This is a genomic window from Pseudomonas sp. FP1762 (assembly GCF_030687105.1).
GTDB lineage: Bacteria > Pseudomonadota > Gammaproteobacteria > Pseudomonadales > Pseudomonadaceae > Aquipseudomonas > Aquipseudomonas siliginis.
In genome coordinates this window covers 4,511,652-4,569,322 of the sequence record NZ_CP117458.1, presented here as the reverse complement: position 1 = coordinate 4,569,322, position 57,671 = coordinate 4,511,652, and the positions used below count along the sequence as shown (strand labels likewise).

49 protein-coding genes, 1 tRNA gene and 1 pseudogene (2 of these 51 cut by a window edge) are annotated in these 57,671 nt (G+C 60.5%); 25 read left to right on the top strand and 26 right to left on the bottom strand.

What is annotated here, in order from left to right; all coding sequences use genetic code 11:
- From pal to nadA, 6 genes are all read left to right on the top strand, one after another.
- Positions 1-23: the end of a peptidoglycan-associated lipoprotein Pal gene (gene pal, locus PSH90_RS20330; RefSeq protein WP_003178634.1), read on the top strand. Its footprint begins 475 nt before the window's first position; the window shows 23 of its 498 coding nt (coding positions 476-498); the start codon falls outside the window, past its left edge; the stop codon is at positions 21-23.
- 6 nt (positions 24-29) lie between these two features.
- Entirely contained in the window at positions 30-869 is an 840-nt protein-coding gene (gene ybgF / locus PSH90_RS20325; protein ID WP_024014085.1) for a tol-pal system protein YbgF, read from the top strand.
- Between the two features lie 167 nt (positions 870-1,036).
- Entirely contained in the window at positions 1,037-1,684 is a 648-nt protein-coding gene (queE, locus tag PSH90_RS20320) for a 7-carboxy-7-deazaguanine synthase QueE (protein WP_305381407.1), read from the top strand.
- 1 nt (position 1,685) lies between these two features.
- Entirely contained in the window at positions 1,686-2,378 is a 693-nt protein-coding gene (queC, locus tag PSH90_RS20315) for a 7-cyano-7-deazaguanine synthase QueC (RefSeq protein WP_041479788.1), read from the top strand.
- A 63-nt stretch (positions 2,379-2,441) separates the two neighbouring features.
- Positions 2,442-2,517: transfer RNA gene (locus PSH90_RS20310), tRNA-Lys, on the top strand.
- A 271-nt stretch (positions 2,518-2,788) separates the two neighbouring features.
- The gene (gene nadA, locus PSH90_RS20305) at positions 2,789-3,847 is read left to right on the top strand and encodes a quinolinate synthase NadA (RefSeq protein WP_016773509.1); all 1,059 of its coding nucleotides are present in this window, start codon (positions 2,789-2,791) and stop codon (positions 3,845-3,847) included.
- Between the two features lie 178 nt (positions 3,848-4,025).
- On the opposite strand, the gene PSH90_RS20300 is transcribed toward nadA, so the two are convergent.
- From PSH90_RS20300 to arcD (PSH90_RS20245), 12 genes are all read right to left on the bottom strand, one after another.
- Positions 4,026-4,514, bottom strand: coding sequence for an RDD family protein (locus PSH90_RS20300; protein ID WP_305381405.1), 489 nt, complete (start codon positions 4,512-4,514; stop codon positions 4,026-4,028).
- A gap of 97 nt (positions 4,515-4,611) precedes the next feature.
- Positions 4,612-4,824, bottom strand: coding sequence for a cold-shock protein (locus PSH90_RS20295; protein WP_003227496.1), 213 nt, complete (start codon positions 4,822-4,824; stop codon positions 4,612-4,614).
- A 403-nt stretch (positions 4,825-5,227) separates the two neighbouring features.
- Positions 5,228-6,352, bottom strand: a complete 1,125-nt coding sequence (gene gcvT, locus PSH90_RS20290; protein WP_305381404.1) for a glycine cleavage system aminomethyltransferase GcvT — start codon at positions 6,350-6,352, stop codon at positions 5,228-5,230.
- A gap of 110 nt (positions 6,353-6,462) precedes the next feature.
- Complete coding sequence (locus tag PSH90_RS20285) at positions 6,463-7,839, bottom strand: L-serine ammonia-lyase (RefSeq protein WP_305381402.1); 1,377 nt, start codon at positions 7,837-7,839, stop codon at positions 6,463-6,465.
- Positions 7,840-8,045: 206 nt separating this feature from the next.
- Positions 8,046-10,898, bottom strand: coding sequence for an aminomethyl-transferring glycine dehydrogenase (gene gcvP, locus PSH90_RS20280; protein ID WP_305381400.1), 2,853 nt, complete (start codon positions 10,896-10,898; stop codon positions 8,046-8,048).
- An 11-nt stretch (positions 10,899-10,909) separates the two neighbouring features.
- Positions 10,910-11,293 (bottom strand): glycine cleavage system protein GcvH, encoded by a 384-nt coding sequence (gene gcvH / locus PSH90_RS20275; protein ID WP_039758162.1) that lies wholly within the window; start codon positions 11,291-11,293, stop codon positions 10,910-10,912.
- 451 nt (positions 11,294-11,744) lie between these two features.
- The gene (locus tag PSH90_RS20270) at positions 11,745-13,253 is read right to left on the bottom strand and encodes a sigma-54-dependent transcriptional regulator (protein ID WP_305381399.1); all 1,509 of its coding nucleotides are present in this window, start codon (positions 13,251-13,253) and stop codon (positions 11,745-11,747) included.
- Between the two features lie 246 nt (positions 13,254-13,499).
- The gene (locus tag PSH90_RS20265; RefSeq protein WP_041479784.1) at positions 13,500-13,862 is read right to left on the bottom strand and encodes a DUF5064 family protein; all 363 of its coding nucleotides are present in this window, start codon (positions 13,860-13,862) and stop codon (positions 13,500-13,502) included.
- A 62-nt stretch (positions 13,863-13,924) separates the two neighbouring features.
- Positions 13,925-14,854 (bottom strand): carbamate kinase, encoded by a 930-nt coding sequence (arcC, locus tag PSH90_RS20260; protein ID WP_056787936.1) that lies wholly within the window; start codon positions 14,852-14,854, stop codon positions 13,925-13,927.
- Positions 14,855-15,045: 191 nt separating this feature from the next.
- Positions 15,046-16,056, bottom strand: coding sequence for an ornithine carbamoyltransferase (locus tag PSH90_RS20255; protein ID WP_041479782.1), 1,011 nt, complete (start codon positions 16,054-16,056; stop codon positions 15,046-15,048).
- A 68-nt stretch (positions 16,057-16,124) separates the two neighbouring features.
- Positions 16,125-17,381 carry an arginine deiminase gene (arcA, locus tag PSH90_RS20250; protein WP_305381398.1) on the bottom strand — a complete coding sequence of 419 codons (1,257 nt, stop codon included), beginning with the start codon at positions 17,379-17,381 and terminating at the stop codon, positions 16,125-16,127.
- A 35-nt stretch (positions 17,382-17,416) separates the two neighbouring features.
- Positions 17,417-18,844, bottom strand: coding sequence for an arginine-ornithine antiporter (gene arcD / locus PSH90_RS20245; protein WP_016773517.1), 1,428 nt, complete (start codon positions 18,842-18,844; stop codon positions 17,417-17,419).
- A gap of 437 nt (positions 18,845-19,281) precedes the next feature.
- Here arcD (PSH90_RS20245) and arcD (PSH90_RS20240) point away from each other — a divergent pair, with 437 nt between their 5' ends.
- Positions 19,282-20,709 carry an arginine-ornithine antiporter gene (gene arcD / locus PSH90_RS20240; protein ID WP_150637483.1) on the top strand — a complete coding sequence of 476 codons (1,428 nt, stop codon included), beginning with the start codon at positions 19,282-19,284 and terminating at the stop codon, positions 20,707-20,709.
- A 587-nt stretch (positions 20,710-21,296) separates the two neighbouring features.
- Here the strand turns inward: arcD (PSH90_RS20240) and PSH90_RS20235 are convergent.
- The 9 genes and pseudogenes from PSH90_RS20235 to gap all read right to left on the bottom strand — a co-directional run bounded on the left by PSH90_RS20235 (position 21,297) and on the right by gap (position 31,930).
- Positions 21,297-22,646, bottom strand: coding sequence for a CoA transferase (locus PSH90_RS20235; RefSeq protein ID WP_305381397.1), 1,350 nt, complete (start codon positions 22,644-22,646; stop codon positions 21,297-21,299).
- Positions 22,647-22,837: 191 nt separating this feature from the next.
- On the bottom strand, positions 22,838-23,542 hold the full coding sequence (locus PSH90_RS27610; protein ID WP_370593510.1) for a methyl-accepting chemotaxis protein: 705 nt from the start codon (positions 23,540-23,542) through the stop codon (positions 22,838-22,840).
- Positions 23,543-23,743: 201 nt separating this feature from the next.
- Positions 23,744-23,800 (bottom strand): annotated as a pseudogene (locus tag PSH90_RS27605) (hypothetical protein); the annotation flags it as partial.
- A gap of 1,344 nt (positions 23,801-25,144) precedes the next feature.
- Complete coding sequence (locus PSH90_RS20225) at positions 25,145-25,555, bottom strand: YbaN family protein (RefSeq protein WP_305381395.1); 411 nt, start codon at positions 25,553-25,555, stop codon at positions 25,145-25,147.
- A 162-nt stretch (positions 25,556-25,717) separates the two neighbouring features.
- Positions 25,718-26,314, bottom strand: a complete 597-nt coding sequence (locus PSH90_RS20220) for a biliverdin-producing heme oxygenase (protein ID WP_305381394.1) — start codon at positions 26,312-26,314, stop codon at positions 25,718-25,720.
- A 109-nt stretch (positions 26,315-26,423) separates the two neighbouring features.
- A complete protein-coding gene (locus PSH90_RS20215) occupies positions 26,424-29,012 on the bottom strand; it encodes a TonB-dependent receptor (protein ID WP_305381393.1) in 2,589 nt (862 codons plus the stop codon).
- A gap of 122 nt (positions 29,013-29,134) precedes the next feature.
- Positions 29,135-30,100, bottom strand: coding sequence for a FecR domain-containing protein (locus PSH90_RS20210; RefSeq protein ID WP_150637495.1), 966 nt, complete (start codon positions 30,098-30,100; stop codon positions 29,135-29,137).
- Between the two features lie 101 nt (positions 30,101-30,201).
- Complete coding sequence (locus PSH90_RS20205; protein ID WP_305381391.1) at positions 30,202-30,729, bottom strand: RNA polymerase sigma factor; 528 nt, start codon at positions 30,727-30,729, stop codon at positions 30,202-30,204.
- A 199-nt stretch (positions 30,730-30,928) separates the two neighbouring features.
- Positions 30,929-31,930 (bottom strand): type I glyceraldehyde-3-phosphate dehydrogenase, encoded by a 1,002-nt coding sequence (gene gap, locus PSH90_RS20200; RefSeq protein ID WP_016773526.1) that lies wholly within the window; start codon positions 31,928-31,930, stop codon positions 30,929-30,931.
- Between the two features lie 220 nt (positions 31,931-32,150).
- Here gap and edd point away from each other — a divergent pair, with 220 nt between their 5' ends.
- The 11 genes from edd to PSH90_RS20145 all read left to right on the top strand — a co-directional run bounded on the left by edd (position 32,151) and on the right by PSH90_RS20145 (position 46,134).
- On the top strand, positions 32,151-33,977 hold the full coding sequence (gene edd, locus PSH90_RS20195) for a phosphogluconate dehydratase (protein ID WP_305381390.1): 1,827 nt from the start codon (positions 32,151-32,153) through the stop codon (positions 33,975-33,977).
- Positions 33,974-34,933, top strand: a complete 960-nt coding sequence (locus tag PSH90_RS20190) for a glucokinase (protein WP_056787957.1) — start codon at positions 33,974-33,976, stop codon at positions 34,931-34,933. The genes edd and PSH90_RS20190 overlap by 4 nt, the downstream gene beginning before the upstream one ends.
- Positions 34,934-35,112: 179 nt before the next feature.
- A complete protein-coding gene (locus PSH90_RS20185) occupies positions 35,113-35,844 on the top strand; it encodes a response regulator (RefSeq protein WP_039758123.1) in 732 nt (243 codons plus the stop codon).
- Positions 35,834-37,303, top strand: a complete 1,470-nt coding sequence (locus PSH90_RS20180; RefSeq protein WP_056787959.1) for an ATP-binding protein — start codon at positions 35,834-35,836, stop codon at positions 37,301-37,303. Before PSH90_RS20185 ends, PSH90_RS20180 begins: the two co-directional genes overlap by 11 nt.
- 306 nt (positions 37,304-37,609) lie before the next feature.
- The gene (locus PSH90_RS20175) at positions 37,610-38,869 is read left to right on the top strand and encodes an AGE family epimerase/isomerase (RefSeq protein WP_305381389.1); all 1,260 of its coding nucleotides are present in this window, start codon (positions 37,610-37,612) and stop codon (positions 38,867-38,869) included.
- A gap of 118 nt (positions 38,870-38,987) precedes the next feature.
- Positions 38,988-40,289: an ABC transporter substrate-binding protein gene (locus tag PSH90_RS20170; RefSeq protein ID WP_024014061.1), complete on the top strand. Its 1,302-nt coding sequence runs from the start codon at positions 38,988-38,990 to the stop codon at positions 40,287-40,289.
- A 214-nt stretch (positions 40,290-40,503) separates the two neighbouring features.
- Positions 40,504-41,412, top strand: a complete 909-nt coding sequence (locus PSH90_RS20165) for a carbohydrate ABC transporter permease (protein WP_016773533.1) — start codon at positions 40,504-40,506, stop codon at positions 41,410-41,412.
- On the top strand, positions 41,405-42,250 hold the full coding sequence (locus tag PSH90_RS20160; RefSeq protein ID WP_016773534.1) for a carbohydrate ABC transporter permease: 846 nt from the start codon (positions 41,405-41,407) through the stop codon (positions 42,248-42,250). The genes PSH90_RS20165 and PSH90_RS20160 overlap by 8 nt, the downstream gene beginning before the upstream one ends.
- Before the next feature lie 2 nt (positions 42,251-42,252).
- Positions 42,253-43,413: an ABC transporter ATP-binding protein gene (locus PSH90_RS20155; RefSeq protein WP_041479770.1), complete on the top strand. Its 1,161-nt coding sequence runs from the start codon at positions 42,253-42,255 to the stop codon at positions 43,411-43,413.
- A gap of 193 nt (positions 43,414-43,606) precedes the next feature.
- Complete coding sequence (locus PSH90_RS20150) at positions 43,607-44,956, top strand: carbohydrate porin (protein WP_016773536.1); 1,350 nt, start codon at positions 43,607-43,609, stop codon at positions 44,954-44,956.
- Positions 44,957-45,279: 323 nt separating this feature from the next.
- Positions 45,280-46,134 carry a D-hexose-6-phosphate mutarotase gene (locus PSH90_RS20145; RefSeq protein WP_039758108.1) on the top strand — a complete coding sequence of 285 codons (855 nt, stop codon included), beginning with the start codon at positions 45,280-45,282 and terminating at the stop codon, positions 46,132-46,134.
- Positions 46,135-46,341: 207 nt separating this feature from the next.
- On the opposite strand, the gene PSH90_RS20140 is transcribed toward PSH90_RS20145, so the two are convergent.
- On the bottom strand, positions 46,342-47,202 hold the full coding sequence (locus PSH90_RS20140; protein WP_169842436.1) for a MurR/RpiR family transcriptional regulator: 861 nt from the start codon (positions 47,200-47,202) through the stop codon (positions 46,342-46,344).
- Positions 47,203-47,428: 226 nt separating this feature from the next.
- Here PSH90_RS20140 and zwf point away from each other — a divergent pair, with 226 nt between their 5' ends.
- The 4 genes from zwf to PSH90_RS20120 all read left to right on the top strand — a co-directional run bounded on the left by zwf (position 47,429) and on the right by PSH90_RS20120 (position 51,021).
- Positions 47,429-48,895 (top strand): glucose-6-phosphate dehydrogenase, encoded by a 1,467-nt coding sequence (zwf, locus tag PSH90_RS20135; RefSeq protein WP_016773537.1) that lies wholly within the window; start codon positions 47,429-47,431, stop codon positions 48,893-48,895.
- Positions 48,882-49,595: a 6-phosphogluconolactonase gene (pgl, locus tag PSH90_RS20130; protein WP_305381388.1), complete on the top strand. Its 714-nt coding sequence runs from the start codon at positions 48,882-48,884 to the stop codon at positions 49,593-49,595. The genes zwf and pgl overlap by 14 nt, the downstream gene beginning before the upstream one ends.
- A 17-nt stretch (positions 49,596-49,612) precedes the next feature.
- Positions 49,613-50,278 (top strand): bifunctional 4-hydroxy-2-oxoglutarate aldolase/2-dehydro-3-deoxy-phosphogluconate aldolase, encoded by a 666-nt coding sequence (locus PSH90_RS20125; protein ID WP_016773539.1) that lies wholly within the window; start codon positions 49,613-49,615, stop codon positions 50,276-50,278.
- Between the two features lie 170 nt (positions 50,279-50,448).
- A complete protein-coding gene (locus PSH90_RS20120) occupies positions 50,449-51,021 on the top strand; it encodes a hypothetical protein (protein ID WP_217853017.1) in 573 nt (190 codons plus the stop codon).
- Here PSH90_RS20120 and PSH90_RS20115 read toward each other — a convergent pair.
- Together PSH90_RS20115 and PSH90_RS20110 are read right to left on the bottom strand one after the other, a co-directional pair.
- Entirely contained in the window at positions 51,018-52,199 is a 1,182-nt protein-coding gene (locus tag PSH90_RS20115) for an aminotransferase class V-fold PLP-dependent enzyme (RefSeq protein ID WP_236168334.1), read from the bottom strand. The two genes, PSH90_RS20120 and PSH90_RS20115, sit on opposite strands and share 4 nt — an antisense overlap.
- Before the next feature lie 30 nt (positions 52,200-52,229).
- The gene (locus PSH90_RS20110) at positions 52,230-52,466 is read right to left on the bottom strand and encodes a DUF3820 family protein (RefSeq protein WP_003227425.1); all 237 of its coding nucleotides are present in this window, start codon (positions 52,464-52,466) and stop codon (positions 52,230-52,232) included.
- 206 nt (positions 52,467-52,672) lie between these two features.
- Between PSH90_RS20110 and PSH90_RS20105 the strand changes: the two genes are divergently transcribed.
- The gene (locus PSH90_RS20105; RefSeq protein WP_042607255.1) at positions 52,673-53,140 is read left to right on the top strand and encodes a PA2169 family four-helix-bundle protein; all 468 of its coding nucleotides are present in this window, start codon (positions 52,673-52,675) and stop codon (positions 53,138-53,140) included.
- A 140-nt stretch (positions 53,141-53,280) separates the two neighbouring features.
- Here PSH90_RS20105 and PSH90_RS20100 read toward each other — a convergent pair whose 3' ends face one another.
- Together PSH90_RS20100 and PSH90_RS20095 are read right to left on the bottom strand one after the other, a co-directional pair.
- Positions 53,281-53,751 carry a MaoC family dehydratase gene (locus tag PSH90_RS20100; protein WP_003227420.1) on the bottom strand — a complete coding sequence of 157 codons (471 nt, stop codon included), beginning with the start codon at positions 53,749-53,751 and terminating at the stop codon, positions 53,281-53,283.
- Between the two features lie 43 nt (positions 53,752-53,794).
- Positions 53,795-54,739 (bottom strand): alpha/beta hydrolase, encoded by a 945-nt coding sequence (locus PSH90_RS20095; RefSeq protein ID WP_305381386.1) that lies wholly within the window; start codon positions 54,737-54,739, stop codon positions 53,795-53,797.
- A 225-nt stretch (positions 54,740-54,964) separates the two neighbouring features.
- Between PSH90_RS20095 and fadD2 the strand changes: the two genes are divergently transcribed.
- Together fadD2 and fadD1 are read left to right on the top strand one after the other, a co-directional pair.
- Positions 54,965-56,653 (top strand): long-chain-fatty-acid--CoA ligase FadD2, encoded by a 1,689-nt coding sequence (fadD2, locus tag PSH90_RS20090; RefSeq protein ID WP_024014054.1) that lies wholly within the window; start codon positions 54,965-54,967, stop codon positions 56,651-56,653.
- A gap of 347 nt (positions 56,654-57,000) precedes the next feature.
- Positions 57,001-57,671, top strand: partial view of a long-chain-fatty-acid--CoA ligase FadD1 gene (gene fadD1 / locus PSH90_RS20085; protein ID WP_305381384.1) — the 5' portion only. 1,027 nt of this gene lie beyond the right edge of the window; 671 of the gene's 1,698 nt are visible here — the first part of the coding sequence; the start codon lies at positions 57,001-57,003; its stop codon lies off the right edge, out of view.

Genomic DNA, 57,671 nt, shown 5'->3' with positions numbered 1-57,671 from the left:
GTCGCGTCGAACTGCGTAAGTAATTCGATATGCGAACGTGCCGTCGTGCTGTAACTGTTCTGGCTCTCAGCCTCGCGCCGCTTGCGGCGTGGGCTGCGGTTCCTGTGGTCGATGACAACTCCGGTTATAACAATAGCGGGAGCAGTTATCCGCCTGCGGGTTACGGTACGAACGGCGCCTATGCCGGGGGAGCGGCTTCGGCCCCTGCCTCGGCACAAGGCATGCTGTTCAACCAACTGCAACAGATGCAGGATCAGATCTCGCGCCAACAGGGCGTGATCGAAGAACTGCAGAATCAGGTTTCGCGCATGAAGCAGGAATCCCTGGAGCGATACCAGGATCTTGATCGGCGCATAGGATCCGGCGTTGCACCAGCCGCGACTCCCGAGAATTCTTCTGCCGGTGGCGATGCAAGTGCTGCTGCCGGTGCTGCCGCAGGCGCGGGTGCTGCTGCGGCAGCCCAGGCCCCTGCTGCGGGTAGCGAACCGGCTGATCCGGCCAAGGAAAAGCTGTATTACGATGCCGCTTTCGACCTGATCAAAGCCAAGGATTTCGACAAGGCCAGCCAGGCCTTCGCCGCTTTCCTGCGCAAATACCCCAACAGCCAGTACGCGGGCAACGCCCAGTACTGGTTGGGCGAAGTGAACCTGGCCAAGGGGGATCTGCAAGGTGCAGGTCAGGCCTTTGCCAAGGTTTCGCAGCTGTATCCCAAGCACAACAAAGTGCCGGATTCGCTGTACAAGCTGGCTGACGTAGAACGCCGCCTCGGTCATACCGACAAGGTCAAAGGCATTCTGCAGCAAGTGGTGTCCCAATATCCGGGCACTTCCGCCGCGCAGCTGGCCCAGCGTGATTTGCAGCGCATGTAAGCCTGTTCATCCGCGTTTTGAAGAAACCCGCACTTGTCGCGGGTTTTTTCGTTAGAATTCACGCCCTTTTTCTGAAACACGCTTCTTGTGGTCTACGCGTTGGCGGGATTGCCTGAAGTGCCTGACGGAGGCGGACAGCCTGTTTAGCTGTTACGCCCGTGGCGACTATGCAAGACACATTGAGAATCACCGAAGTTTTCTACTCGTTGCAGGGGGAAACTCGGACTGCCGGGCTGCCCACGGTTTTCGTGCGCCTGACCGGTTGCCCGTTGCGTTGCCAATACTGCGACAGCGCTTATGCGTTCAGCGGCGGCACCGTCCGCACCCTCGACGACATCCTTGAGCAAGTGGCCGGTTATCGTCCGCGTTACGTTTGTGTCACCGGCGGTGAGCCGTTGGCTCAGCCGAACGCCATTCCTTTGCTTGAACGGTTGTGTGATGCCGGTTACGAGGTGTCGCTGGAAACCAGCGGCGCCCTCGACGTGTCCGCCGTCGATCCGCGTGTCAGTCGCGTCGTCGACCTGAAAACGCCGGGCTCGAAAGAAGCCCATCGCAACCGTTACGAGAACATCGAACTGCTGACCCGCAACGATCAGGTGAAGTTTGTCATCTGCTCGCGGGAAGACTATGACTGGGCGGTATCGAAACTGATCCAGTACGGGCTTGATCGACGTGCGGGTGAAGTGCTTTTCTCCCCAAGTCATCATGACCTCAATGCCAGGGATCTGGCGGATTGGGTGGTGGCAGATAACCCGCCAGTGCGGCTGCAACTGCAGTTGCATAAATATCTATGGAATGATGAGCCGGGGCGCTGAGATGATTGAGCAACTGAACACTACCGAAAAACGTGCCGTTATCCTGCTTTCGGGCGGCCTCGACTCGGCCACCGTGGTGGCGATGGCACGCGCCGAAGGCTACGCCTGCTATACCATGAGCTTCGATTACGGCCAGCGCTCCCATGCTGAATTGCATGCCGCCGCCCGCGTTGCTCGCGATCTGGGAGTGGTCGAGCACAAGGTCATTGGCCTGAATCTCAACGGCATGGGCGGCTCGGCGCTGACTGACACCAGCATCGACATTCCGGAAGAGCTGGGCGAAGGCATTCCGGTGACTTATGTGCCGGCACGCAACACCGTGTTTCTGTCGTTGGCGCTGGGTTGGGCCGAAGTGCTCGGCGCGCGCGACATCTTCATCGGCGTCAATGCAGTGGATTATTCCGGCTACCCGGATTGCCGTCCCGAGTTCATCGAGTCGTTCGAGCGCATGGCCAACCTGGCCACCAAAGCGGGCGTGGAAGGCAATGGCTTCCGCATTCAGGCGCCACTGCAAAACCTGAGCAAGGCGCAGATCGTCCAGGCTGGCGTGAAGCTGGGCGTGGATTATGGCCTGACGGTTTCCTGCTATCAGGCAGACGATGACGGCCGCGCCTGCGGCAAATGCGACAGCTGCCGCCTGCGTGCTGAAGGCTTCGCGGCGGCGGGTGTGAGCGATCCAACTCCTTATTTTTGATCTTTTTCAAAAAAGGTGTTGAATAGTCCTTAAAAATCAGTATTATACGCGCCACCACACAGCGGGTCGTTAGCTCAGTTGGTAGAGCAGTTGGCTTTTAACCAATTGGTCGTAGGTTCGAATCCCACACGACCCACCATATTTGGCGGTTTAGAAAATCCGGAAGGCCCACGAAAGTGAGGATTTCCGGGTTTTTTTTTGCCTGCAATTCGGGCGTTCGACGTTTCAGCGCGGGCGGCCTGACACAGGTCAGAATCATCTTTTGTATCAACGGGATATTCTGTAGCCTTGCGCAGCTTCAACGCTGTCCCGTGCCTGATGATACTCACTCTCCCGGCGGTACCCTCTAGCGGTCCGGAGCCGGGTGTATACTCGACTTTCGCGCGAATGCGCCTGCAGGTCTTGCGAACATGACGCAGATTTCCGAACGCCTTCTGGTTCAAGCTCACCTCGACGCCAAGCAGCCTAAACCGCTGACTGCAGAAGAGGAGGCTTATTACCGTTCCGCCATCGCCGCCGAGCTCAAGGCTCAGGACGCGGTGCTCGTGGCCCACTTCTATTGTGATCCGGTGATTCAGGCCCTGGCCGAAGAAACCGGCGGCTGTGTTTCCGACTCCCTGGAAATGGCCCGCTTCGGCAATGCCCATCCGGCCAAGACCGTGGTGGTCGCCGGCGTCAAGTTCATGGGCGAGACGGCAAAAATTCTCAATCCGGAAAAACGCGTGCTGATGCCGACCCTGGAGGCGACCTGCTCGCTGGACCTGGGCTGCCCGGTCGACGAGTTTTCGGCGTTCTGCGATCAGCACCCGGAACGTACTGTGGTGGTGTATGCCAACACTTCCGCCGCCGTGAAGGCTCGGGCTGACTGGGTGGTGACTTCGAGCTGCGCACTGGAAATCGTCGAAAGCCTGATGGACAACGGCGAGACGATCATCTGGGGCCCGGACAAGCACCTGGGCACTTACATTCAGCGCAAGACCGGCGCCGACATGCTGCTGTGGGACGGTGCTTGCATCGTCCATGAAGAATTCAAGTCCAAGCAGCTCGAAGACATGAAGGCGCTGTACCCGGACGCGGCGATTCTGGTGCATCCCGAGTCGCCGACTTCGGTGATTGAGCTGGCGGATGCCGTCGGTTCCACCAGTCAGTTGATCGCTGCCGCGCAAAGCCTGCCGAACAAGACCCTGATCGTCGCCACCGACCGTGGCATCTTCTACAAGATGCAGCAGCTGTGCCCGGACAAGGTCTTCATCGAAGCGCCTACCGCCGGTAACGGCGCGGCTTGCCGCAGTTGCGCACATTGCCCGTGGATGGCCATGAACACCCTTGAGCGCACGCTCAAGAGCTTGAAGGAAGGCACCAACGAGATCTTTGTCGATCCGGCGCTGATTCCCCAAGCGATCCGCCCATTGAAGCGCATGCTCGACTTCACCCAGGCAGCGCGGATGAAATTGGCGGGTAACGCCTGAGAGAACCCCTTGTATGAGTGAGCCCTGTGGTGAGGGGATTTATCCCCGTTGGGTGGCGAAGCCGCCCTAAATCAAACACCGCGGCATATCAGGGATACCGCGTGGGCTCCTTTACGACTACTACGCAGCCGGACGGGGATAAATCCCCTCACCACAGGCCGACTCTTGAGCATGGAAATTATTTGCTCTTCTTCGGGATCCGCACCACACGCGTATCCGAATAGATGTCGTGCCAGGTGCGTTTCTGCTTGTCGAACAGCGACCAGAAGAACCCCAGCCCGATACACAACCACGACGCGATCGACACCATAAAGCGCAGCAGCGCCTGCCACAGGCTGATCGCTGTGCCGTTGGCGTTCTGCACGCGGATCCCCCACACCTGCATGCCCAGTGTCTGCCCGCCGTGGGTCCAGAACTTGGCGAAGAAGCCGAACAATACCAACAGCAGCACCGTGGAGTAGAGCGGATCACCATCCAGCTGGCCGGCGTCGGTCATCACTCGCAGACGCTCTTCGCCAATGATCGCCGCCTGGATCAACTTATAGAGGAATCCGGTGACGATCAGCAGGGCGGTGCACAGCAGGAAGTCGTAGAACATCGCCGCCAGACGACGACCGAGAGCAACGGGAGGAAAGTCCCCTTGCGGCGTGAGCAGGTGTTTCGACATGGCAGCCTCGGGACGCGAATGGAAGCGCCATTTTACGGATAAGCGCGCACAAAAAAGCCCCTGATATCAATATCAGGGGCTTTTTCGTATCAGAAGATCAGGCTTCTGCTTGTACTTCGTCAGCCTGCATGCCTTTCTGGCCTTGCACAGCAACGAAAGTCACTTTCTGGCCTTCTTTCAGGCTCTTGAAGCCGTTGCCCTGAATGGCGCGGAAATGTACGAACAGATCCGGACCGCTTTCTGGAGTGATAAAACCAAAACCTTTCTCGTCGTTAAACCACTTGACGGTACCGCTCTGACGTGTGGACATTTCTTATTTCCTTTGACGCATAAATTGATGACAGCCCCTTTCACATGAAAGAGTACTGGAGCTGGTTGCAAGGAGTAAGAAGACGTCGAGCGGGATGTAGCTAACTTGTAGGCTACTGCCCAGGTCACGATTCCAAGCTGACCCATGCAAACACAGTGGACAAACTCTACGCCAACTACGGGAGAAAAAACAAGCCCTGCGAAGGCCCCGGTTTTACTGCTCTTCGCGGCAATTAGTCAGTTCACTAGTGCAGTCTTGGACGATTGTCTGGTTCAGTTTTTTGCAGTCGTTATAAGCAACGTTCATATTCGAAACAGATGATAAAAAACGCACTGTTTTATGGCGATTGCGTTACACATTAGTGCACGCATAACGCAATCGCGTTACTTATAGAAACAGTCGATCAACCGCGATAGTAGCGTTGTGGAACAAATGGCATTTTGCTTACAAGCATTTGCACCTTTTTCCCACGGACGATGGCCCATACGGGCGTATCGAGCGTGACGTAGGCGCTGTCGAGGTAACCCATCGCCAATGGCCCGCCCAAGGTTGGACCAAAGCCGCCGCTGCAGACGCTGCCGATGATCTCGCCGGCCTCGTTGACGATCTCTGCGCCTTCACGCACCGGGGTACGCTCCTGTGGCAGCAGGCCGACGCGTTTGCGTGCGACGCCGTTCTGTTGCTGCGCGAATATCTGCTCGGCGGCCGGGAAACCGCCGGCCCGCGCGCCATCGGCGCGGCGGGGCTTGGAGATCGCCCAAAGCAGGCTGGCTTCGATCGGCGTGGTTTCGGTGTTCATGTCATGGCCGTACAGGCACAGGCCGGCTTCCAGACGCAGCGAGTCGCGGGCGCCAAGACCGATGGTCTGAACCTCTGGTTCGGCGAGCAGGGCGCGGGCGAGTTTTTCCGCTTCGGCGGCCGGTATAGAGATTTCGAAACCGTCTTCACCGGTGTAGCCCGAACGGCTGACAAAGCAGTCCACGCCGAGCAACGACACACGGTTGAACTGCATGAAGGTCATCTTCGCCACGTCAGGCGCAAGACGCGCCAGCACCGTGACGGCTGCCGGACCTTGCAGGGCGAGCAGGGCGCGCTCTTCGAACAGCGCCGTAATGGTGCACTGATCGCCGATGTGTTTTTGCAGATGCGCGAGATCCTGATCCTTGCACGCGGCGTTGACCACCAGGAACAACTCGTCATTGCCCAGATTGGCAACCATCAGGTCGTCGAGGATGCCGCCGCTTTCGTTGGTGAACATCGCATAACGCTGCATGCCCACCGGCAGGTCGATGATGTCCACCGGCACCAGGGTTTCCAGGGCTTTGGCCGCATTGGCACCGGTCAGACGAATCTGGCCCATGTGCGAGACGTCGAACAGCCCCGCCTGTTCGCGGGTGTGCTGATGTTCTTTCATCACTCCGAGCGGGTATTGCACGGGCATGTCGTAGCCGGCGAACGGCACCATGCGCGCGCCGAGTTCGAGGTGCAGTGCGTGCAGCGGGGTTTTCGAGAGTTGTTCGGTGGACATGCGTGGCTCCTTTGAATTTGGGTTGCGGGTGAGAGGCAAGATCAAGAGCCCCTCACCCCAGCCCTCTCCCGGAGGGAGAGGGAGCTAGTTACGTTTGGCTGAGTTCGTAATCAGCATTCGATAATGTTGACCGCCAGGCCGCCGCGGGCGGTTTCCTTGTATTTGCTTTTCATGTCGGCGCCGGTCTGGCGCATGGTGCGGATGACTTTGTCGAGGGAGACGAAATGCTGGCCGTCGCCACGCATGGCCATGCGCACGGCATTGATGGCTTTCACCGAACCCATCGCATTGCGCTCGATGCACGGGACTTGTACCAGGCCGCCGATCGGGTCGCAGGTCAAACCGAGGTTGTGTTCCATGCCGATTTCCGCGGCGTTCTCGACTTGCTGCACGCTGCCGCCGAGCACTTCGCACAGAGCGCCGGCCGCCATTGAACAGGCCACACCGACTTCACCCTGACAACCGACTTCGGCGCCGGAGATCGAAGCGTTTTCCTTGTAAAGAATGCCGATTGCGGCAGCTGTCAGCAGAAAACGCACGACACCGTCGTCATTCGCCCCGGGGATAAAACGCATGTAGTAATGCAGCACCGCCGGAATGATCCCCGCCGCGCCATTGGTGGGCGCAGTGACCACGCGTCCGCCGTTGGCGTTTTCTTCGTTGACCGCCAGTGCATAAAGATTGACCCAGTCGAGCACCGACAGCGGATCGCGCAGGGCCGATTCCGGGTTCTTGCACAATTGCCGATGCAGCGCCGCCGCCCGGCGTTTGACCTTCAAACCGCCCGGCAAGATACCTTCGTTACGACAGCCAGCAGCGACGCAGTCCTGCATCACTTGCCAGATTTTCAGCAGGCCGGCACGGGTTTCGGCTTCCGGGCGCCAGGCGCTTTCATTGGTCAGCATCACCTGGCTGATCGACAGCCCGTACGTAGCGCAATGGCCAAGCAAGTCCTTGGCGCTTTTGAAGGGGAAGGTCAGTGGCGTGGCGTCTTCGACGATGCGATCGGCACCGGCTGCATCTTCATCGACAACAAAACCACCGCCAACCGAGTAGTACTCGCGACTGCGGATCTGAATCCCCGCCGCATCGAACGCGCGAAAGATCATGCCGTTGGGGTGATAGGCCAACGGTTTGCGGATCATTGCCAGATGTTCTTTCTCGTTGAACGCAATGCTGTGTTCGCCGAGCAGGTTCAAGCGGCCGTCGCCGCGAATTTCCTGCAGGCGCGCGGCGACGGTTTCGGTGTCGACTGTGTCCGGGTGCTCGCCTTCAAGGCCGAGCAGCACGGCTTTATCGCTGCCGTGACCTTTGCCGGTAGCACCGAGCGAACCGTACAGCTCGACACGCACGCTGGCGGTGCTGGTCAACAGGTTTTCACGGCGCAAACCTTCGGCGAAGCGCGCAGCGGCGCGCATCGGGCCGACGGTGTGGGAACTGGAGGGACCGATGCCAATCTTGAACAGGTCGAACACGCTTAACGACATGAGTGGTTCTCCGGTTTCTTGTTATAGGGATTGGCGCAGTTTTTGAGATCGGTGCAGATCCCTTGTGGGAGCGAGCCTGCTCGCGAAAGCGTCGGATCAGCCACCATTTACGTTGACTGAAATGGCGCCTTCGCGAGCAGGCTCGCTCCCACAGGGGGATCTAGGGTATTGCTGAAATCGGGGCCGATATTCAGCCCCTCATTCCATTAAGCGTAGCTTTCGATCGACGGGCAGGCGCACACCAGGTTGCGATCGCCGAAGACGTTGTCGACACGGCCGACCGGCGGCCAGTATTTGCCTTCGATCAGCGACGCGACCGGGTACACCGCTTGCTCACGGCTGTACGGGTGGGTCCATTCGCCGACCAGTTCCGCTGCGGTGTGCGGGGCGTTTTTCAGCGGGTTGTCTTCCTTGTCCAGGGTGCCGTTTTCCACTGCGCGGATTTCTTCGCGGATGCGGATCATGGCGTCGCAGAAGCGGTCCAGTTCTTCCTTGGATTCGCTTTCGGTCGGCTCGATCATCAATGTGCCGGCGACCGGGAACGACATGGTCGGCGCATGGAAGCCGAAGTCGATCAGGCGCTTGGCGACGTCATCGACGCTGATGCCGCTGCTGTCTTTGAGTGGACGCAGATCGAGGATGCACTCGTGCGCCACCAGGCCGTTGCTGCCGGTGTACAGCACTGGGTAATGCTCTTCGAGGCGGCGGGAAATGTAGTTGGCATTGAGGATCGCCAGCTGCGAAGCGCGTTTGAGACCGGCGCCACCCATCATGCGGATGTACATCCAGGTGATCGGCAAAATACTTGCGCTGCCGAACGGTGCCGCGCAGACCGCGCCTTCCTTGCGTTCCATCTGGCCGTGGCCCGGCAGGAACGGGGTCAGGTGCGACTTGACGCCGATCGGGCCAACGCCCGGGCCGCCACCGCCGTGCGGGATGCAGAAGGTTTTGTGCAGGTTCAGGTGCGAAACGTCGCCGCCGAACTTGCCCGGTGCGCAGAGGCCGACCATGGCGTTCATGTTGGCGCCGTCGATATACACCTGGCCGCCGTTGTCGTGAATGATCGCGCAGATTTCGCGGATGCCTTCTTCGAACACGCCATGGGTCGACGGGTAGGTGATCATCAGCGCGGCGAGATGTTCGCGGTGCTCGATGGCTTTGGCGCGCAGGTCTTCGATGTCGACGTTGCCACGGGTATCGCACGCGGTGACGACCACGCGCATACCAGCCATTTGCGCGGTGGCCGGGTTGGTGCCGTGGGCCGACGACGGGATCAGGCAGATGTCGCGGCGCTCATCGCCACGGCTCTGGTGGTAGGCGCGGATCGCCAGGAGACCTGCGTATTCGCCTTGCGAACCAGCGTTCGGTTGCAGCGAGATCGAGTCGTAACCGGTGGCGGCGCAGAGCATCGCTTCCAGCTCATCGGTCAGTTGCTGGTAACCGGCGCTTTGTGCGGCCGGGGCGAACGGGTGCAGTGCACCGAATTCGGCCCAGGTCACCGGGATCATTTCACTGGCGGCGTTGAGTTTCATGGTGCACGAGCCCAGCGGGATCATCGTGCGATCCAGCGCCAGGTCTTTGTCCGCCAGTTTGCGCAGGTAGCGCATCAGCTCGGTTTCCGAGTGATAACGGTTGAACACCGGGTGGCTGAGGATCGGCGACTGGCGCACCAGCGCAGCAGGGATGGTGCTCTGCACCGAGGCGGCCAGCGCAGCGAAGTCCGGGAGGGTCTTGCCGTCGGCGAACAGGCCCCACAGGGTTTGGATATCAGCCTGAGTGGTGGTTTCGTCGACCGACAGGCCCAGACGTTCGGCGTCGATCACGCGCAAATTGATCTGCTCAGCATGCGCCTTGTCGTGCAGCGCGGCGGTGTGCGCGCCGGTGGCGATGGTCAGGGTGTCGAAGAAACTGGCTTGTTCAACTTGAGCGCCGAGAGCAGTAAGGCCCTTGGCCAGAATCGCGGTCAGGTGGTGCACGCGGTTGGCGATCTGCGTCAGGCCTTTCGGGCCGTGGTAGGCGGCGTACATGCTGGCGATGTTGGCCAGCAGCACCTGTGCGGTGCAGATATTCGACGTGGCCTTTTCACGGCGGATGTGCTGCTCGCGGGTCTGCATCGCCAGACGCAGGGCCGGCTTGCCGAAACGGTCAACCGAGACACCGACCAGACGGCCCGGCATGTCGCGCTTGAACGCATCTTTGGTGGAGAAGTAAGCGGCGTGCGGGCCACCGAAGCCCAGCGGCACGCCGAAGCGTTGCGCCGAACCGATGGCGACGTCGGCACCGAATTCGCCCGGTGCGGTGAGCAGGGTCAGGGCGAGCAGGTCGGCGGCCACGGCCACCAGAGCGTTGGCGGCGTGGAAGCGCTCGGTCAGCTCGCGGTAGTCGAACACATCACCGTTGCTCGCCGGGTATTGCAGCAGCGCGCCGAAGAACGGCGTGACGTCAGTCAGTTCGCGCTCATCGCCCACGACCACGTCAATACCGAGCGGCTCGGCACGGGTGCGCAGCACGTCGAGGGTCTGCGGATGGCTGTGGATCGAGGCGAAGAACTGGTGGCTGCCCTTGTTCTTGCTCAGGCGTTTGCAGAAGGTCATGGCTTCGGCAGCGGCGGTGGCTTCGTCGAGCAGGGAGGCGTTGGCGATCGGCAGGCCGGTGAGGTCGCTGATCATGGTCTGGAAGTTCAGCAGCGCTTCGAGACGGCCCTGGGAAATTTCTGGCTGGTACGGGGTGTAAGCGGTGTACCAGGCCGGGTTTTCCAGCAGGTTGCGCAGGATCGGCGAAGGCGTGTGGCAGTTGTAGTAGCCCTGGCCGATGTAGGTCTTGAACAGCTGATTCTTGCCAGCGATGGATTTGATCATCGCCAGGGCGTCGGCTTCGCTGAGGCCGTCATCCATGCCCAGCACGCTGGTGCCCTTGATGCTTTCCGGGATGACGCTGGCGCTCAGCGCTTCGAGGGAATCGAAGCCGAGGCTGTTGAGCATGGCTTGCTCGTCACCGGCGCGCGGGCCGATGTGACGGGCGATGAATTCGTTGGCGGTGCCGAGATTGATGGCGGTCATGGGGTAATTCCTCAGGCTTCGGCTTGGGCTTTGATCAGACGGTCGTAAGCGTCCTGATCGAGCAGTTTGCCGACAGCGGCGGCGTCGCTTGGCTGGAAGCGGAAGAACCAGCCTTCGCCCAGCGGATCTTCGTTGACCAGCTCCGGGGCGTCTTGCAGCGCCGGATTGACTTCCAGCACGTCGCCATCGAGCGGCATGTACACGCCGCTGGCGGCTTTCACCGATTCCACGGTGGCGGCTTCAGCGCCTTTTTCGTAAGCCTGCAGCTCAGGCAGTTGCACGAACACCACGTCGCCCAAGGCGTTCTGCGCGAATGCGGTGATGCCGACAGTGACACTGCCGTCGGCTTCGGTGCGCAGCCATTCGTGATCTTCAGTAAAACGCAACTCGCTCATGGAAACTCCTCAGGGGCCAGACTCGTCTGGTGGACGCGGTGGAAAGCTTGGGGCGGGGAAGCCCTTAATAGATGAGGAGGCAGGTAGCAAGAATGCGGCCAAGGTTGATTTACCCATATAAATCAATGGGTTGCTTGGTTTTGGCGTTTGTTGGGATGCTGGAGTTGTAGCGAAATCGCTACAGCTTGGGGCGGGGAGAAAAGCTGAACGGGATCAAAGCGTTGCGCAGCGCTGGTCACAGGCGACTGTAGCGATATCGTTCCGCTGTAGCGCTTTCGGTACAGGTGGAGGTCGTTTTTGAACGGATTTCGAATACACCATAAAACCCTGTGGGAGCGAGCCTGCTCGCGAATACGGTGTGTCAGGCGCCAGCTATTTTGCTGATAGACCGCTTTCGCGAGCAGGCTCGCTCCCACATGGGGAATTTCCTGCAATAGGGATGCGTGGTGAGTCAGGGTTTATTGGGAATGCCGTATTTGCGCAATCGATGGGCGATGGCGGTGTGCGAGGTTTGCAATCGGCTCGCCAGTTGCCGGGTCGAGGGATAGCTGACGTAAAGCTTTTCCAGCAGCGCTCGTTCGAACGATTCGACCGCTTGTTCGAGACTTTCCACCTCAGTGTCGGTCTGGCGCGCGACGGAGGTGCCGGCGATGTCGAGGTCGCCGATATCGACCAGGCTGCTCTCGCAAATCGCTGCCGCGCGGAAAATCACGTTCTGCAGTTGCCGCACGTTGCCTGGCCAGCGATTGCCGAGCAGCGCCGGATAAGTGCCGGGCGCCAGGCGGCAGACCGGGCGCTGGATCTGCGCACAGGCCTGCTGCATGAAGTAGCGCGCCAGCAGCAGGATGTCCTGACCGCGTTCACGCAGCGGCGGCACTTCGACGTTTAGCACATTGAGGCGATAGAACAGGTCTTCGCGGAACAGCCCTTCACTGACCATTATTTCCAGATCGCGGTGGGTAGCGCTGAGGATGCGCACATTGACCTTCACTTCACGATCACCACCGACGCGGCGGAAGCTGCCGTCGTTGAGAAAACGCAGCAATTTGGCCTGCAAGTACGGCGACATCTCGCCGATTTCGTCGAGAAACACCGTGCCCTGGTTGGCCAGCTCCATCAGCCCTGGCTTACCGCCACGCGCCGCACCGGTGAAGGCGCCGGGGGCATAGCCGAACAGTTCGCTCTCGGCGAGGTTCTCCGGCAGCGCCGCGCAGTTGAGGGCGAGAAACGGAGCGCTGTGCCGTGCACTGATGGCATGGCAAGCGCGGGCGACGAGTTCTTTACCGGTACCGGTTTCGCCTTGAATCAACAACGGTGCATCAAGGGCGGCGACGCGTTGCGCGCGGGCCTTGAGTGTGCGGATCGCCGGAGACTCGCCGAGCAGCGCGTCGAAGCCTTCGGCGTGATCGTGGTGCAGTGCCGAGAGTTGTTCGCCGATGCGGTTCGGTTGATACAGGGTCAGCAGGGCGCCGGCGTCGGTGATCGGCGTGGCGTCGAGCAGCAGGGTCTGGCCGTTGACGGTGATCTCGCGCAGCGGCAGGCGAAAGCCGTTTTCCAGCAGGGTATCGAGCAGGCCGGGATCATTGAACAGCGCCGAGACGCTTTCACCGGCCGGTTCGCGACCGTACAGGGCAATCAACGCCGGGTTGGCCAGCAGCACCTTGCCGGCGCTGTCGAGGGCCAGCACCGGGTCGGTCATCGCCGCGAGCAGGGCATCTAGCTGCAAGTGCCGGCGCTGGCCGGGGAGGATATCGACCACGGTCACCGCTTCCACGCCGAGCACGCGAAACAGCGCATCTTTGAGTTCTTCGAGCACTTGCGGGCTGAGGGTCGGCGCGTCGATGTAGACGTTCGGCGGGATCATCTCCACCGCATCCAGATTGAGATTGCGCCCACCGAGGATAGCCAGGACTTCCTGGGTGATGCCGACGCGGTCGATGAAGCTGACGTGGATACGCATGGGGGCGGTTCAGTGATCTGCAGAGCGGAGGGGGGCAAGTATGCCTTAAATCAAAAGCCCCCTCACCCCAGCCCTCTCCCGGAGGGAGAGGGAGCCGACCGAGGTGTCTGGGGTTATGCATCGACCTGAAAGTACCGGGCGATTATGGATTCAGTGATGCAGGATCAGGTCGACGCAATGCTGCAGCATCCCCCAATCGGTTCCCTCTCCCTCCGGGAGAGGGCTAGGGTGAGGGGCTTTTGATTTTTATTCGAAATGCTCGAGGTTCACCGGATCCCCCGACTGCATATTCAACTTCTGCCGAATGTCTTCAAACATCAGATCGTAATGCTTGTGCACCGAGCCGATCTGGCTGTGGGTCTTGGGTATGCCGTACTTCTCGGCGATCCGCGTGACATCGCGGGCGAAGTTGTAGGCCTCTTCCTTGGGCAGGAAAAACGCCTCCTTCATGTCCTTGCCCTGCATGCTGCCGTGCAGGGTGAACTGAATCCCCTTGCCTTTCTGCGGGTCGGTGAACACTTCATAGTCCAGATGCACGTTGTAATTGACGTCATCGTCGGTCAACGCGTGCCGCTCGATGTGCAGATGACCGGGTTCGAACTGGGCCATTGAGCTACTCCTTTCAAGGCATGGAAGCGGAGCAGGCCTTGAGCCTGCCCCGGCGTTTATTGTTATCGGTAGCTGATCCCCGGCTTCGCCGTGCTGACCCGCGTACCGGCGGTGCCCTGGACGATGGCTTCGATATCGGCCAGCGAACCGATCACCGCGACCTTGCCAGTATGGCGCGCGAATTCGCAGGCTGCCTGCACCTTCGGCCCCATCGAGCCGGCGGCGAAACCAAGGCGTTCGAGTTCGTCCGGGTGGGCTTCGGCGATGGCTTTCTGCGTCGGCTTGCCGTAATCGATGAACGCTGCGTTGACGTCAGTGGCGATCACCAGCAGATCGGCTTCCAGTTGCTCGGCGAGCAACGACGAGCACAGGTCCTTGTCGATCACCGCCTCGATACCCTTGAGGTTACGGTTTTCGTCATACATGGTCGGAATGCCGCCGCCACCAGCGCAAATGACGATGCTGCCCTTGTCCAGCAACCACTTGATCGGACGGATTTCGAAGATGCGCTTCGGCCGTGGGCTGGCTACGACGCGGCGGAATTTGTCGCCATCCGGGGCAATCGCCCAGCCTTTTTCGGCGGCGAGTTTTTCCGCTTCGGCTTTCTCGTAGACCGGGCCGATCGGCTTGCTCGGCTTCTTGAAAGCCGGGTCGTTGGCGTCGACTTCAACCTGGGTCAGCAGGGTGGCGAACGGCACTTCGAAGTCGAGCAGGTTGCCCAGTTCCTGTTCGATGATGTAGCCGATCATGCCTTCGGTTTCGGCACCGAGCACGTCCAGCGGGTATGGGGTGACAGAGGTGTAGGCCGCCGCTTGCAGCGACAGCAGGCCGACTTGCGGGCCATTGCCGTGGGCGATGACCAGTTGGTTGCCGGGATGGATCTTGGCGATTTGCTCGGTGGCGATGCGGATGTTGGCGCGCTGGTTGTCAGCGGTCATCGGCTCACCACGGCGGAGCAGGGCGTTACCGCCCAGGGCTACGACGATACGCATGGTGCAATCCTTCTAAGCAGAGGAATGACAAACGATTCGATCTCCCTGCTGGAACCGATATCCCTGTGGGAGCGAGCCTGCTCGCGAACGCGTCAGATCAGTCGACATCGCTGTTGAATGACCCACCGCTTTCGCGAGCAGGCTCGCTCCCACATTGGGTTTCCGGTTCCTTCAGTGGGAGCGCTGTGGCGTCAGAGATCAGCCAGGGTCGAGACCAGAATCGCCTTGATCGTGTGCATGCGGTTTTCCGCTTGCTCGAAGGCAATGCAGGCCGGCGACTCGAACACGTCATCGGTCACTTCAATACCGTTTTTCAGGTGCGGATATTGTTCGGCGATCTGTTTGCCGACCTTGGTGTCGCTGTTGTGGAACGCCGGCAGGCAGTGCATGAACTTGGTACGCGGGTTGCCGGTGGCCTTCATCAGCTCGGCGTTGACCTGATACGGCAGCAGTTGCTGAATGCGCTCGGCCCAGGCTTCCACCGGTTCACCCATCGATACCCAGACATCGGTGTGAATGAAGTCCACGCCCTTGACCGCTTCTTTCGGATCTTCGGTGAGGGTGATGCGTGCGCCACTTTCCTCGCCGTATTTTTTGCAGCGCGCGACCAGATCGTCCAACGGCCACAGCGCTTTCGGCGCGCAGATGCGCACGTCCATGCCCAGTTTGGCGCCGATCAGCAGCAGCGAGTTGCCCATGTTGTTGCGCGCGTCGCCCAAGTAGGCGTAGCTGATTTCGTGGATCGGCTTGTCAGCGTGCTCACGCATGGTCAGCACGTCGGCGATCATCTGGGTCGGGTGATATTCATCGGTCAGGCCGTTGAACACCGGCACGCCGGCGAACTTGGCCAGCTCCTCGACGATTTCCTGTTTGAAGCCACGGTACTCGATGGCGTCATACATGCGCCCGAGCACGCGGGCGGTGTCCTTCATGCTTTCCTTGTGGCCGATCTGCGAGGAGTTCGGGTCGATGTAAGTGACGTTGGCGCCTTGGTCATAGGCCGCCACTTCGAAGGCGCAACGGGTACGGGTCGAAGTTTTCTCGAAAATCAGGGCGATGTTGTTGCCCTTCAGGTGTTGTTGCTCGGTGCCGGTGTATTTCGCGCGTTTCAGATCGCGGGACAGGTCGAGCAAGTAACGCAATTCGCGAGGGGTGTGGTGTTCCAGGCTGAGCAGGTTACGGTTGTGAATGTTAAAAGCCATGATGGATCTCCTTGGGTTTCGGTTATCCCCTTGGCCGCGCTGGATAAGTCGCGGCGAAGGCTCAAAGATTAGTAGTCGATCGGGTCGCGGATGATCGGGCAGGTCATGCAGTGGCCGCCGCCACGGCCTCGGCCGAGTTCGCCGGCGCTGATGGTGATGACCTCCACGCCAGCCTTGCGCAGCAGGGTGTTGGTGTAGGTGTTGCGGTCGTAGCCGATGACCACGCCCGGCTCCATCGCCACCACGTTGTTGCCGTCGTCCCATTGCTCGCGTTCGGCGGCGAAGCTGTTGCCGCCGGTTTCCACCACGCGCAGTTTCGGCAGATTCAGCGCCGCAGCGACGGTGTCGAGGAAGCTGCCTTCTTCGCGGCGGATGTCGATGCCACCCTGTTTGCTTTCGTCAGGACGCAGGGTGAAGGCGACGATCTGGTTGACCACTTCCGGGAAGATCGTCACCAGGTCGCGGTCGCAGAAGCTGAACACGGTGTCCAGGTGCATTGCTGCGCGGGACTTCGGCAGGCCGGCGACGATGACTTTTTCCACCGCTTTGTTGTTGAACAGGTTCAGCGCCAGTTGGCCGATGGCCTGCCGCGATGAACGCTCGCCCATGCCGATCAGCACCACGCCGTTGCCGATCGGCATGACGTCGCCGCCCTCAAGGGTGGAGTTGCCGTGGTCCTTGTCCGGGTCGCCGTACCAGATCTCGAATTCGGCGTTGGTGAATTGCGGATGGAATTTATAGATGGCGGTGGTCAGCAGGGTTTCCTGACGGCGCGCCGGCCAGTACATCGGGTTCAGCGTCACGCCACCGTAGATCCAGCAGGTAGTGTCGCGGGTGAACTGGGTATTGGGCAGCGGCGGCAGGATGAAGCTGGAGTGGCCGAGGAAGTCGCGGAACATCTGGATGGTCTTGCCTCCGAAGCTGTCCGGCAGATCATCGGCCGAGACGCCGCCAATCAGGAATTCGGCGATTTGGCGTGGCTCAAGGCTTTTCAGCCAGGATTTCACTTCGCTGATCAGGCCCAGGCCCACCGAGTCGGCAGTGACTTTGCGCTCAAGAATCCAGTCCAGCGCTTCGGGGATGGCGACGATGTCGGTCAGCAGATTGTGCATTTCCACCACGTCGATGCCGCGCTCGCGCATCTTGGTGACGAAGTCGAAGTGATCGCGCTTGGCCTGCGCCACCCACAGCACGTCATCGAACAGCAGTTCATCGCAGTTGTTCGGGGTCAGCCGCTGATGGGCCAGACCTGGGGAGCAAACCATGACTTTACGCAGTTTCCCGGCTTCGGAGTGGACGCCGTACTTCACTTTTTCCGTGGTCATTTCTGTGTTCCTCCAGATGACAATTCAATCAGGGGTTACAGCGTCAGGAAGCCATCGTAGAGACCGTAGGCCGCCACCACGGCGCCCACGACCACTGCGGCGAAAATCAGCTTCTCGACGTTGGTGAAAACCGGTTGTTTGAGTTCCAGCTTGGCCTTGGCGAACAGGATCGCGCCGGGCGCGTAGAGCAGGGCCGACAGCAGCAGGTACTTGACCCCGCCGGCGTACAACAACCACACCGCATAGATCAGGGCGATACCGCCGATGATCAGATCCTTGCGCCGCTCGGCGGCGAAGCCTTCGTAGCTCTCGCCGCGCACCGCCAGCAGCAGGGCATAGGCCGCTGACCACAGGTACGGCACCAGAATCATCGAGGTGGCGAGGTAGATCAGTGACAGGTAAGTGCTGGCCGAGAACAGGGTGATGATCAGGAACACCTGCACCATCGCGTTGGTCAGCCACAGGGCGTTGACCGGCACATGGTTGGCGTTTTCCTTGCGCAGAAACTCCGGCATGGTGTGGTCTTTGGCGGCGGCGAACATGATCTCCGCACACAGCAGCACCCACGACAGCAGCGCACCGAGCAGCGAGATGATCAGGCCGACGCTGATCAGCACCGCACCCCAGTGACCGACCACATGCTCAAGCACGGCGGCCATCGACGGGTTCTGCAGTTTCGCCAGTTCCGGCTGGGTCATGATGCCCAGCGACAGCACGTTCACCAGCACCAGAAACAGCAGCACGGTGATGAAGCCGATCACGGTGGCCTTGCCGACATCCGAGCGTTTCTCGGCGCGGGCGGAGAAGATGCTCGCGCCTTCGATGCCGATGAACACCCAGACGGTGACCAGCATCATGTTGCGCACCTGGTTCATCACACTGCCCAGATCGGGGTTTTTCACGCCCCAGATGTCGGCGGTGAAGATGTCCAGTCTGAACGCGAAGACTGCGATCAATACAAACAGCAGCAGCGGCACGACCTTGGCGACGGTGGTCACCAGGTTGATGAACGCCGCTTCCTTGATCCCGCGCAACACCAGGAAATGCACGCCCCACAGCAGCAAGGACGCGCCGATCACCGCCGCCGGCGTGTTGCCTTCGCCGAAGATCGGAAAGAAGTAGCCGAGGGTGCTGAACAGCAGAACGAAGTAGCCGACGTTGCCCAGCCAGGCGCTGATCCAGTAGCCCCAGGCCGAGGAGAAACCCATGTAGTCGCCGAATCCGGCCTTGGCGTAGGCGTAGACTCCGCCGTCCAGATCAGGCTTGCGATTGGCGAGGGTCTGAAAGACAAATGCGAGGGTGAGCATGCCGACTGCGGTGATGGCCCAGCCGATGAGCACTGCACCGACGTCGGCGCTGGCGGCCATGTTTTGTGGCAACGAAAATATCCCGCCGCCAATCATTGAACCGACTACCAGTGCAACCAGTGCACCGAGTCTTAGTTTTCCGGGCGCTTCAGACATTTGCATGACTCCATTGCAGGAAAGGAGAGCTCACAGCCTAGTACCGTTGTCTGTTCGAATAGCTGACTTGGATCAGTGCATGGCCACATTCCATTGTTAATGAATGACTTATCCACCCGTTGCGGGCATAACACTGTGCTCTGGAAGGCCCGTCCCAGAGCCGTTTCGCTGACGCAATTGGGAATAGCAATTAATGCTTTCGAACTATGACGCTAGTTGCTTTTCCGCGTTTGGCAAATGTCCGTCATCTGTTTTCAGTACAGAATTGAATAATCAAGATTGGCGCACAAAACTGATTTAACGTGCTAAGCGTTATCGTGGTCGGCTATATATAACGGTGCGAAATTGGCCATTACCTGATAAACGTCATCTACCCTTAGGCTTTTAGTCGGCTGTTGTTACAAATAAACAACAACGGCTCTTTCAAGGAGATCTGCATGTCGCAACCGACGCAAAAGCTGCGCCTTGGTGCGTTGATCGCGCTGGTGGTGGGGTCGATGATCGGCGGGGGGATTTTCTCGTTGCCGCAAAACATGGCGGCGCGCGCCGATGCCGGGGCGATCCTGATCGGCTGGGGCATCACCGCAATCGGCATGCTGACGCTGGCCTTCGTCTTTCAGACCCTGGCCAATCGCAAACCGGAGCTGGACTCGGGCGTCTACGCCTACGCCAAGGCCGGGTTCGGCGATTACATGGGCTTTTCGTCGGCGTGGGGTTACTGGATCAGCGCCTGGCTGGGCAACGTCGGCTATTTTGTGTTGCTGTTCAGCACCCTCGGTTATTTCTTCCCGGTATTCGGCCAGGGCAACACGCCGATCGCCATCGGCTGCGCCTCGCTGCTGTTGTGGGCGGTGCATTTTCTGGTGATGCGCGGGATCAAGGAGGCGGCGCTGATCAACCAGCTGACCACCGTGGCCAAGGTCGTGCCGCTGATCATGTTCATCGTCATCGCTGCCGTGGCATTCAAGGCTGACATTTTCACCCGTGACATCTGGGGCCGCAGCAACCCGAACTTCGGCGGGGTGATGGATCAGGTGCGCAACATGATGCTGGTCACCGTGTTCGTGTTCATCGGCATCGAAGGCGCCAGCGTCTATTCGGCTCGCGCAGAAAAACGCAGCGACGTCGGCCGTGCCACGGTGATCGGTTTTATCGGCGTGCTGGCGCTGCTGGTGCTGGTCAACGTGCTGTCGCTGGGGATCATGAGTCAGCCGGAACTGGCCAATCTGCAAAACCCATCACTGGCAGCGGTGCTCGAACACATCGTCGGGCCGTGGGGTGCGTTGCTGATCAGCGTCGGGCTGGCGATTTCGCTGTTGGGCGCGTTGTTGTCATGGGCCTTGCTGTGCGCGGAAATCCTCTTCGCCACGGCCAAAGACAAAACCATGCCGGCGTTCCTGAAGAAGGAAAACAAGAACCACGTGCCGGTCAACGCGCTGTGGCTGACCAATGTGATGATCCAGATTTTCCTGCTGATCACATTGTTCTCGGCGGGCACTTACACCAGTCTGATTTACCTGGCCTCGTCGATGATTCTGGTGCCGTATTTGTGGTCGGCGGCCTACGCGGTGCTGCTCAGCGGGCGCGGCGAAACCTACGAACACGCCTCGGCGGAACGTACAAAGGATCTGCTGATCGGCGGCATCGCACTGGTTTACGCGGTGTGGCTGTTGTATGCCGGTGGGGTGAAGTATCTGCTGCTGTCGGCGCTGCTGTATGCGCCGGGGGTGATTCTGTTTGCCAAGGCCAAGCGTGAACAGGGGCAACCGGTTTTCACTACGGTGGAAAAGGGGATTTTTGCTTGCGTGGTGATCGGGGCGGGGCTGGCGGCGTATGGGTTGTATAGCGGGGTGTTGTCGTTGTGATCTGAAAAGCAGCCCCTCACCCTAGCCCTCTCCCAGAGGGAGAGGGGACCGACCGAGGTGTCTGGCGCTATACATCGACCTGAGCGATCGAGTCGATTATGGATTCGACGAAAATCTTGCACGTCGGCGTAACTCTCCAATATCCCCCAATCAGTCCCCTCTCCCTCTGGGAGAGGGGACCGACCGAGGTGTCTGGCGCTATACGTCGACCTGAGCGATCGAGTTGATTATGGATTCGACGAAAATCTTTCACGTCGGCGTAACTCTCCAATATCCCCCAATCAGTCCCCTCTCCCTCTGGGAGAGGGGACCGACCGAGGTGTCTGGCGCTATACATCGACCTGAGCGATCGAGTCGATTATGGATTCGACGAAAATCTTTCACGTCGGCGTAACTCTCCAATATCCCCCAATCAGTCCCCTCTCCCTCTGGGAGAGGGGACCGACCGAGGTGTCTGGCGCTATACATCGACCTGAGCGATCGAGTCGATTATGGATTCGACGAAAATCTTGCACGTCGGCGTAACTCTCCAATATCCCCCAATCAGTCCCCTCTCCCTCTGGGAGAGGGCTAGGGTGAGGGGCTTCTCATGGCCAACACGGAGGATGCGAGCCCAACTCCGTCGCCGGCCAATTCCACCGCATATCCGTCCCGCTGATCTGCAGCGGCACGCGCAACCTCCGCGCCGGCCCCCACGCGGTGTGTTCAATCGCCGGATCCTGATCCAGTGCGTCTTCAGCCCGCAGCGGGTCAAGCATCCCCGGCCCATGCTCAAGCAACAGCTTCGCCGTCCGTGCCAGCGACAACCGCGCCGAACCCCCGCGACCGCTGGCCAGTCGTTCAGTCAGCAATCTGATCGCACTCGCCGCCATCAGATACCCGGTCGCATGATCCAGTGCCTGCACCGGCAGTGGCGTCGGTTTATCGCTGTGCTTCCAGCGCTGTCCGGCCTCGGCGATGCCGCTGCTCATCTGCACCAGGCTGTCGAAGCCCCGGCGGTTCTGCCAGGGGCCGCTCCAGCCGTAGGCATTGAGGCAGACGTCGATCAGCCCCGGTGCCAGTTGCCTTCGGCGTTCAATACCAAACCCCAGATGCTCCAGCGCATCGGCGCGATAGCCGTGGAGCAAGATGTCGGCGTCTTGCAATAAACCTTCGAACACTGCGCGATCCGCTGGCACTTGCAGATCCAGCCGCGCACAGCGCTTGCCGACAGTCATTTCCGGAACGACGCCGGGTTCGTTCCAGCTCGGTGGATCGATGCGCAGCACGTTTGCGCCGAGCCCGGCGAGAAAGCGGCTGGCGCTGGGACCGGCGAGCACGCGGGTCAGGTCGAGCACCTTGATCCCGGCCAGAGGTCGTGCGAGCGAGCCTTGCCATGGGCTGCGGTTCTCGTCCGTCTGCTCGATGAATTGCACCAGCGCTTCGGCATTCACCGCCAGCCCCTGCGGATGCTGCTGCCAATGCGCCCAACTGCGCATCTCGGCGGCGCAGCCGTTGGCGTCGACCACTGCTTGTTCCAGATCCGCACTGTCCCATTGCGCGACTTTCGCCGCCATTGCGGCGCGGTCGGCGCAGGCACCGAGCACGCGTTCAGCGGCGGCGCGGTGATGCGGAGCGTTGGTGTGCAGACGGATCCAGCCGTCCCGGGTCGCATAGTCGCCGGCGATCGCGTCCCATAACGGCGGCACCTGCCAGCCGATCGGGCGAAGCGAGGTGGAGAACCAGAACGAGGCCAGGCGCCGGTCGACTGCAACCGCAGGCAAGTGCCCGGTTTGCTGGTGAAGCAATTCGCTGAGCGCTTGCCCGGCAACGGCGATGCTGGCGCAGGCCAGTTCAGTGACTGCGAACGCCGAGGGCAACGCGCCTTCACCGTTGAAGGGGATGGGCGTGCGAGGCAGGCCGAGTGCGGTTTGGATGGACGTGAGCAGATCAGTCATCGAAGGCCCTCCGGAACGAGAGGGCGATGATAGTGCAAAAGAATCGCGGTTTAGATGAAACCAGGATGTGAACCCGTTTCCCCAGTGGGAGCGAGCCTGCTCGCGAAGGCGTAGTGTCAGTCAACACGGATGTTGGATATGACGACCGCTTCGCGAGCAGGCTCGCTCCCACAGGGATTTATGCTGGGCCGTTACACGCGGAACTGATCCATCAATTTCATCTGCTGGCTCGCCAGGCTGTTGAGCTGGCTGCTGATCGCTGCCGATTCGGTGGCCTGCTCGGTCAGGGTTTCGGTCACGGTGCGAATCGCCGAGACGTTGCGGTTGACCTCTTCGGCCACGGCGCTTTGCTCTTCGGCGGCACTGGCGATCTGCAGGTTCATGTCGCTGATCACCGTCACCGCGTCGCTGATCTTGCCCAGCGCATCAACGGCCTGACGAATCTGCCCGGCGTTGTTGTGCGCCTGGGTCTGGCTCGAGTGCATGGTGGCGACCACGCCACGGGTACCGGTCTGGATGCGCTCAATGACGATGCGGATTTCTTCCACCGAATCCTGCGTGCGCTTGGCCAGGTTGCGCACCTCATCGGCGACCACGGCAAAACCGCGACCGCTTTCGCCGGCGCGGGCGGCTTCGATGGCGGCGTTGAGGGCCAGCAGGTTGGTCTGTTCGGCGATGCTGCGAATCACTTCCAGCACCGAGCCGATCTGCTCGCTGTTCACTGCCAGCGCTTCGACCTCGGTAACTGCTTTGCTCACCTCATCGGCCAGTTGATTGATGTCGCGGGTGCTGCGCTCGATGATCGCCATACCGTCCTTCGCCGACTGATCGGCACCCTTGGCGGCGTTGGCCGCGTTCGAGGCACTGTTGGCGACGTCGTGCGCGGTGGCGCTCATTTCGTTGGAGGCGGTGGCGACCTGATCGATTTCGCGGAACTGCACCTGCATGCCTTCGCTGGTCTGGCGGGCAATTTCCGACGACTGATCAGCCGTGCCACGGGCTTCGGTGATGCTCTGTTTGATCTGCGCGATGGTCGGCTGAAGCTTGTCGAGGAAGCGGTTGAACCAGTTCACCAGTTCGCCCAGTTCGTCTTTCTTGCTGTAGTTCAGGCGCTGAGTCAGATCGCCTTCGCCGCTGGCAATGTTCTTCAGCATGTCGGCGACGCTGTTGATCGGACGGGTGACGCCGGAGGCGGTGAGCCAGATCAGCAGGAGGCCGACCAGACCGGCCACGCCCGCCACCAGCAGGGCAGTGATGACGCCGGTTTGTTGCGCGTCATCCAGCACCGCTTGCAGTTTCACCGAGTCGGCCAGCAGCACGTGCTCGGGCAGGTCGATGACCACGCCCCAGGCCCGCGAATTGCCGATCGGGTCGACCGGGTAAACCGCGCGAATCAGTTCGCCCTGTTGGAGAATTTTTGCCGTGCCGCTGCCGACCAGTTGCAATACATCCTTGCCGTCAGCGCCGAGGGTGTCGCTGATTTTTTTGCCCACTCGCGTCGCGTCGGCACTGTCGGCCGCCAGTACGCCGCTGCCGGAGACGATCAGCATGTGCCCGGCGTTGTTGAACAGGCTGCGCTGCGAGTCGACGGCGGCGGCTTGCAGGGCGTCGAGCGCAATGTCGACACCAACCACGCCGATCGCTTTGCCATCCACCAGCAGCGGCACGGAAATGGTCGTCATGAGCATTTCCTTGCCACCGACCGTGTCGGCATACGGGTCAAGCAGGCAGGTGCGTTTGTTGTCGCGAGGGCAGGTGTACCAACTGTTGTACGGCGTGCCGCTGACGCTGAGGGTGGTCTTGGTCAAGTCGTCCTCGACCATGATCGTATTCAGCGCGGCGCCGGCGGCACGGCTCCAGTACGAGGCGAAGCGCCCGGCTTCGTTGGACTGCCGCGCGGCATCGTTGGCGAATTCGCTGTCCTTGCCGTCGAGGCCGTTGGGTTCGAAGGCCAGCCAGATACCGAGGACTTTATCGTTGCGCTCGAAAGCGGTTTTCAGGCTCTGGTTCAACTCTTCACGAACAGCGCCGGCTTCGAGCGAACGCTTGGCCGCCATCGTCCGCAGATCCTTGATCTGGTCGGCGAGGGCGGTGACCACGAGCAGGCTTTCACCAAAGGTTTTCTGCACCCGCACCGCTTGCTCGGCGGCCTTGGCCTGCAGCAGGTTCTGCACGCTGGCGGTCAGTAACTGGTTGCTGGATTGACTGACCAGCGCGTCGTTCTGGTTGGTCTGGTAGATGTTCATGCTGACGATCAGCACCACCACTCCGAGCAGGCACAGGCCGGAGAGCAGGACGATTTTCAGGCGAATGGAAAGAGAGTCGAACATGGGGCGATCTCGCGAATGGAATAAACAGGTGGCTGGGCCTGAAGCCCGGTTTGCCAAATCCATTCAGCGCCATTCAATCCTAATCGGCGTCGCGCGAAACGGCATGAGGCGCTCGCCGACGGACGGTCGCCGCTAAACGTTTGCGCAGGGGAAAGTGCTGAAAAGGCTTTAATTGCAGGGATGTTTCACTACCGCGACGGGCGTCTCCGGGCGCGACCAGATCCACAGGTTGCCCATGGCCATGCCGGCAATCGCCAGATAGATCGGCCAGCCGTGATCAAGCAGTACCAGCATCAAAGTGGCGCACAGCAGCATGCTGACGGTGGCGCTGATCTTGGCCTTGCGCGCGATCACCCTGCCGTTGCGCCAGTTACTGAGGATCGGCCCGAACAGGCGGTGATTTTCCAGCCAGGCACTCAGGCGCGGCGAACTGCGGGTCGCGGCCCACGCGGCAAGGAGGATGAACTCGGTGGTCGGCAGACCGGGCACGACGATGGCGACAAGGCCAATGCCGAGGCTGACATAGGCCAGCAGGCCGAACAGCAGACGGGCGAGTTTTGATGGGGCGGGTGCGGGCATGGGCTCAGCGGCGGCTTCTGAAGCGGAACGGAGATCTTACAGATTTGTGGTGAGCTCTGTGGGAGCGAGCCTGCTCGCGAAAGCGGTTGATCAGGCACATTGATGTTGAATGTGCTGCCGTCTTCGCGAGCAGGCTCGCTCCCACAAGTGATAAGAGTTGCTTCAGGCCACTTCGGCTTCTATGGCATAAGCCCGTTCCAGCAGCACGGTAAAGCGGTTGAATGCATCCAGCGCACCTTGCTCCACTTCAGCCTCTTCCTCAGCGGTGAACGGCAACGCATCGAGGGTGCGTACGAAGCTTTTCCAGCCCTCGGCGCGGCCACCTTGCGGTTCAGCCAGATGCCGGGCACCAAAGGTTTCGCTCAGATCGAGCGCCACCGCGCGCTTGATCAGGAACGCCGCGCCGAGCTTGGAACCCTCCGACACGAAGATCCAGCCTAGCGCCCGTGCCTTGCTCGGGTTTTTCAGCGCGCCGGCCACCGGGGCCGGGACTTCGGTGTCGAGGTCGGCAAGGTCAGCCTTGGCCGCTTCGGCGCGGCAACGGGCCGGCAGATCGGGGACGATTGAAGTCAGTTCGGCATCGTTGTACAGCTCCACCAGTTCCGCCTGGAACAGGTATTGCGCGACGACGAAACGGGCGAAGCTGGCGCGGGTTTCGAATGGTGCGTGGGCTTTGACCAGGGCATCGAGTTTGCTGTGCGGCTCATGGGTGATCTGGTTCAGGCGTTGCGAACGCAGGGTTTTTTCCGGGGTAGTCATGGGGTGTCCTTGATAGATGAGGCGCTTGATAACAAGACGTACGGGCGGGCGCCGGACAGTAAAAAAACCTCACTGCGCGGCGAGAACTCGCGCAGTGAGGCCGGGCGGATCAGATGTCCCAGATCAGGTTGATCGCGAAGTTGCGCCCCGGTTGGGTCAGCCGATCGAGGTTGGCCGGTTGCGTCACCGACGCTTCGCCGACGCTGTCGTAACCGCGCACGTCATCCCATAGCCAGTATTTCTTGTCGGTCAGGTTGTAGACGCCGCCGCTGACGGTGACGTCGTCGCTGACTTTGTAATAGCCGGCCAGATCGAGAATGCCGAAGCCCGGGGTCTTGAACTGACTGCTGACGCCGTCCGGCGACTTGAAGTTGCTGTCGTCGACGCGGTCCTTTTTCTTCACCACGGTCCAGCTCAGCAAACCGCCATAGTTGTCCTGGTCGTAACCGAGACCGAACACGCCGGTGAGCGGATTGACGCTGTTGATCGGCTCGCCGCTGTCGTTGTTGCGACCGTAGGCGTAGGCGATCGAGCCTTGGGTATACAGGCCTTGCGGCGCGCCGAACGCATCCAGGTTCAAGCGACCTTTGACTTCCGCACCCTTGATGGTGGCGCGCTTGATGTTGTTGCTCTGGAAGGTCAACTGATCGTCGCCCGGCTTGACCGCGTCCTCGTTGATGAAGTCGCGGTACTTGTTATAGAACACCGCGACGTCGAACGAACCCTGCTCGAAATTCCCGCGCAGGCCGGTTTCGAAGCCTTTGCTCTTTTCCGGCTCGAGGTCGGAGTTGGGCGCTACGGTGTAGCCGGTCGTGTTGTTCTCGAAACGCCCGTACAGCGATTTTGCCGTGGGCGTGCGGAAGCCTTCGGCGTACTGGCCGTACCAGGTGTAGTTGTCCGTCAGTGCATAGGTCAGGCCGAATTTTGGCGACACCTTGTGCCAGGTCTTGTTCTTGTCGCTGACCGTGCCCTGGCCGTCGGCGTTCACGGTGTTGAGAAACTCTTCAGTGACGTGCGGCTTGAGCTGGGTGTAGTCGTAGCGCAGGCCCGGGAGGAAGGTCCAGTCGTTCCAGCTGATCTGATCCTGAGCAAACAGGCTGTAGGTGTTGATGGTCGGATCGGGGAAATCAGAGGCCTTGGCCAGTACGTCCGCCGGACTCGTCGCGCCAATCGCCGTGCAGCCGCGACCGACGGCTACACAGGTGCCGTCGCCGCTGCGCGAGCCGGTGACTTTCTGCTGTTTGATCGTGGTGCCGTAAGTCAGCAGGTGATCGGTGTCACCGATGGCGAAAGCCTTGTCCAGTTGCGCGTCGAACACCCACTGTTTTTCTTCGTAGAGCGTGTCGCGGGTACGCAGCACTTTACGAGTGATCGGGTAGTACAACTCTTCGGTGCTCTGGTCGGTCTTGGCGATCTGGTGATTGAGGCTCCACTTGACGTTATCGACCAGCAGGCTGTCGAGGGCGAACGCGTGTTCGATGCCGAAACGCTCGCGGGTGATGGTGTCGTTGCCGGTGCGCCACTGGTACATGCCGCCGGGCAGGACGCTGCTCGGAATGGTCGGCGCGCCATTGAAATACGGGCCGCCGTAGGCACTTTTCTGGTCGGTGTCGCGATCGTCCTTGTACTTTTCGTAGGTCAGGCCCAGACGCGAATCGTCGTTGTAATTCCAGCCGAGCTTGGCCAGAACGTTGGTTGCGCGCACGTCTTCCGGGTTGGCGGCGGTGCGCGCAAGGCCGGTGCCGTTATTGCCGCCGAAGGACTCGGTTTCGTGTCCGTCGCGCTGGCTGTAATGCAGCAAGCCGTCGAACTCACCGCTGCGGCCAGCGACGGTGGCGGATTTCAGCCAGCTGTCGTCGGCGGAGCTGTAACCGCTTTTCAGACGCGCGCCGACGTCCTTGCCCGGTTTGATGATGTCGTCGGCGTCCAGCGTGTAATAGCTGACCGCGCCGCCGATTGCGTTGCTGCCGTACAGCACCGAGGCCGGGCCACGGAGGATTTCCACGCGTTTGACGATTTCCGGGTCGACGTAGTTGCGCTGGCTCTTGGCATACGGGCCGTTGAAGAAGCCGTTGGGGATCTCCACGCCATCGACTTGAGTCAGGATGCGGTCGCCGTCGATACCGCGAATGTTGTAGCCGCTGATGCCGCCACGCTGACCGGCACCGCCAACGGAAACGCCCGGCTCGTAGCGCACCAGATCCTTGATGGTGTTGACGTTGTTGCGGTCAAGCTCTTGGCGATCCTGCACGCTGACCGTCGAGGGCACGCTGTTGACCGACTGTTCCTGGCGAGTGGCGCTGATGGTCACCTGATCAAGATTGAGCGTGCCGCTGCTGTTGCGTTTTTCCAGCACGACATTGTTGTAGCTCAGCTTGCGAAAGCTCAGGTTGGTCCCCACTAACAGGCGCTCGAGGGCTTTCTCCGGCGGCAGCGAACCGCGCACGCCCTGCGACGAAACGTTCTGCCCCAACTCTGCCGGCAAGCCGACCTGCCAACCGGTCACGGCGGTGAAGGCATTCAGTGCCGAAACCAGCGGTTGCTGGCCGATGGCGAAGGCGTAATCGCCCATGTTGCGTGTCGGTTGCTCGGCGGCGGCGGCGAGCAGCGGTGCGGTGCCAGCCATGAGGATGGCCGCAGTCAGCAGCGACAGTACGCGGGAAGGGGAGGAAGTCTGGCGGGTAAGGCGTGAGGACATCGATAGCGCTCCGTGTCGCACGAATCTTTATAGGTGCTGATCGGCATGGTTAGATGCGAATCAATTGCATTGGCTATAACGAGACGTACTGTCGCTGGCTATCGAGTAAAAATAATTCTCATTCAGTTAAGGATCACCAGCGCCGGGAATTCCTGCAGGCGCGCCGAGGTGATGTGGGCGAGGGAGCGGACCACGTCGAGCGGCTGGTCGAGACGGTAATTGCCGGTGACGGCGACGTCGGCCAGTTGCTCGTTGTTGTTGATGATCCAGCCCGGGTAGTAGCGGCGCAGCTCGGCCAGCACCTGATTCAGCGGGCAGTTCTCGAACACCAGGCGGCCTTCAACCCAGGCCAGATCGGCATTGGCGTCGAGCTTGGCCGGGCGATCAAAACCGTTGGGGCCGATGCGAATGCTCTCCCCGGCGCGCAGGCGCACCCTGGCATCGTTGTGGGTGGCGCGCAGATCGACATCGCCACGCTGCACATTCACTTGCGCGACCCCGTCGAGGTAGCGCACGGCGAATGCGGTGTCGTGGACGCTGGCCGTTACCGGACCTGCGTCGATCTCCAGCGGCTGATTGCGCCCGCTGGCGATCTCGAAAAACGCCTCGCCCTGAAACAGCCGGGCCACGCGTTGCTGATCGTTGATGGTGCTGGAAAACGCCGAATTGGTATTGAGCAGAACCTTCGAGCCGTCCTCCAGTTGCAGACGCTGACGCTCGCCGACCACGGTCAGGTGATCCGCTTGAATGCGCATCGGCAAGTTACTGAAACTGAACAGCCCAAGGATCAGCACCGCAGCGGTGGCCAGCGGTTTCCAGTGCGGGCGCAAGCGTTTGAGGAAGGTGATTTTTACCGGTTTTGTCGCCAGAGCCTCGGCGCACAGTGCGACTTGCGGGCCGTCCCAGATGGCCTGGGCCTTGGCGAATGCCTCGGCATTTAACGGATCAGCCGCCAGCCAGGCATGAAATTGCCGGGTCTGTTCCTCATCCGGGCTGCCGAGCACGATGAGCCAGTCCAGCGCCTGGTCCATTGCAGCTGCAGCGTCCCGCGCCGAATCGGGCGAAGGCGAGCGGTGGGTGTCCGTCACGGTGGTTCCTCAGGGCTTCTGGCGAAGCAGTTTCTAGCTTCAAGCTGCAAGCTGCAAGCCGGATGCGTTACCGCTTTTTGTTTTTACCTGTAGCTTGCAGCTCAAAGCTTGCCGCTGCCGTTATGTCGTTCGGCGACGCCAATGCAGATCGACATGATCAGTTTCAGTTTTTTCTGCACGGTGCTCAGCGACACGTTCAGTTCATTGGCGATTTCCTGATAACTGTGCCCGTGCAGGCGGCTGAGGATGAAGATCTGTTGCTGGCGCGGGCTGAGTTGGCTGAGGCTCACGTTCAAACGCTCCAGCAGTTGTTCGGCGTGGGCAGCGTCTTCGGCGCTGCTGGCCGGCGCGGCGATGCTCTGCACGACATCTTGCGGCACGTCGTCGACCATGGTCCGCGCATGAATCTTGCGCGCACGCAAATGGTCCAGCGCCAGATTGCGCGCGGTCTGGAAGACAAAGGGTTCAAGGTGATCGATGGCCCGTTCGCTCAACGCCCGGGTCACGCGCAGGTAGGTCTCCTGCAACAGGTCTTCAGCGGTGCTGTGATTGTTGACCATCCGTTCCAGCGTGCGCAGCAGGGAAGTGCGCTGGGCGAGGAAGACGTGGTTGAAGCGCGATTGACTCACGGGAGGACCTGATCCATTTCGAGCGAATGATAATGCTTATCATCCAGCTGAATGGTCAAGCGCTGATTTCAAATTGAAATCGGATCTCCTGTGGGAGCGAGCCTGCTCGCGAAGGCGTTGTGTCAGTCAGCTCCATATTGACTGACATATAGCTTTCGCGAGCAGGCTCGCTCCCACAGGGATTGGGGACCGGCCGGGATTATTCGGCGTTACACAACGCCAGGCAGTTATCCAGCATGCGGTTGGAGAAGCCCCATTCGTTGTCGTACCAGGCCAGCACTTTCAGCAACTTGCCGCTGACCTTGGTGTGGTTGGCGTCGAAGATCGACGACAGCGGGTTGTGGTTGAAGTCGCTGGAAACCAGCGGCAAGGTGTTGTAACCGAGAATCTTCGAGTGCTGGCTGGCCGCTTTCAGCAGGGCGTTGACTTCGTCGGCACTGGCTTCTTTCTTCAGTTGCACGGTGAGGTCGACCAGCGACACATTGATCACCGGTACGCGCACAGCCATGCCGGTCAATTTGCCCGCCAGTTCCGGCAGCACCAGGCCTACCGCTTCGGCTGCGCCGGTCTTGCTCGGGATCATGTTCTGCGTGGCGGAACGGGCGCGGTACGGGTCGCTGTGATAGACGTCGGTGAGGTTCTGGTCGTTGGTGTAGGCGTGGATGGTGGTCATCAGGCCGCTTTCGATCCCCAGCTCGCGATGCAGCACCTGCGCCACTGGCGCCAGGCAGTTGGTGGTGCACGAAGCGTTGGAAATGATCTGGTGCGACTGACGCAGAATGTCGTGGTTGACGCCATAAACGACGGTGGCGTCGGCGCCTTTGGCCGGGGCAGAAATGATCACCTTGCGGGCGCCGGCGCTGATATGCGCGGCGGCTTTGGCACGGTCGGTGAACAGACCGGTGCATTCGAACACTACGTCGATTTTTTCTGCGGCCCACGGCAGGTCGGCCGGGTTGCGAATGGCGCTGACCGCGATGCGGTCGCCATTGACCGTCAGGCTCTCGTTATCGTGCGCCACTTCGGCGTCGAAAGTGCCGTGAACGGTGTCGTATTTGAGCAGATGGGCATTGATCGAACTGTCACCCAGATCGTTGATCGCGACGATCTGCAGGTCTTGACGATAGCCTTGGGTATACAGTGCGCGCAGGACATTACGGCCGATGCGGCCAAAACCATTGATTGCGATTCGAAGAGTCATGGAACAGCGCCGCCGTCGTTTTGTTGTTGGAATTACAAGATTATTCGCATAAAAATAGAAAACAAGCCTTTTTAGTGGCAATATTTTGTTTTATCTACAACGAGTGACCTGAATCAACTGGTCCGAATGGTCAAAAAAGCCGTCTGTCATTCCAACAACAACGGCGTTTGATCAGCATAGACAATCAGGTCGCCACATCCGTTAGCCTGGAGTTCTACACATGCATCCCCGCGTTCTTGAGGTCACCGAACGGCTTATCGCCCGCAGCCGCGCCACGCGTCAGGCTTACCTTGCATTGATTCGCGGCGCCGCCACCGACGGCCCGATGCGCGGCAAGCTGCAATGCGCCAACTTCGCCCACGGCGTGGCCGGTTGCGGCACTGAAGACAAGCACAGCCTGCGGATGATGAACTCGGCGAACATCGCCATTGTGTCTTCGTATAACGACATGCTTTCGGCGCACCAGCCGTACGAAGTTTTCCCCCAACAAATCAAGAACTCCCTGCGCGAGATCGGCTCGGTCGGCCAGTTCGCCGGCGGCACTCCGGCGATGTGCGATGGCGTGACCCAGGGTGAGCCGGGCATGGAACTGAGCCTGCCGAGCCGCGAAGTGATCGCCATGTCCACGGCGGTGGCGCTGTCGCACAACATGTTCGATGGCGCGCTGATGCTCGGCATCTGCGACAAGATCGTTCCGGGCCTGATGATGGGTTCGCTGCGTTTCGGTCATCTGCCGACCATTTTCGTACCGGGCGGGCCGATGGTGTCGGGGATTTCCAACAAGGAAAAAGCCGACGTCCGCCAGAAGTACGCCGAAGGCAAGGCGACCCGCGAAGAGCTGCTGGAATCGGAGATGAAGTCCTACCACAGCCCGGGCACCTGCACCTTCTACGGCACCGCCAACACCAACCAGTTGCTGATGGAAGTCATGGGCCTGCACTTGCCGGGCGCGTCTTTCGTCAACCCGAACACGCCGCTGCGCGACGCGCTCACCCGCGAAGCCGCGCATCAGGTCACGCGCCTGACCAAGCAGAACGGCAACTTCATGCCGATCGGCGAAATCGTCGACGAGAAGGCGCTGGTCAACTCCATCGTTGCCTTGCACGCCACCGGCGGCTCGACCAACCACACCTTGCACATGCCGGCCATCGCCATGGCCGCTGGCATTCAGCTGACCTGGCAGGACATGGCCGACCTCTCCGAAGTCGTCCCGACCCTGAGCCACGTCTACCCGAACGGCAAAGCCGACATCAACCACTTCCAGGCAGCGGGCGGCATGTCGTTCCTGATCCGCGAACTGCTCGGCGCAGGCCTGCTGCATGAGGACGTCAACACCGTGCTCGGCCATGGCCTGAGCCAGTACACCAAAGAGCCGTTCCTCGATAACGGTGAGTTGGTCTGGCGTGAAGGCCCGACCGACAGCCTCGACGAAAACATTCTGCGTCCGGTGTCCCGTGCGTTCTCGCAAGAAGGCGGACTGCGGGTGATGGAAGGCAACCTCGGTCGCGGCGTGATGAAGGTTTCCGCCGTTGCGCTGGAGAACCAGATCGTCGAAGCACCGGCGATGGTCTTCCAGGATCAACAAGACCTGGCGGACGCATTCAAGGCCGGTCTGCTGGAGAAGGATTTTGTCGCCGTGATGCGCTTTCAAGGGCCGCGCTCCAACGGCATGCCGGAGCTGCACAAGATGACGCCATTCCTCGGCGTACTGCAGGATCGCGGCTTCAAAGTGGCATTGGTGACTGACGGGCGCATGTCCGGCGCGTCTGGGAAAATCCCGGCGGCGATTCACGTCAGCCCGGAAGCTTATGTCGGTGGCGCTTTGGCGCGCGTGCAAGAGGGCGATATCATCCGCGTCGATGGCGTCAAAGGCACCTTGGAACTGAAGGTCGACGCCGCCGAATTTGCAGCGCGCGAACCTGCCAAAGGCCTGTTGGGCAACAACATCGGCAGCGGCCGCGAGCTGTTTGGCTTCATGCGCATGGCCTTCAGCTCGGCGGAGCAGGGCGCCAGCGCCTTCACTTCTGCCCTGGAGACGCTTAATTGAAACTGGCTTTGGTCGGTGACATCGGAGGCACCAACGCGCGGTTCGCGTTGTGGCAAAACCAGCAACTGCAATCGGTTCAGGTGCTGGCCACGGCCGACTTCGCCAGCCCGGAAGAGGCAATCGCCTTGTACCTGAGCGGGCTCGGTCTGGCGCCGGGCTCGATCGGCTCGGTGTGCCTGTCGGTGGCAGGTCCGGTGAGCGGCGATGAGTTCAAGTTCACCAACAATCACTGGCGGCTCAGCCGCAGCGCGTTTTGCAAGACCTTGCAGGTCGAGCAGTTGTTGCTGACCAACGACTTCTCGGCGATGGCGCTGGGCATGACCCGCTTGCAGCCGGGCGAATTCCGTGTGGTTTGCGAAGGCACGCCGGAGCCGTTGCGCCCGGCGGTGGTGATCGGCCCCGGCACTGGCCTGGGCGTCGGCACCTTGCTCGATCTCGGCGAAGGGCGCTTCGCGGCGTTGCCGGGCGAGGGCGGCCACGTCGACCTGCCGCTGAGCAGTCCACGCGAAACGCAACTGTGGCAACACATCTACAACGAGATCGGCCATGTCAGCGCGGAAACCGCGTTGAGCGGCGGCGGCCTGCCTCGGCTGTACCGGGCGATCTGCGCGGTGGATGGTCATGAGCCTACGCTTGAAACGCCGGAAGCGATCACCGCCGCCGGCCTTGCCGGTGACCCGATCGCTTTGGAAGTGCTCGAGCAGTTCTGCTGCTGGCTCGGCCGCGTCGCCGGCAACAACGTGCTTACCACTGGCGCGCGCGGCGGGGTGTTTATCGTTGGCGGGGTGATTCCCCGCTTCGCCGATTTCTTCCTCGCCAGCGGCTTCGCCCGCTGCTTCGCCGACAAAGGCTGCATGAGCGACTACTTCAAAGGCATCCCGGTGTGGCTGGTGACGGCGCCGTACTCCGGCCTGGTCGGCGCCGGCGTGGCGCTGGACCAATCAATCCCGACCTGAAATGCAATCCAATTGTGGGAGCGAGCCTGCTCGCGAAAGCGGTGTGTCAGTCAACAGATCTGTTGAATGTTAAAACCGATTCGCGAGCAGGCTCGCTCCCACAAGGGTTTCTGTAGTGTCTGTTAGTTTGATGCTTAAGGCATAATCCGCCCAACTCCAACAACAAGGATGCCTTCGAAGTGAGCTCAGTCAACAAGTCGATATTGTTGGTCGATGACGACCAGGAAATACGCGAGTTGCTGGAAACCTACCTGACCCGCGCCGGGTTCCAGGTGCGGGCCACCGCCGATGGTGCCGGTTTTCGTCAGGCGCTCAACGAGGCGCCGAGCGATCTGGTGATCCTCGATGTCATGCTGCCCGACGAAGACGGCTTCAGCCTGTGCCGTTGGGTACGCCAGCACCCGCGTCAGGCACAGGTGCCAATCATCATGCTGACTGCCAGTTCCGACGAAGCCGACCGCGTGATCGGTCTGGAACTCGGCGCCGACGACTACCTTGGCAAACCGTTCAGCCCGCGCGAACTGCAAGCGCGGATCAAGGCCCTGCTGCGCCGCGCACAGTTCGCCCACGAACGCAGCGGCAGCGAAGTGCTGGCCTTCGACGACTGGCGCCTGGACACGGTCAGCCATCGGCTGTTCCACACTGACGGCGAGGAAGTGATCCTTTCCGGCGCCGATTTCGCTCTGCTGAAACTGTTCCTCGATCATCCGCAGCAAATCCTCGACCGCGACACCATCGGCAACGCCACCCGTGGCCGCGATCTGATGCCGCTCGATCGCATCGTCGACATGGCCGTCAGCCGTTTGCGTCAACGCTTGCGCGACACCGAAAAACCGCCACGGTTGATCCGCACCGTGCGCGGCAGCGGCTATCAGTTGGCAGCCAATGTGGTTGCCGGCAATGCTCACTGAGTCGCTGCGCAAATTCGCCAGTCGCATACCGGTGCCGCGCTCACTGCTCGGGCGGATGCTGCTGCTGACTCTGCTGGCGGTGCTGTTCGCGCAGACGCTGTCGAGCGTGATCTGGGTCTCGCAGTTGCGCGCTACCCAGCTCGAAGGCCTCGTCACCAGTGCCCGCAGCCTGGCGCATTCGATGACCGCCAGCGTCAGCTATTTCCGTTCCTTGCCAGTGGCCTATCGGCCGCTGGTGCTCGATCAATTGCGCAGCATGGGCGGCACCCGGTTTGTCGTGACGCTGAACGACAAGCCGCTGGGCATGGACGTGCTGCCGGTGACGCCGCGCAAGGCTGCGGTGATGCAAGCGGTGGACGAAGTGCTGCGCCAGTCTCTGGGCCATGACACGGATATTTCGGTGACCTTCGTCAGCCCCGAAGACCTGCGCATTTTCAACGCAGGGCTGAAACTTGATGAATTGCCGCGCTCCTGGGCGCACTACGCGTTGACGCTTGAACCGGTGAATCCGCCGGTGCTGGTCACGCAGATTCAAATGGCCCCGGGCGAGTGGCTGTACATCGCCTCGTTGCTGCCGGAGCCGTACACCAGTCTCGAAGAGCAAGGCCTGCCGGCGCAGCAGGTATGGTTTATCGTCCTCACCAGCGGCTTTCTGTTGTTGTTCATCGGCCTGCTGGTGCACTGGCAGAGCCGGCCGCTCAAGCGTCTGGCGCGGGCGGCGCGGGATCTGTCGCTGGGCGCCGACGTCGAGCCGGTGGCGGAGGGCGGTGGCAGTGAAGTGGTCGAAGTTGGCCGCGCGTTCAACACCATGCGCGAACGCATCAGCCGTTACCTGACCGAACGCAGCCAGTTGTTCAGCGCGATTTCCCACGACCTGCGCACGCCGATCACCCGCCTGCGTTTGCGCGTCGAGCTGCTCGAGGACGAACAGCTGCAAGCCAAGTTCGGCCGCGATCTGGATGAGCTGGAGCTGCTGGTCAAAGGCGCGTTGCAATGCGTGAAAGACACCGACATCCACGAGAACATCGAGCCGGTGGATCTCAATCATGTCCTCGATTGCCTGGTCGAGCCGTATCTGGCGCCGAACGGCAATGGCCGCGTCACTCAGCATGGCCGCGCGCTGTCGGCCTATCCGGGCAAACCGCTGGCGCTCAAGCGCTGCATCGGCAACCTGATCGACAACGCCTTGAAGTACGGGCAGAACGCGCACCTGCACATCGATGACGATGACAGCGCGTTCGTTTTGCACGTCGACGACGAAGGGCCGGGTGTGCCGCAGCAGCGGCTGGAGCAAGTGTTCGAACCGCACTTCCGTTTGGCGGGACAGCAGCAGGGCTACGGATTGGGACTGGGCATTGCGCGCAACATCGCCCATAGCCATGGCGGCGAGGTGACGTTGCAGAACCTGCGTGAGGGTGGGTTGCGGGTGACGTTGCAGTTGCCTCGGTCTGTGGATTAGCCCCGAAAAGCCCCTCACCCTAGCCCTCTCCCAGAGGGAGAGGGGACCGATTGGGGGATGCTGCTGAGGTGCGCTGACCTGTAAATGCGGTGGTGAATCCATAATCGCCAATATTTTTCAGGTCGACGGAGGACGCAAGACACCTCGGTCGGCCCCCTCTCCCTCCGGGAGAGGGTTGGGGTGAGGGTGCTTTTGCTCTTCTCTTTTGTCACAAGCCAGTGACAATCCCCGTCCCCTTCGTTACAAGCCCGCCCCGGCCCGTTGTTTAGACTGCCCGCAGTCCTAACAACAAAAAAGGGTCACGCCATGGACACCTTTCACCCAGACTTCAGCAGTTGGCTGAACGCCCCTGCCCACCAGCAATGGCTAGCCGCCGAAGGCCTGCGTCTGCTGGATTTTGCCAAGGCATCACGACTGCCCGAAGGCTTCGGCAACCTCGACGAACGCGGCCGTTTGCCTGCGCACGCACAAGCCGAGACCATGAACACCGCGCGCATGACCCACAGCTTCGCCATGGCGCACATTCAGGGCCTGCCGGGGTTTGCCGAGCTGGTCGACCACGGTATCGCCGCGTTGCGCGGGCCACTGCGTGATGCGTTGCACGGCGGCTGGTTTGCGGTGGCCGAACACCGCGACGACAACACCGGCAAGAACGCCTATCTGCATGCCTTTGTCGCACTCGCCGCCAGCTCCGCCGCGGTCGCGCAACGGCCCGGCGCCCAGGCTTTGCTCGATGACGCAATCGACATCATCGACACTTATTTCTGGAGCGAAGAAGAGGGCGCCATGCGCGAATTCTTCAACCGCGACTGGAGCGAAGAAGAAGCCTATCGCGGCGCCAACAGCAACATGCACGCGACCGAAGCATTCCTCGCGCTGGCCGATGTCACCGAAGATCCGCGCTGGCTGGTGCGCGCCCAGCGCATCGTCGAACGAGTGATCCATGGCCACGCTGCAGCCAACGATTACATGGTCATCGAACACTTCGACCGCGACTGGCAACCGCTGCGCGAATACAACCGCGACAATCCGGCTGACGGTTTCCGTCCTTACGGCACCACGCCGGGCCACGGTTTCGAATGGGCGCGCTTGCTCCTGCACCTTGAAGCCGCGCGGGTGCAGGCCGGCATGCTGACGCCGGGCTGGCTGGCCGTCGATGCGCAAAAACTCTTCGAAAACAATTGCCGCCACGGCTGGAATGTCGATGGCGCGCCGGGCATCGTCTACACCCTCGACTGGCACAACAAAGCCGTGGTCCGCCATCGTCTGCACTGGACGCATGCCGAAGCCAGCGCCGCCGCCAGTGCCTTGCTCAAACGCACCGGCGACGGGCAATACGAAACCTGGTACCGGCTGTTCTGGGAGTTCTGCGAGACGAATTTCATCGACCGCTGCAACGGCAGCTGGTACCACGAACTCAATCCGCAGAATGTGCCGAGTGCCGATATCTGGCCGGGCAAGCCCGATCTGTATCACGCCTGGCAGGCTGTGTTGATTCCGCGATTGCCGCTGGCGCCGAGCATTGCCACGGCTTTGGCGCAGTTGTCCTGGCCTGTGCCTGTGTAACCATGTCGTGACATTTACGCGTCCCTTCGTTACCTGCGAAGCGAAACGCTCTGTTTAAACTCCGTGCAGCGCAAGCACCAGACTTGCAATGCATAACAACAAGAAAGGTACATCTCGAATGAATGCGATTTCTCGCCTCGCTACTGTCATTTCTGTCGCCTCCCTGTTCCCGCTCGCAATCCTGCCGCTCAGTGTCTCCGCCGCCGATTCCAAAGGTTCGGTCGAAGTCGTGCACTGGTGGACTTCCGGTGGCGAAAAAGCCGCTGTCGATGTGCTCAAGGCCCAAGTCGAAAAAGACGGTTTCACCTGGAAGGACGGCGCTGTTGCCGGTGGTGGCGGTGCGACTGCCATGACCGTGCTGAAAAGCCGTGCCGTTGCCGGCAACCCGCCAGGCGTAGCGCAGATCAAAGGCCCGGACATCCAGGAATGGGCGTCGACCGGCCTGCTCGACACCGACGTTTTGAAAGACGTCGCCAAGTCGGAAAAGTGGGACAGCCTGCTCGACAAGAAAGTCTCCGATACCGTGAAGTACGACGGTGATTACGTGGCCGTGCCGGTGAACATTCACCGCGTGAACTGGCTGTGGATCAACCCGGAAGTCTTCAAGAAAGCCGGCATCACCAAGAATCCAACCACCCTCGAAGAGTTCTATGCAGCCGGCGACAAGCTGAAAGCGGCGGGCTTCATTCCGCTCGCTCACGGCGGTCAGCCTTGGCAGGACAGCACCGTGTTCGAAGCCGTGGTGCTCTCGGTCATGGGCGTGGATGGCTACAAGAAAGCCCTGGTCGATCTCGACAACAAAGCGCTGACCGGCCCGGAAATGGTCAAGGCGCTCACTGAGCTGAAGAAAGTCGCGACCTACATGGACGCGGACGGCAAAGGCCAGGACTGGAACCTCGAAGCGGCCAAGGTCATCAACGGCAAGGCCGGCATGCAGATCATGGGTGACTGGGCCAAGTCCGAATGGACCGCCGCCAAGAAAGTCGCCGGCAAGGACTACGAGTGCGTAGCGTTCCCGGGCACCGACAAGGCGTTCACCTACAACATCGACTCGCTGGCCGTGTTCAAGCAGAAGGACGCAGGCACTGCGGCCGGTCAGCAGGACATCGCCAAAGTCGTGCTGGGTGAGAACTTCCAGAAAGTCTTCAGCATCAACAAAGGCTCGATCCCGGTGCGCAACGACATGTTGAACAACATGGACAAGCTCGGCTTCGATTCCTGCGCGCAGACCGCTGCCAAGGACTTCCTCGCGGACGCCAAGTCCGGCGGCCTGCAACCAAGCATGGCGCACAACATGGCGACCACGCTGGCGGTGCAGGGCGCGTTCTTTGACGTAGTCACCAACTACATCAACGACCCGAAAGCCGACCCGGCCGATGCGGCGAAGAAACTCGGCGCGGCAGTTCAGTCGGCCAAGTAATGCTTGGCCCCTGTAGGAGTGAGCCTTTGTGGTGAGGGGATTCATCCCCGATGGGTTGCGAAGCGACCCCGGAAAGTTGCAGCGGTGCAGTGTCTGAAATACCGCATGTAATGATTTCGCGACTGCTGCGCAGTCGATCGGGGATAAATCCCCTCGCCACAGGGCTCACTCCTGCAAGGGAATGCTTTCGTAAACCCTTATTGTGGATTTCCCCATGAGTTCTGTTGCTGTGTTCAGCAAGGCCTCGCCGTTCGATGCATTGCAGCGCTGGCTACCGAAACTGGTGCTGGCGCCGAGCATGTTCATCGTGCTGGTGGGCTTCTATGGCTACATCCTGTGGACGTTCATTCTGTCGTTCACCACCTCGACTTTCCTGCCCAACTACAAGTGGGCCGGTCTGGCGCAATACGCGCGGTTGTTCGACAACGATCGCTGGTGGGTGGCGAGCAAGAACCTCGCCGTGTTCGGCGGCATGTTCATCGGCATTACCCTGGTGATCGGCGTGTTGCTGGCGGTGTTCCTCGACCAGCGCATCCGTCGCGAAGGCTTTATCCGCACCATTTACCTGTACCCGATGGCGCTCTCGATGATCGTCACCGGTACCGCATGGAAATGGCTGCTCAACCCGGGCATGGGCCTGGACAAATTGTTGCGTGACTGGGGCTGGGAAGGCTTCCGTCTGGACTGGCTGATCGACCCCGATCGCGTGGTCTACTGCCTGGTGATCGCCGCTGTGTGGCAAGCCTCGGGCTTCATCATGGCGATGTTCCTCGCCGGCCTGCGTGGCGTTGATCAATCGATTATCCGTGCCGCGCAGATCGACGGCGCGAGCATGCCGCGCATCTACTGGAAAGTCGTGCTGCCAAGCCTGCGTCCGGTGTTCTTCAGTGCGGTGATGATCCTCGCGCACATCGCGATCAAGAGCTTCGACCTGGTTGCGGCAATGACCGCCGGTGGTCCGGGTTATTCCTCCGACCTGCCAGCGATGTTCATGTATTCCTTCACCTTCAGTCGCGGCCAGATGGGCATGGGCTCGGCCAGTGCGATTCTGATGCTCGGTGCGATCCTCGCGATCATCGTGCCTTACCTGTATTCCGAGCTGAGGACCAAGCGTCATGACTAGTCTCGCTGCCAAACCTGCGATCAGCTTCAGTCGCATCGCGATCTATGCGGTGCTGATCCTCGCGGTGTTTCTGTATCTGGTGCCGCTGGTGGTGATGTTGCTGACCAGCTTCAAGACCCCGGAAGACATCAGCACCGGCAACCTGCTGAGCTGGCCGACCGTGGTCAGCGGCATCGGCTGGGTCAAGGCCTGGGCCACGGTTGACGGCTACTTCTGGAACTCGATCAAGATCACCGTACCGGCCGTAATCATCTCTACCGCCATCGGTGCGTTGAACGGTTACGTGCTGTCGATGTGGCGCTTCCGTGGTTCGCAGTTGTTCTTCGGTCTGCTGCTGTTCGGCTGCTTCCTGCCGTTCCAGACCGTGCTGCTGCCGGCCTCGTTCACCCTCGGCAAGATGGGCCTGGCGAGCACCACCACCGGCCTGGTCTTCGTGCACGTGGTCTACGGTCTGGCGTTCACCACGCTGTTCTTCCGCAACTACTACGTGAGCATTCCCGATGCGCTGGTCAAGGCTGCGCGTCTGGATGGGGCGGGTTTCTTCACGATTTTCCGCCGCATCATTCTGCCGATGTCGACGCCGATCATCATGGTCTGCCTGATATGGCAGTTCACCCAGATCTGGAACGACTTCCTGTTCGGTGTGGTGTTCTCCAGCGGTGATTCGCAACCGATCACCGTGGCGCTCAATAACCTGGTCAACACCAGCACCGGCGCCAAGGAATACAACGTGGATATGGCAGCGGCGATGATCGCCGGCCTGCCGACCCTGCTGGTCTATGTGGTCGCAGGCAAGTATTTCGTGCGCGGGCTGACGGCCGGCGCGGTCAAGGGGTAATCATGGCTACGCTTGAACTTCGCAACGTAAACAAGACCTACGGGGCCGGCCTGCCGGACACCCTGAAGAACATCGAACTGTCGATCAAGGACGGTGAATTCCTGATCCTCGTCGGCCCGTCGGGCTGCGGCAAATCGACCTTGATGAACTGCATCGCCGGTCTGGAAACCATCACCGGCGGCGCGATCATGATCGGTGATCAGGACGTCAGCGGCATGAGCCCCAAGGATCGCGACATCGCCATGGTGTTTCAGTCCTACGCGCTGTACCCGACCATGAGCGTGCGCGAGAACATCGAGTTCGGCCTGAAGATCCGCAAGATGCCGCAGGCAGCGATCGACGAAGAAGTCGCCCGTGTCGCCAAGCTGTTGCAGATCGAACACCTGCTCAATCGCAAGCCGGGCCAGCTCTCCGGTGGTCAGCAACAGCGCGTGGCGATGGGCCGTGCCCTGGCGCGGCGGCCGAAGATCTACCTGTTCGACGAACCGCTGTCGAACCTCGACGCCAAGCTGCGCGTCGAGATGCGTACCGAAATGAAACTGATGCACCAGCGTCTGAAAACCACCACGGTCTACGTGACCCACGACCAGATCGAAGCGATGACCCTGGGCGACAAGGTGGCGGTGATGAAGGACGGCATCATTCAGCAGTTCGGCACGCCGAAAGACATCTACAACGACCCGGCCAACCTGTTCGTCGCAAGCTTCATCGGTTCGCCGCCGATGAACTTCATCCCCCTGCGTTTGCAGCGCAAGGACGGTCGCCTGCTGGCGCTGCTCGACAGCGGTCAGGCCCGTTGCGAATTGCCGATGAGCATGCAGGACGCCGGCCTCGAAGACCGCGAAGTGATCCTCGGCCTGCGCCCGGAGCAGATTGTTCTGGCGAATGGCGAGGGCAATGGTCTGCCGAGCATCCGTGCCGAAGTGCAGGTCACTGAACCGACCGGTCCGGACACGTTGGTGTTCGTCAATCTGAATGACACCAAGGTCTGCTGCCGACTGGCGCCGGACGTGGCACCGCAGGTGGGCGAAAGCCTGACGCTGCAGTTCGATCCATCGAAAGTGTTGTTGTTCGACGCCAATACCGGCGAGCGTCTGGGCGTTGCGGGCCAGGTGCAGACAGAGACCCGGTCGGCGAATGTGGCGCAGTTCAAAGGCCGCTGAAGTACAAAATGTGGGAGCGAGCCTGCTCGCGAAAGCGGTCTGACATCCAGCATTGATGTCGCCTGATACACCGCATTCGCGAGCAGGCTCGCTCCCACAGGGGGCAAGCAGTGCCCGGCCTGTCGAGCACTGCACTTTATGTAAACCGCGTTAGATAAAAACAGTTAATAACAATAAAGACGAGGATGTAGGGATGAAAAAGAAACACGTCAATGCCCGGTTGATCTGCCAGGTTTCTGCGGCAGCTGCACTGGTGCTGGCCGGTAATGCGATGGCGGCGGATGCGTTCAGCTCCGACTCCAAGTGGATGACCGGCGACTGGGGCGGCGAGCGCACCAAGCTGATCGAGCAGGGTATCGACATCAAGGCCGACTACGTTGGCGAGATGGGCGCCAACCTGAACGGCGGTTACAACGACGACAAGACTGCGCGTTACGCCGACCAGTTCGGTCTGGGCGTGGCCCTCGACCTGCAGAAGCTGTGGGGCTGGGACAACACCCAGGCGAAGATCCAGCTGACCAATCGTAACGGCTACAACATCTCCAACGACCGCGTTGGCGATCCGCGTGCCGGCACCCTCAGCTCCTCGCAGGAAGTCTACGGCCGTGGCCACATGGTGCGTCTGACCCAACTGTGGATTCAGCACCAGTTCTTCGACAACAAGCTCGACGTCAAGGCCGGTTACTTCGGCGAAGGCGAAGACTTCAACACCTTCCCGTGCGACTTCCAGAACCTGGCGTTCTGCGGTTCGCAAGTGGGTAACTGGGCGACCAACATCTGGTACAACTGGCCCGTCAGCCAGGCCGCGATCCGTGTGAAGTACAACATCAACGACGAGCTCTACGCGCAGATCGGTGCGTACAACCAGAACCCGTCGCAACTGGAACACGGCAACGGCTTCAAGCTCAGCGGCAGCGGCACCAAAGGTACCGTGCTGCCGGTTGAGTTGGTCTGGTCGCCGAAGGTCAACAGCCTGCCGGGCGAATACCGCGTCGGTTACTACAAGAGCACGGCCGATGCCGACGACGTTCGCGAAGACGTCAACGGTCTCGATGCGGCAACCACCGGTGATGACTACAAGTCGCACAACAGCAAAAGCGGTTACTGGTTCGTTGCGCAACAGCAACTCACCAGCCACAACGGTGATGCGACTCGCGGTCTGAACATCGCTGCCAACGCGACTTTCCACGACAAGGACACCAACTTCATCGACAACTACCAGTCGGTGATGTTTGTCTACAAAGGCCCGTTCGATGCGCGTCCGAAAGATGACATCGGTATCGGCGCGGCGCGTATCCACGTCAACAAGGATGTCAAGCGCAACGCTGAACTGCTGAACGCTGCCAACGGTGTGTCCGACTACGACAACGCCGCGTTCTCGCCGATTCGTGAGACCGAGTACAACTACGAGCTCAACTACGGCATCCATGTCACCAACTGGCTGACCGTGCGTCCCAACCTGCAATACATCACCCATCCGGGCGGTGTGGATGAAGTCGATAACGCTTTGGTCGCTGGCCTGAAAATTCAGTCAACGTTCTGACGCGTCTGCGATAAGCTCCTCTCTATGTGCGCATTTTGCGGACAGCCCAGGCTGTCCGCTTTTTTTTGTGACACAGGTCAGATGTGTTGCTTGATGATTTTTTGTGGCTGGAGAGCTTTTTGTGGCGAGGGGATTTAGCGAAACGTCGCACCGCCCCGCTGGGCTGCGAAGCGGCCCCAAAACCATCCACTGAGGTGTATCAGCGAGAGGCCGTTTTCCAGGTTTGCGACTGCTTCGCAGTCGAACGGGGATAAATCCCCTCGCCACAGTATTCAAGGGTCACAAAGGTAATTGTACCCCCATGATTTTCAGGACCGTAGCCAATGCATGAGCATCCGCTGCAACGCTTCTTCAAATCCCTGCGCGAGCGACCGGTGTTCGCCTGGGAGCGCTATCAGATGCGCGACGTGTTGGTGATCGATCATCCGCTGTGTCAGGCGGTGTTCAGTCGGCAGGGTGCGCAGTTGCTGCACTTTCAGCCGCGTGGGCAGAAGCCGTGGTTGTGGTGCGCGGCGAAGTGGCCGCATGTCGGCGCGATTCGCGGTGGCGTGCCGGTGTGCTGGCCGTGGTATGGCCGTCATCCGAGCGAAAACGCCTGGCCGTCCCATGGTTGGGCGCGACTGCTCGACTGGAAACTGCTCGACAGCAGCAGCGCCGAAGACGGCGTGCGCCTGCACTGGCAATTGCAGCTGTGCGATTGGCAGGTCGACCTGCACGCGCACCTGGGCGAACGCATGGAATTACGCCTGAGCACCGAGCATCAGGACGACATGCCGTGTCAGTTGAGCCAGGCTTTGCACGCTTACTGGCGTATAGGCGATGTTGGTGAGATAGCGCTGTCTGGGCTCGAAGGCGCTCAGGGTTATGACCAGTTGAATCGTCAGGTTTGCCAGCAGGAAGGCGAGTTGCGGGTCGATGGCGGCTGTCAGCGGGTGTTCCAGCATGACGGCGAATTGCAGCTCAAGGATCACGCCTGGCAGCGCGAGTTGTGCATCGATACCGGTGACAGCGGCGACACCGTCGTCTGGCATCCCGGCGCGCGGCCGTTACTGGGGGTAAGTTGGGACGAGATTTCCGAATTCGTCTGCGTGGAAGCAGCGGCGGGCGGCACGGACAGCCTGCACCTGGCGCCGGGGGAGAAGGCGCATTTGAGTTTGCAGGCGTGGGCGGCGGCTTAGTGCGTCAAGTACACCGATACCCTCACCCTAGCCCTCTCCCAGAGGGAGAGGGGACCGAATGTGGGATGCTCAAGAATTACGCCGACGTGAAAGTGCAGTTCTGAATCCATAATCGACTGGATATTTCAGGTCAATGTACCGCGCAAGACACCTCGGTCGGCTCCCTCTCCCTCCGGGAGAGGGCTGGGGTGAGGGGGCTTTTGATCTTTAGTTGAATTCATCCCCAACCGGATACCGGCTGGCATTCAAACTCTCTTTGATCTTGCGCAGATGCGGCTGGAAATCCACGCCACGGCGCAGGGTCATTCCCGTTGCCAGCACATCCAGCACGGTCAACTGAATGATCCGCGAGGTCATCGGCATATAAATGTCGGTGTCTTCCGGCAGCGGAATGTTCAGGCTCAAAGTACTGGCCTTGGCCAGCGGTGAATTCTCCGCTGTCAGGCCCAAAACCGAAGCGCCGTTCTCCCGGGCGATTCGCGCCACTTCCACCAGTTCGCGGGTACGCCCGGTGTAGGAAATGATCACGAACAGCTCGCCGGTGTGCGCCACCGAGGCAATCATCCGCTGCATCAGCACATCGGCGTGAGCAGTGACAGCGAGGTTGAAGCGGAAGAACTTGTGCTGCGCATCCAGCGCCACCGGGGCCGAAGCGCCGAGGCCGAAGAAGTGGATCTGCCGAGCCTGGATCAACAGGTCGACGGCGCGGCTGATCAGGTTCGGGTCGAGCGCCTGGCAAGCGCTGTCCAGGGAGGCGATGGCGCTGCCGAAAATCTTCTGCGTGTACGCCTCGGGATTGTCATCGGCCTCGACCGCGCGGCTGACATACGCCGCACCACTGGCCAGGCTCTGGGCCAATTGCAGCTTGAGTTCGGGGTAGCCGCTGACACCGAACGAACGGCAGAAACGGTTGACCGTCGGTTCGCTCACCGAGGCGGCCTGGGCGAGGGCGGCGATGCTGAAGCGGGTGGCCTGCTGCGGATTGAGCAGAATCACCTCGGCGACCTTACGTTCGGCCTTGTTCAGCTCTTCAAGGCGACTCTGGATCTGTTCCAGTAAATTTCGCACGCGGTCCATATGGAATTCCTGATTCACCGACGCAAAGTTGCGTCGGGCTATGCAAATTGGGCCTTTGATATGGCCCGTGACGGTGGCCTATCCTACTGATGCGTCCGGGCGACCACCACTCGGATTGAGTATTCTGCGAAAATGTTGTGGTTATTACTACATTTTCCCTTGAGTGATGCCTTGAAAAAAGGTATTTGTAGCTTAACTTGATAAAAGAACAAACATCATGCCTTCCATTACGGTTGAACCGTGCACCTTTGCCTTGTTCGGCGCGCTTGGCGATCTGGCCCTGCGCAAGCTGTTTCCTGCCCTGTATCACCTTGACGGTGCCGACCTGCTGCACGAGGACACGCGCATCATCGCGCTGGCCCGTGAGCCCGGCAGCGAGCAGCAGCACATGGCGTTCATCGCCGCCGAATTGCGCCGTTATGTCGGCAAAGAGCTGAACGAAACCGTGGCAGAGCGCTTCCTCGCGCGCCTGACCTATCTGCACGTCGACTTCCTCAAGGCTGAGGATTACGTGGCGCTGGCGGAATTGGCCGGCAGCAGCCAGCGCATGATTGCCTACTTCGCCACCCCGGCGGCGGTGTACGGCGCTATCTGCGAGAACCTCGAGAAAGTCGGTCTGGCCGAAAATACCCGTGTAGTGCTGGAAAAACCGATCGGCTCTGACCTGGAGTCCTCGCGCAAGGTCAACGACGCCGTCGCGCAGTTCTTCCCGGAAGACCGCACCTACCGCATCGACCACTATCTGGGCAAAGAGACCGTTCAGAACCTGATCGCCCTGCGTTTCGCCAACAGCCTGTTCGAAACCCAGTGGAACCAGAATTACATCTCCCACGTGGAAATCACCGTGGCCGAGAAGGTCGGCATCGAAGGCCGCTGGGGCTATTTCGACAAGGCCGGCCAGCTGCGCGACATGATCCAGAATCACCTGTTGCAGCTGCTCTGCCTGATTGCCATGGACCCGCCGGCCGACCTGTCCGCCGACAGCATCCGTGACGAAAAGGTAAAAGTGCTCAAGGCGCTGGCGCCGATCAGTCCGGAAGGCCTGACCACACAAGTGGTGCGCGGCCAGTACATCGCCGGCCACAGCGAAGGCAAATCCGTTCCGGGTTACCTCGAAGAACCGAATTCCAATACCCAGAGCGACACCGAAACCTTCGTCGCCCTGCGTGCCGACATCCGCAACTGGCGCTGGGCCGGCGTGCCGTTCTACCTGCGTACCGGCAAGCGCATGCCGCAAAAGCTGTCGCAGATCGTCATCCACTTCAAGGAACCGTCGCACTACATCTTCGCCCCGGAGCAACGCCTGCAGATCAGCAACAAACTGATCATCCGCCTGCAACCGGACGAAGGCATTTCCTTGCGCGTGATGACCAAAGAGCAGGGCCTGGACAAGGGCATGCAACTGCGCAGCGGCCCGCTGCAACTGAATTTCTCCGACACCTGGCGTAGCGCGCGGATCCCCGATGCCTACGAGCGGTTGTTGCTGGAAGTGATGAACGGCAATCAGAACCTGTTTGTCCGTAAAGATGAAATCGAAGCCGCGTGGAAGTGGTGTGACCAGCTGATTGCCGGGTGGAAGAAATCCGGCGACGCGCCCAAGCCGTATGCGGCCGGGTCGTGGGGGCCGATGAGCTCCATTGCTTTGATCACGCGGGACGGGAGGTCGTGGTATGGCGATATCTGATGTGCAACTGCCGACGGGTGTGACTGCCCGCGAATTCAACAGCCCGGTGCTGCTGGCTGAAGGCCTGGCGCTGAACGTTGCCAATCAACTGAGCGAGGCCATTGCGGCGCGCGGCAACGCGGTGCTGGTGGTGTCCGGCGGGCGCAGCCCGGTTGCGTTTTTCCAGCACCTGGCCAAGCAGGAGCTGGACTGGTCGAAGGTCGTTGTGACCCTCGCTGACGAGCGTTGGGTGCCGGTCGAACACGCCGACAGCAATGCCGGTCTGCTCAAGCAGTATCTGCTCAAAGGCCCGGCAGCCAAGGCACAGTTCCTCAGCCTCTACAGCGCGGCGGCCAACGTCGAGCAGGCTGCTGAACAGGCCGATCGCTTGCTCGCGGAATTGCCGCCGATTGACGTGCTGGTGCTGGGCATGGGCGATGACGGCCACACCGCATCGCTGTTCCCCGACAGCCCGAACCTCGCCGAAGCCCTGCAAGCCGATGGCACGCGCCGTTGCTGGCCGATGCTGGCGCCAAGCGTGCCGCGTCAGCGCCTGACCATGAGCCGCGCGCTGCTGGCCTCGGCCCGGCACAAGATTCTGTCGATTTCCGGTCAATCGAAACTGACCACCCTGAATGCCGCGCTGGCATCCGATGACGTTGCGGCCATGCCGGTGCGCGCGTTTCTGCAACCTACGTTAGAGATTTACTGGTGCCCATGAGCCAAGGAACAGCCGCTATGACAACCCCATCCCCGACCGTTTCCATGGCGGACAAAGTTGCCCTGATCGACAGTCTCTGCGCCAAGGCGCGGATCCTGCCGGTGATCACCATCGCTCGCGAACAGGACGTGCTGCCGCTGGCCGACGCCCTCGCCGCCGGTGGCCTGACTGCGCTGGAAGTGACCCTGCGCTCGCAGTTCGGCCTCAAGGCCATTCAGATCCTGCGCGAACAGCGCCCGGAACTGATGACCGGTGCCGGCACCGTGCTCGACCGCAACATGCTCGCAGCGGCGGAAGCGGCAGGCTCGCAGTTCATCGTCACCCCGGGCATCACCCGCGACCTGCTCGAAGCCAGCGTCGACAGCCCGATTCCGCTGTTGCCGGGCATCAGCAACGCCTCGGGGATCATGGAAGGCTACGGTCTGGGCTATCGCCGCTTCAAGCTGTTCCCGGCGGAAGTCAGCGGTGGCGTGGCGGCAATCAAGGCCCTCGGCGGCCCGTTCGGCGAAGTGAAATTCTGCCCGACTGGCGGCGTCGGCCCGGCCAATATCAAGAGCTACATGGCGCTGAAAAACGTCATGTGCGTGGGCGGTAGCTGGATGCTTGATCCGGAGTGGATCAAGAACGGCGACTGGGCCCGCATTCAGGAATGCACCGCCGAGGCCCTGGCGCTGCTGGACTGATTGTTACCCGACACTTCGTTGTGTGCTTTACGGCTTTATGGTGCGCTTGGTCGGCGCACCTTTTTTTTGCGCTGAAAAAACTGCCGATACATGCGGCGATACATAGTTACTGCACGCTGACTTTTTCACGGGGTTAATCTGCGTCCATCTTATGGAAGAGAGAACGCCTCATGGACGACCGTCAGTCTCTGACCCTTACGCCACAATCCCGTTATCAACCGAAGCAACTTCCCCTCGGCCGCCCCGCAGCTGAATCTCAAGTGCGCAATATCAGCCAAGGTGTCCAAGGCTTGCCGCTGGTCCTGCGTCTGTCGCTGGTCGATGCGATGACCAGCGAGCCGGTCATCGGCGCGCTGGTGCGCATTCAACAGCGTGTCGATGGCGACACCAGCCTGGGCGGCAGTCAATCGACCGACAGCCATGGCATCGTCCGTTTCACCAGTGTCTATCCGGACCGACTGGCGCACGGCGCTGCTTGCCTGAAGCTGAACGTATTCATTCCCGGCGACGAAGCAGGAGCGCAAGCTCACCACGAGGCCTGGGCCGGCACCTTGCACGTCCCAGGCCGCTGCGGCTGTGAAGGTGCCGCCGAGGACGCCTTGCGGTTGGTGTTGCAGCCGATCGCCGGCGCCGATCTTGAAGACGGTGCCTTCGCCTGCCAGACCCTCGGCATCGACACCTTCGCCGTGTCGTCGCAGCTTGGCCTAGAAGGCTACGAAAAAAACTCCGGAGCGCCGTTCTAGCGCAGTTGGTCCAGCGCCCGAACCAACTGCTCCATCTCGCCAGCCGTGGTGGTCAGCCCCGGGGTAATGCGAATGCACGGCCCGCACGCGGCGCCGGTGCGCACCACGGTGAACAGGTTGAACTCTCTGAGCAGACGCTCGGCCATGGCCTGCTGATCGGCATGCCGGGTGAAGCGCAGCGCGGTGATCCCGCAATACAGTTGCGGGTCGTCCGGCGTCAGCACCTCGATGCCCGGCAGGTGCCGGACCCGGCTGACCCACAGGTTGCGCAGGTAACTCAGGCGTGGGCTTTTGGCGGCGGCGCCGCCGAGCGCGTCGTGCTCTTCGAACACCAGCGGCAAGGTCATCAGTGCCGGGATGTTCGGCGTGCTGTACGAGGTCCGCGCGCGAATATCGCTGACCGGGTAATGCATCTCGCCCATGTCCGGATCGATGTCGGCGAGACGCTGCGGGGCGATATAGATAAAGCCGAGGGTCAGCGGTGCGCCGATCCATTTGTGCAGGTTGTAACCGGCGAAAGCGATGCCCAACGCTTGCAGGTCGAATTCAATCTGGCCGAGGGCGTGGGCACCGTCGAGGATGATGTCGACGCCATGCTCTTTGGCCAGCGCGGCGATGGCTTGCACGGGCATAACCAGACCGGTGCGATGGGTGACGTGGGTCAGGGCCATCAGTTTGAGTTTTGGATGGCGGACGAAAGCCTCGCGGTAGCTTTCCAGCAGGCTGTCGAAACTGGCGGGATGGTGGTGGGCAATTTCGATGACCTCAACGCCACGCTGCTTCGCCAGCCAGCGCATGGCGCCCTTGACCGTGTCGTACTCGAGGTCGCAGATCAGTACCTGATCACCCGGTTGCAGACGATTGTAATTGCGGATCAGCGATTGCAGGCCTTCGGTAGCATTGCGGGTCAGGGCCACGCTTTGCGCGCGCACGCCAATCAGTTCGGCCAGTTGCGCGCGGATTTCGAGGTTGTCGTGCTGTTCAAAGCGCTGGCGTGCATAAATCGAGTTGCTGGTGTTGATCAGCTCGATGTTGCGCTGGTACTCCTCGATCACTGTGCGCGACATGCGCCCGAAGTAACCGTTTTCCAGATTGACCGGGCCGGGCTGCACATCGTATCGGTCGGCAAAGGTTTGCCAGAAGGCTTCGTCACGGGCGCGGCGGGTGTTGTCAGGCATGGTCGGCAAGGCTCAAGAGGGAAGGGCGCGTCAGTGGCGCGGGGCGGGTTTGCCGTGTTTGGCGCGCAGCGGCTCGAGCAGGTCGGACAGGCCGTTATGGTCAATCTCCTGCATCAGCGCCAGCAGGCCACCGAGTTCACCGTGGGGAAAGCCTTCACGGGCAAACCAGTTCAGATAGGGGCCAGGCAGGTCGGCAATGATCCGCCCTTTGTACTTGCCGAAGGGCATTTCGCGGGTGATCAGCAGTTCGAGTTTTTCCGGATTCATCAGCACGCTTCATCGATTCACATCACAGCCTGGAAAATACAGGCATTCTGCATGCAGGCCAAATGACAGATCATGCAAAAAACCAGCATGCAGATGGTTCAATCTTTTGTAAGTCACTGAAAAATAAGGTTCTATTATCAATAAGCAAACTGGCACGCACACTGCAATATCCCTTGCATCTTCAACCAACCGCAAGGAATTGGAAAATGACTGACGTAAACAAAGAATCCATCTCGGTACTCAATGACCTGATCGAAACCTCCAAGGACGGTCAGGAAGGTTTCAAGACTTGCGCCGAAGACATCAAGCACCCAGAGCTGAAAAGCCTGTTTGTGACTCGCGCAGCTGATTGCGCCGCTGCCGCAGCTGAGCTGCAAGCGGCCGTTCGTTCGCTGGGCGGCGATCCGGAAACTTCCACCAGCGTGAGCGGTGACCTGCACCGTCGCTGGGTCGACGTGAAAGCCATGTTCACCGGCAAAGACGAAGAGGCTGTGCTGAACGAAGCCGAGCGCGGTGAAGACCATGCCCTGAAGGCTTACAAAGAAGCGCTGGAAAAAATCACCAAGCACAATCTGGTGGGTATTCGTGACCTGGTTGAGCGTCAGTACCACGGCGTACAACGCAACCACGACCAGGTGAAAGCCCTGCGTAATCAGGCTCGTGCGAACTCGTAAGAGTTAGTCGGCTGAAAAAAAACGCCAGCTTGTCTGGCGTTTTTTGTGCGCGTCTGGAAAGCAAAGATCGCAGCCTGCGGCAGCTCCTACAGGGGAATGAATTCCAAAGTAGGAGCTGCCGCAGGCTGCGATCTTTTCGATCAACCGATACTGATCGCCGGCAATGTCGGCAACGTCACCGTCTGCTGTTTGCGCGGCGCGAGAATCTCCGCTTCACCATCCACCACCAACTCATCACGTTGATTGAATACGCGAGTGGCAATGCGCACGCGGAATTTCGGCAGTTTCTCCAGAATCTCCAGGCGCACTGTCAGCGTGTCGCCGATCTTCACCGGCTTCTGAAAGCTCATCTGCTGACCGATATAAATGGTGCCCGGCCCAGGCAATTCGCATGCAACGGCGGCGCTGATCAGCGCACCGCTGAACATGCCGTGGGCGATGCGTTCCTTGAACATGCTGGCGGCGGCAAACTCGGCGTCCAGATGCACCGGGTTGTGGTCGCCTGACATCGCGGCGAACAGCTGAATGTCGCGCTCTTCGACAGTCTTGCTGTAGCTGGCGGTCTGGCCGACTTCGAGGGCTTCGTAAGGGATGTTGGTAACCTGGGTCATCGGTTTCGATTCCTGTGACGGATTTCAGTCAATCCACAAAAAATTATTCGCTGCGCTGCGGGCGCCGGTGGCTCAGGGCCTGGTCGATCCAGGCGAGCACATCGGCGGTCACTTCGTCGCGATTACTTTCATTGAACAATTCGTGCCGGGCCTGCGGGTAGATCTTCAGTTGCAGATGCTGGCTGCCGGCCCTGCGCAAGGCATTGGCCAGATCTGTCAGACGCTTGCCCTCGCTCACCGGATCACATTCGCCGCCAATCACCAGCAGCGGCAGGCCCGGGTCGATCTGCGCGAGATTGGACGCTTTGCTGATTTGCTGCAACCCGCCGAGCAGGTCGACCCACAGCTGATTGGTGCAGCGAAAGCCGCATAACGGGTCGGCGGCGTACTTGTCGACTTCGGCCGGATCACGGCTCAGCCAGTCGAAACGGGTGCGCACCGGTTTGAATTTATTGTTGAACGAGCCGAACGACAGCCACTCGATCAACGCACTGCGGCCCTTGCCGCCCTGACGCAGTTTTTCCAGCCGGGCAATCTGCCGGGCGGCGCGATACAGCGCCACTGGCTGGTAATTAGAGCCGCTGAGAATCGCCCCGTGCAGACTGGCACCGTGGTGCAGCAGATACGCCTGCGCCAGATAGCTGCCCATGCTGTGGCCGAGGAGGATGATCGGCACGCCGGGATGTTGCTGGCCGATGTGCTGGTTGAGGCTGGCCAGATCGCCAACCACCTTGCACCAGCCATCGTCATCGGCGAAATGGCCGAGGGTGCCGTTGTCGGCGGTACGACCATGGCCGCGCAGATCCGGGGCGTAGACGCCATAGTCTTTGTCGCAAAACGTGTCAGCGAGCCGCATGTAGCGAGCGCTGTGTTCGGCCATGCCATGGGCCAGCAGAATCACCGCTTTCAATGGCGTGGCCGGCAGCCAGCGGTTGACGTACAGGCGGCTGCGGTCACTCGCGTCCAGCCAGAAGGTGTCGTGGGTCATGGCGATTCCTTTGCTCAGCATCGCCACAGTGTATAGCGCGTCTGATCAGCTCACGCCACGGCTGGAAGATTCACGGGATCAATGAGGGCCTGCGTCATATTTGCCTCAATGGCCATAGCTGCTAGTGTCCGTGAAGCTCCGCTTTGTGCTTTTCGCCTTCCATGGACGAAGCAGAAACGACAGAAAGCGGCTCCCGGATCGGCTCAGGTAAAGAGGACAAGAACAATGCAACCTGATTTCTGGAATGACAAACGCCCGGCCGGCGTACCGCTGGACATCGACATGGGCGAGTTCAAGTCGGTCATCGAAGTGTTTGAGCGTTCCTGCAAGAAGTTCGCTGACCGCCCGGCGTTCAGCAGCATGGGCATCACCCTGACCTACGCCGAACTCGAACGCCAGAGTGCGGCGTTCGCCGGTTACCTGCAGGCCCATACCGATCTGGTGCCGGGGGATCGCATTGCGGTGCAGATGCCCAACGTCCTGCATTATCCGATTGCCGTGTTCGGCGCGCTGCGCGCCGGGCTGATCGTGGTCAACACCAACCCGCTCTATACGCCGCGCGAGATGCGCCACCAGTTCAAGGATTCCGGCGCACGCGCGCTGGTCTACCTGAATTTGTTCGGGCAGAAAGTCCAGGAAGTGCTGCCCGACACTGACATCCAATATTTGATCGAAGCGAAGATGGGCGACTTGATGCCCACCGCCAAAGGCTGGCTGGTCAACACCGTGGTCAGCAAAGTGAAGAAACTGGTTCCCGAGTATTCGCTGCCGCAAGCCACTTCGTTCAAAAGTGCGCTGCGCATGGGGCGTGGTCTGGGCATCAAGCCGCTGAACGTCGGCCTCGATGACATCGCCGTGCTGCAATACACCGGCGGCACCACCGGCCTGGCCAAGGGCGCGATGCTCACCCACGGCAATCTGGTGGCGAACATGCAGCAGGTGCGCGCCTGTCTGGCTCAGCTCGGCCCGGATGGTCAGCCGCTGTTGCGCGAAGGCCAGGAGGTGATGATCGCGCCGCTGCCGCTGTACCACATCTATGCCTTCACCGCGAATTGCATGTGCATGATGGTCTCGGGCAACCACAACGTGTTGATCTCCAATCCGCGCGACATCGCCGGCTTCATCAAGGAACTGAAAAACTGGCGCTTCTCTGCGCTACTGGGTTTGAACACCTTGTTCGTCGCGCTGATGGATCACCCTGACTTCAAGACCCTGGATTTCTCCAGTCTGAAGCTGACCAACTCCGGCGGCACCGCGCTGGTCAAGGCCACCGCCGAGCGCTGGGAGCAGATGACCGGTTGCCGTATCACCGAAGGCTACGGCCTGACCGAAACCTCGCCGGTGGCCTGCACTAACCCTTACGGCGACCAATCGCGCTTGGGCACGGTGGGCCTGCCGGTGCCGGGTACGCTGGTGAAAATCATCAATGATGACGGCGTCGAGCAGCCGCTGGGCGAGCGCGGTGAGCTGTGCATCAAAGGCCCGCAGATCATGAAGGGCTACTGGAACAAACCCGAAGCCACCGCCGAAGTGCTGGACGCCGAGGGCTGGTTCAAGTCCGGCGATATCGCCGTGATCGACCCGGACGGTTTTGTGCGCATCGTCGATCGCAAGAAGGACATGATCATCGTCTCCGGCTTCAACGTTTATCCCAACGAAATCGAAGACGTGGTCATGGCCCACCCGAAAGTCGCTAACTGCGCGGTCATCGGCGTGCCGGACGAGCGTTCGGGAGAGGCGGTGAAGCTGTTTGTGGTAGCGCGGGAGAGCGGGGTCAGCCTGGAAGAGCTGAAGGCTTACTGCAAAGAGAATTTCACGGCCTACAAGGTGCCGAAGCACATCGTGCTGCGTGAGTCGTTGCCGATGACGCCTGTAGGGAAAATTCTGCGGCGCGAGTTGCGGGATATCGCATAAAGGTTACGAGCGAAAAGATCGCAGCCTTCGGCAGCTCCTACAGGAAACGCATTCCAAATGCAGGAGCTGCCGAAGGCTGCGATCTTTTGCTTTTACACCCCATGACTACGGGCTTTCACAGGGTAATAGGATTTTTGCTCTAAAATGACCGCTGGCAAGTCTTGAGTCATCAATATGACTGTAGGGGCCTCTTTTGGCTCTGGTCGACCCTTGGCAAAGCTGCTACTCTCGGCGCGCTTTGTGACTTCTCGGCCTGTAAAACGCCGGATTCACCAATACAAAACACACACCAATAATAATCGCATCAAATGCGGTGAAGAATTCGCGTTGCTGAGGAGTGGGCTTCCATGATCGAAGACTTTTGGAAGGATAAGTACCCGGCTGGAATCGCAGCCGAGATCAATCCAGACGAGTATCCGAACATTCAGGCAGTGTTGAAGCAATCCTGCCAACGCTTCGCCAACAAACCGGCTTTCAGCAACCTCGGCAAGACAATCACCTACGGTGAGCTGTACGAGCTGTCCGGTGCCTTTGCCGCGTATCTGCAACAGCATACCGACTTGCAGCCCGGTGATCGAATCGCCGTGCAACTGCCCAACGTCCTGCAGTACCCGGTCGCGGTCTTCGGTGCCATTCGCGCCGGGCTGATCGTGGTCAACACCAACCCGCTGTACACCGCGCGGGAAATGGAACACCAATTCAACGACTCCGGCGCCAAAGCCCTGGTGTGCCTGGCGAACATGGCGCACCTGGCCGAAGCCGTGGTGCCGAAGACCGGCGTCAAGCACGTCATCGTCACCGAAGTCGCCGACTTGCTGCCGCCGATCAAGCGCCTGCTGATCAACAGCGTCATCAAGTACGTGAAGAAAATGGTCCCGGCCTATCACTTGCCCAAAGCCATCAAGTTCAACGACGTCCTGAGCAAGGGCCAGGGCCAGCCAGTGGCCGAAGCGAACCCGGACAGCGGCGATGTCGCGGTGCTGCAATACACCGGCGGCACCACCGGTGTGGCCAAGGG

What these genes read in the sequence shown, in the direction of transcription:
- arcA (WP_305381398.1), bottom strand. Translation starts at nt 17,381, where the DNA reads ATGACCACGGAAAAAGTGAAGTACGGCGTCCACTCCGAAGCCGGGAAA.
- PSH90_RS20125 (WP_016773539.1), top strand. Translation starts at nt 49,613, where the DNA reads ATGACAACCCCATCCCCGACCGTTTCCATGGCGGACAAAGTTGCCCTG.
- PSH90_RS20265 (WP_041479784.1), bottom strand. Translation starts at nt 13,862, where the DNA reads ATGGCCCAGTTCGAACCCGGTCATCTGCACATCGAGCGGCACGCGTTG.
- pgl (WP_305381388.1), top strand. Translation starts at nt 48,882, where the DNA reads ATGGCGATATCTGATGTGCAACTGCCGACGGGTGTGACTGCCCGCGAA.
- PSH90_RS20145 (WP_039758108.1), top strand. Translation starts at nt 45,280, where the DNA reads ATGCATGAGCATCCGCTGCAACGCTTCTTCAAATCCCTGCGCGAGCGA.
- PSH90_RS20110 (WP_003227425.1), bottom strand. Translation starts at nt 52,466, where the DNA reads ATGAATCCGGAAAAACTCGAACTGCTGATCACCCGCGAAATGCCCTTC.
- PSH90_RS20150 (WP_016773536.1), top strand. Translation starts at nt 43,607, where the DNA reads ATGAAAAAGAAACACGTCAATGCCCGGTTGATCTGCCAGGTTTCTGCG.
- PSH90_RS20270 (WP_305381399.1), bottom strand. Translation starts at nt 13,253, where the DNA reads ATGCGTATCCACGTCAGCTTCATCGACCGCGTCGGCATCACCCAGGAA.
- PSH90_RS20170 (WP_024014061.1), top strand. Translation starts at nt 38,988, where the DNA reads ATGAATGCGATTTCTCGCCTCGCTACTGTCATTTCTGTCGCCTCCCTG.
- PSH90_RS20235 (WP_305381397.1), bottom strand. Translation starts at nt 22,646, where the DNA reads ATGACTGATCTGCTCACGTCCATCCAAACCGCACTCGGCCTGCCTCGC.
- PSH90_RS20095 (WP_305381386.1), bottom strand. Translation starts at nt 54,739, where the DNA reads ATGACCCACGACACCTTCTGGCTGGACGCGAGTGACCGCAGCCGCCTG.
- PSH90_RS20115 (WP_236168334.1), bottom strand. Translation starts at nt 52,199, where the DNA reads ATGCCTGACAACACCCGCCGCGCCCGTGACGAAGCCTTCTGGCAAACC.
- PSH90_RS20105 (WP_042607255.1), top strand. Translation starts at nt 52,673, where the DNA reads ATGACTGACGTAAACAAAGAATCCATCTCGGTACTCAATGACCTGATC.
- PSH90_RS20180 (WP_056787959.1), top strand. Translation starts at nt 35,834, where the DNA reads ATGCTCACTGAGTCGCTGCGCAAATTCGCCAGTCGCATACCGGTGCCG.
- gcvT (WP_305381404.1), bottom strand. Translation starts at nt 6,352, where the DNA reads ATGTCCACCGAACAACTCTCGAAAACCCCGCTGCACGCACTGCACCTC.
- PSH90_RS20255 (WP_041479782.1), bottom strand. Translation starts at nt 16,056, where the DNA reads ATGGCTTTTAACATTCACAACCGTAACCTGCTCAGCCTGGAACACCAC.
- queC (WP_041479788.1), top strand. Translation starts at nt 1,686, where the DNA reads ATGATTGAGCAACTGAACACTACCGAAAAACGTGCCGTTATCCTGCTT.
- arcC (WP_056787936.1), bottom strand. Translation starts at nt 14,854, where the DNA reads ATGCGTATCGTCGTAGCCCTGGGCGGTAACGCCCTGCTCCGCCGTGGT.
- arcD (WP_016773517.1), bottom strand. Translation starts at nt 18,844, where the DNA reads ATGTCTGAAGCGCCCGGAAAACTAAGACTCGGTGCACTGGTTGCACTG.
- gcvP (WP_305381400.1), bottom strand. Translation starts at nt 10,898, where the DNA reads ATGACCGCCATCAATCTCGGCACCGCCAACGAATTCATCGCCCGTCAC.
- PSH90_RS20100 (WP_003227420.1), bottom strand. Translation starts at nt 53,751, where the DNA reads ATGACCCAGGTTACCAACATCCCTTACGAAGCCCTCGAAGTCGGCCAG.
- queE (WP_305381407.1), top strand. Translation starts at nt 1,037, where the DNA reads ATGCAAGACACATTGAGAATCACCGAAGTTTTCTACTCGTTGCAGGGG.
- zwf (WP_016773537.1), top strand. Translation starts at nt 47,429, where the DNA reads ATGCCTTCCATTACGGTTGAACCGTGCACCTTTGCCTTGTTCGGCGCG.
- PSH90_RS20120 (WP_217853017.1), top strand. Translation starts at nt 50,449, where the DNA reads ATGGACGACCGTCAGTCTCTGACCCTTACGCCACAATCCCGTTATCAA.
- PSH90_RS20225 (WP_305381395.1), bottom strand. Translation starts at nt 25,555, where the DNA reads ATGCCCGCACCCGCCCCATCAAAACTCGCCCGTCTGCTGTTCGGCCTG.
- edd (WP_305381390.1), top strand. Translation starts at nt 32,151, where the DNA reads ATGCATCCCCGCGTTCTTGAGGTCACCGAACGGCTTATCGCCCGCAGC.
- PSH90_RS20155 (WP_041479770.1), top strand. Translation starts at nt 42,253, where the DNA reads ATGGCTACGCTTGAACTTCGCAACGTAAACAAGACCTACGGGGCCGGC.
- PSH90_RS20220 (WP_305381394.1), bottom strand. Translation starts at nt 26,314, where the DNA reads ATGACTACCCCGGAAAAAACCCTGCGTTCGCAACGCCTGAACCAGATC.
- PSH90_RS20295 (WP_003227496.1), bottom strand. Translation starts at nt 4,824, where the DNA reads ATGTCCACACGTCAGAGCGGTACCGTCAAGTGGTTTAACGACGAGAAA.
- fadD2 (WP_024014054.1), top strand. Translation starts at nt 54,965, where the DNA reads ATGCAACCTGATTTCTGGAATGACAAACGCCCGGCCGGCGTACCGCTG.
- arcD (WP_150637483.1), top strand. Translation starts at nt 19,282, where the DNA reads ATGTCGCAACCGACGCAAAAGCTGCGCCTTGGTGCGTTGATCGCGCTG.
- PSH90_RS20285 (WP_305381402.1), bottom strand. Translation starts at nt 7,839, where the DNA reads ATGTCGTTAAGCGTGTTCGACCTGTTCAAGATTGGCATCGGTCCCTCC.
- PSH90_RS20300 (WP_305381405.1), bottom strand. Translation starts at nt 4,514, where the DNA reads ATGTCGAAACACCTGCTCACGCCGCAAGGGGACTTTCCTCCCGTTGCT.
- PSH90_RS27610 (WP_370593510.1), bottom strand. Translation starts at nt 23,542, where the DNA reads ATGAGCGCCACCGCGCACGACGTCGCCAACAGTGCCTCGAACGCGGCC.
- PSH90_RS20165 (WP_016773533.1), top strand. Translation starts at nt 40,504, where the DNA reads ATGAGTTCTGTTGCTGTGTTCAGCAAGGCCTCGCCGTTCGATGCATTG.
- nadA (WP_016773509.1), top strand. Translation starts at nt 2,789, where the DNA reads ATGACGCAGATTTCCGAACGCCTTCTGGTTCAAGCTCACCTCGACGCC.
- PSH90_RS20215 (WP_305381393.1), bottom strand. Translation starts at nt 29,012, where the DNA reads ATGTCCTCACGCCTTACCCGCCAGACTTCCTCCCCTTCCCGCGTACTG.
- gap (WP_016773526.1), bottom strand. Translation starts at nt 31,930, where the DNA reads ATGACTCTTCGAATCGCAATCAATGGTTTTGGCCGCATCGGCCGTAAT.
- PSH90_RS20160 (WP_016773534.1), top strand. Translation starts at nt 41,405, where the DNA reads ATGACTAGTCTCGCTGCCAAACCTGCGATCAGCTTCAGTCGCATCGCG.
- PSH90_RS20175 (WP_305381389.1), top strand. Translation starts at nt 37,610, where the DNA reads ATGGACACCTTTCACCCAGACTTCAGCAGTTGGCTGAACGCCCCTGCC.
- gcvH (WP_039758162.1), bottom strand. Translation starts at nt 11,293, where the DNA reads ATGAGCGAGTTGCGTTTTACTGAAGATCACGAATGGCTGCGCACCGAA.
- ybgF (WP_024014085.1), top strand. Translation starts at nt 30, where the DNA reads ATGCGAACGTGCCGTCGTGCTGTAACTGTTCTGGCTCTCAGCCTCGCG.